Genomic DNA, 56600 nt, shown 5'->3' with positions numbered 1-56600 from the left:
CAGCCGCGCCTGGCGCACACGCTCACCCAGCACGAAGGCCGGCTGTGGAGCCTGGCCTTCGACGCCACGGGCCGCCACCTGGCGACCGGCGGCGACGACATGACCGTGCGGGTGTGGGAGACCGCGACCGGGCAGCTGCTGCACACCCTCACCGGGCACGCGCGCCGGGTGTGGTCGGTGGCCTACAGCCCCACGTCCGACCTGCTGGCCAGCGCAGGCGACGACGGCGTGGTGATCCTCTGGGAGGGCGGCGAGCGGCGGGCGACGCTGCTGGGGCTACCCGAGGGCTGGGCCGCCCTGGCGCCGGACGGACGGTACAAGGTGCACGGTGAGCCGGGCGGGCAGTTCTGGCACGTCATCGGGATGTCACGGTTCGAGCTGGGGGAGCTGGATCCGTACCTGCCGGAGGTGAGTCAGGTGCCGCTCGACTCGCCCTTCTGACCGCAGGCGGGTGACTAGCCGCGGGCGGCGCGGCGTACGAGCTCGTGCCAGACCTCGTCGACCCGGGCCTCCAGGTCGTCGAGGGAGCCCTCGTTGGGGATCACCAGGTCGGCGGCGGCCAGGCGGTCCTCCCGGCTCGCCTGGGCGGCGATGCGGGCCTTGGCGTCGGCCTCCGGCATGCCGCGGTGGTCGGCGAGGCGCCGGATCCGCACCTCGTCGGCCGCGTCGACCACGATCACCAGGTCGTACATGGGGGCCAGCTTGTTCTCCACGAGCAGCGGCACGTCGTAGACCACGATCGCGTCGTCGGCCGCCTGGCCCTGCAGATCGGCCACCCGCTCCCCCACCAGCGGATGCACGATCGCGTTGAGCGCGGCCAGCCGGTCGGGGTCGGCGAAGACCACCGCGCCCAGCCGCTCCCGGTTCAGCGAGCCGTCGGGGCGCAGCACCCCTTCGCCGAACGCGGCCACCACCCGGGACAGCCCCGCCGTGCCGGGCTCGACCACCTCTCGCGCGATCTTGTCGGCGTCGATGACGACGGCGCCCCTGGCCGACAGCCGCTTGGACACCTCGCTCTTGCCGGAGCCGATGCCGCCGGTGAGCCCAATCTTCAGCACCGGAAAAGACTACCCATCCCGGCGTACCCGGTCATCCCGTCGGCTCGCTCAGTACCCGCCGCGGCGCGGGGCGGCGGTCGGACGGCGGGACGGGTTGGCCCGGCCCGTGGGCTTGAGGTCGCGCGCCGGCTGGTCGTGCCGGTGCGGAGAGCGGGCCTGCTGGTCGGACTTGGCCTGGGTGATCGTGGCGGGAAGTTTGATCTGCATACTTGTTCCTCCTTGGGGGTGGGGGTCAGGCGCGGGTGAGCCAGGTGACCTGGGCGCCGTTGTCGAAGGACTCGCGCCTGGTCGGGGTGAACAGGGTCGGGCTGAACCGGCCGGCGAACATGGAGATGCCCGCCCCGGCCACCACGGGGTAGCGCTTGAGGATGATCTCGTCGATCTCCGGGAGCAGGGAGCCGGCGAGCTTGCCGCCGCCGCAGAGGTAGATGTCCATGCCGGTGTCCTCGGCCTTCAGCCGCCGGACGAGCTCGATCGGGTCGCCCTTCTCCACGTGCACCGTGGGGTCGTCGATCGTCAGCGTGCTGGAGACGACGTACTGGCGCAAGTGGGAGTACGGGCTGGTGGTGGGCACCTCCAGGGCCGGCTCGAAGGTGCCGCGGCCCATCACCAGGGTGTCGAACACCTTGTTGGGCACGCCCTCAAGGCCCACGAGCCTGCGGACGTGGGTGGGCAGCGTCTCGGGATAGCGGGTGTTGATCCAGTCGGCCATCTCGGCGGACACGGGGTAGAAGTCGAACTCGGCGCCGGGCCCGGCGATGTAGCCGTCGAGGGAGACGCCGATGTAGTAGACAAGCTTTCGCATTCGGAGCAACTCCTGCTGTAGTACTATGACTGAAGTGGTTTGAACATAGTACTACGTCTGGAGTGGTGTCAAGTGCGGAAGAACCCCGAGCGGAGGCAGGCGCTGATCGACGCGGCCATCGAGGTGCTGGCCAGGGAAGGAGCGCGCGGGCTGACGTTCCGGGCCGTCGACGCCGAGGCGGCCGTGCCCCCCGGCACGGCCTCCAACTACTTCGCCAACCGCGACGACCTGTTCACCCAGGTCGGCGGACGCATCTACGAACGTTTGCTGCCCGACGAGGCCACGCTCGCCCGCGGCCAGGAGGGCGTGCGGGACGAGACCCGCTACGCCGAGCTCATGCACGAGCTGGTGGACCGGGTCACCGCCTTCAACTCCGGCTACCTGGCCCTGCTCGAACTGCGGCTGGAGTCCACCCGGCGTCCTGAGCTGCGCGCCGTGCTCACCAAGCGCATCCGCGAGGACATCGACGCCAACATCGGCTACCACGCGACGTCGGGCCTGCCCGGCGACTCGACCTCGGTGGTCCTGCTCTACCTCGCCCTGAACTGGCTCATCGTCGAACGGCTGACGTTGCCGGACATCTTCAGCGAGCAGGAGGTCCGCCAGCTCGTGGACGCCGCCGTGCGGAGATCACTGAACGGCTGACGCCGCCGGACGAGCCGCGGTGGCGTCGGGCACCGGACAGGTCCCCAAGGAAACGATCAGTCTGCGCTGCGGCGCAGGTGGATCAGGGTGAGATGGTCGTCCATCCGCTCCCGGCGGGTCTCGCGGTAGCCGAGCCGCCGGTACAGCCGCAGGTTCCCCTCCGACAGATGCCCCGTGAACAGGTCGAACGCCCCCGCCTCCGGCACCTGCTCGTGCAGCGCCGCGAGCAGGGCCGTGCCGAGCCCCTGCCCCTGCCGGTCGGGCGCGACCACGAGCCGTCCGACCAGGCAGGTGGTGCCGGCCACCTGCCCGCGCACTGCGCCGACGATCCGGCCGGCGTCCACGGCCTTGAGCACGACGCCCGTCTCGACGGCCTTGCGCACCTGCTCCAGCGACTCCACGAGCGGCGGGATGTAGGGGTCGCCGTAGAGCTGGGCCTCGCTCACGTACGCCGCCCGCTGCAGGGTGAGGATCTCGCCCGCGTCCGCCGCCACCGCCCGTTCGATCTTCACGCCAGCACCCTATCTGCTGCCTTCCCACCGCCACCGCCGACTTCCCGCCCTCCAGACCGCCCGCCGCCCGGCCTTGGACGGTCCTCCCGCGCTGCCGGCTAGGGAGCGTTGCCCGCCGTGAGCTCACCCGGGCAGAACGTGCCCTGCTTCGGCAGGACGCCGTTGACCAGGTAGTCGTGCACCTTCGTACGCAGACAGGCCGCGCGCAGCCTGCTCACGCCCTGCGCCAGGTACGCGCCCTGCCCGTCCCCGTGCCACAGGACCCTCGCCCCGGGGATCTGCCCGGCCGCCCTTGCCGCCCCGGAGGACGGCGTCTCGTTGTCCAGCCGTCCCACGCCGACCAGCACCGGGGGCACCTTGAGCCCGGCTGGCAACGGGTGCGGCGCCCAGCCCGGCGAGCGCGCCGCCCCCAGGCACCTGGCGACCTCCGCCCGCCCGCTCAGCCACCCCACCCGTGGGGCCGCCTTCCGCAGCCGCGCCTCCACCTGGAGAAAAAGGCGATGACCGGGCACTGCCAACCCGAAGTCATGACACCACCTGACCCCCTCCGCACTTGCCGGCCCCACCTCCCCCACCTCCCCGGACGCCACTCCCCCCACCACACCGGGAACCGTCTCCCCAGGCTGCGACACCGCCCCCGCCGTCCTCGAAGCCGCCCGCGCATCGGACAGGACGCCTCCCCCCGCCACTCCAGAGCCCACCGCCCCAGAGGCCGCAGTACCAGAGGCCGCAGTACCAGGGGCCGCAGTACCAGGGGCCGCGGCACCAGGGGCCGCAGTACCAGGAACTGCCGCTCCGCCCCGAGACGTCGCCCCAGCCGGTCCCTGAGGCGTCGCCCCCGACCTCCCCGGCAGCGCCTCAGAGGGCCGGGTGCCGGCCGGTGCAGGAGGCGTCTGCCCTGCGCCGAGGGGTGTTCCCGCCGTACCTGCGGAGGCCGCCTGGCCCGGGACGGGGGCGGCTGCCGTCGGGGCGGGAGGGGTGGGCTGTGGGGGCTCGGCGGGGAGCAGGGCGGCCAGGCCCGTGGCGTCGCCCGTCCGGGCTCTGGAGAGGGCCTGCGCGAGCGCCGGCCACCGTGCGGGCGTGAGGCCCGCCCATACGGCGGCGGCGATCTCGTGCCCGCTCACCGTACGCTCGCCGCCACCGAGCCGCAGAGGCGCGCGCCTGACCAGCCCGTCGAACACCCGGACGGCGTCCGCGCGGCCGAGCGGGCAGCCGGGACGGTTCCGGCACCAGTCGCGGAAGTACCCGAGCTGCCGCTCCTGGGCGCGGGCGTGGGCCAGCAGCCGCCGTTCGAGCCCGGTCTCGGTGTGGTCGGGCAGCCCCTCCAGGTACATCCGCCCGGCCCGGCCGGGGAACAACTCCAGGTACGCCTGCCCGTACACGCTCCCATAGCCGTTGCCGAGGTAGCGCAGCCGCGACTCCCCCAGCGCGGCACGTACGGCATCGAGGTCGTGGGCGACCTGCCAGGACGTCAGCCCGGCGTAGGCGGCCCCGAGCGCGGCGCGGCAGGCCCGGTCGTAGACGGCGTTGTCCCGGGCGAACGCGCGCCAGGCCGTCCGTCCCTCGGCCACCTGCAGCCGGGCCGGGTCCGGCCGGGGTCGGGGGCACGCCCCCGCATGCCCCCCATCCCCGGCCCCGCGCGCCTCGACCAGCACGACGTCGAACCACCTGGCCAGTTCGCCCACGGCGTCCGGCCGCGCCACGACCTCTCGTACGACCGACGCGGCCCCCGTGTTGACCACCAGCGCGCCGAGCCGCCGCAGCGGGTCCTGGGCGGGCATCATGGCGAGCCGGACGGCCACGCGGGCCTCGCGCGGCCTGGCCCAGTCGGCGGGGACGGGCAACGTGGCGCACCGCATACCGCCGCCGCACTCGGACCAGACGAGCCTCTCCCGCCCAGGCGCCGGCCGCACCGCCCCGGCAACGCCCCGCTCCTGCGGCCCCGCCGCCCCGAGCTCCGACGCCGCCGATCCGGCCGTGTCCTGCCTGGGCTTCTCAGGCCAGGCCGCCTCGGGTCGCGGCTCCGCGAGCTCGGTCACGTCGCGTTCCGGCCATGGGGTCGGCGAGGCGACCAGGCGCATCGCCTGCCCGACTCCCCCGCCTGCCGCCGGAACCAGGACGGTGACCGCCGCCACCACCGGGATCACGCGCCGAACCATACGCACCGCATCGCCCCCGAACGCTCGTACCTCCAGCCGCATGTCAGTTTCCCAGCGGCCGTCTTCGCAGGTAGAGAAGTCGTAAAAGGTCGATGGGTAAAATCTCGCGCCCGCTCGGCGATTCTCCGTGCCACCGACCCCCGCCCCCTCACAGAACCCCGCTCGGGTCAGAGGAGGGAAGAGACAGATCGGCTGTAATCAGACCCTCACGGGCCGCCCAGCCCTGCCCTGCGACTCAGCCTCCGCGCCACAGGCCACTCTTGAGGGACGCGACGCGCCACATGCCAGGGTGGCACCAGCGCCTCCGCGTCGGTGCCGGCCGTACCTGGCCGGGAAACGGCGAGAAGGCGACCCCGGGCAGCGAGACGCTACGCCGCGAAAGCCGGCGACCGAGCGGGCAGCGTGTTCTTGAGCGTGGCCGTCATCCTCGGACGGGTTGCGTGATGCGCTCAAGCCATCGCCGCAGAAGGGCGGTCTCGGCCGGTTCCAGGGCCTCGGTCCCGGTGAGATCGAGTTGTGCGTGCAGGCGCAGCGCGGCGGCGTACAGCGGGTCGGCGTCGTTCTGAGCGGCCGGCCCGGCCAGGACGTGCGAGAACACGGCGTCTCGCATGCGGTGGGACAGAGCGGGGTCGTCGAACAGAGCCGGTCTGGCGATGTGGTCGAGGGCGGTGCCGACGTTCGCCGACAGGATCAGCTGAGCGGCGGTCTGCGGCTCGGCCTTCAACGCCCCCGCCGCCGCGCACCGCGTGAGCGCCGCCACCAGCAGGTCCATCACGCGATCTCGCGCCGTCGAGTGTGACCACGGCCGCGGAGTGAACATCAACTGGTAGAGGGCCGGCTTCGCCCGGGCGAAGGCCATGTGGCCGTCCCAGCCGGCGCGCAGGTCGGCGACCGGGTCGCCGGTCTGCTCCTGGGCGGCCTTGAGCGCGGCATATTGCTCGTAGCCGTGGTCGGCGACGGCGTCCAGCAACCCGCGCTTGTCACCGAACAACCGGTAAAGCACGGGCTGGCTCACGCCGACGGCGTCGCAGACCGCGCGCGTGGCCACCTCATGGTCCGAGGACGACGCCAGCTGCCGCTCCGCGGCCTCGATCATCGCCGCCCGAAGCGCGTCCGTCTCTGCCATGCGATCAATGATAGCGCCAATCGATAGCGGCGATACGAAGTGTGCTACCGTCGATTGACGTAACGCCGATACGGAGAATCCGTATCACCGCTAGAGACCAGGGAGTTTTCCATGAGTGACCAGCGTGTGGCCGTCGTCAGCGGCGGCTCCCGGGGCATCGGCAAGGCGATCGCGGTGGCGCTGGCGGCACGGGGCTGTGCGGTCGCAGTGGGGTTCCAAGGGTCGGCCTCCGCCGCGGCGCAGGCGGTCGAGGAGATCTCGGCATCCGGCGGCCGGGCGATCCCGGTCCAGGCCGACGTGGCCGACGAGGACGCCGTCGCGGAGATGTTCGAGGCGACGGAGAAGTCCTTCGGCGGGGTCGATGTGGTCGTCAACTCGGCGGGGCGGCTGTCGTTGTCCCCGATCGCCGACCTCGACCTCCACGAGCTGGACGCTCTGCACCGCACCAACATCCGCGGCGCGTTCGTGATGGCCCGGGAGGCCGCACGCCGCATGCGCGACGGTGGCGCGATCGTCAACCTGTCCACCTCCGTGGTCGGCCTGCAGTTCCCGGGTTACGGGGCGTACGCCGCCAGCAAGGGAGCCGTCGAGGCGATGACACTGGTGCTCGCCCGGGAACTGCGCGGGCGGAACATCACGGTCAACGCGGTCGCGCCAGGCCCGACCGCCACCGAACTGTTCCTCGACGGCAAGACCGAGGCGACGATCCAGCAGCTCGCCAAGCAGCCTCCACTGGAACGGCTCGGCACCCCCGAGGACATCGCCGAGGTCGTCGCCTTCCTGGCGAGCCCGGCCGGGCACTGGATCAACGGCCAGGTCGTGCGCGCCAACGGCGGGATCATCTGATGGCCGCCGCGCGACAGGCCATCGTCGCCACCGGGGCCTCCAGCGGGTTCGGCCGGCGAGCCGTTCCAGGGCGGCGGGCGCGTTGCGGTCCGCGATTCGCCTCATGCCGACGCCGACGGTGTGCCCGGCTCGCGCCGGGGCCGTAGCCGTCAGGACGGTAGCGAGGTCGTCCCGATCGTCGCCGACCGTATCCGCGCCGGGTTCTACCGCCGCGCCGGCGGCGCCGACCTCCGGCCATCCGCGGCCCCACTCTGAATCCCCACACGAAAGACATCCCAGGAGCTTAGATGTCAAGCTGCAACCGATTCTGCGTGATGCAACCAGGCGGTCGTCTCGTCGTAGAGGGTGCCAGTTTTGAGGCACCCATGCAGGATGCCGACCAGCCGGTTCGCGAGCTGGCGCAGTGCGGCGTTGTGGCCGGAGCCGCGAGCTCTTTGCCGGTCGTAGTAGGCGCGTGCACCGGGCGAGAGTCTCAGGGCGCTGAAGGCTTGGGTGAGCAGGGCGTCGATGAGCCGGTCGTTGTGGATGAACCGGGCCAGGGCGACCTTCTTCTTGCCGGACGCGCGGGTGATCGGGGAGGTGCCGGCGTAGTTCTTGCGGGCTTTGGCGCTGGCGTATCGCGTGGGGTCGTCGCCGAATTCTGCGAGCACCCGGGCGCCGAGGACCGTTCCCAGCCCGGGCTGGGAACGGATGATCTTAGCGGCCGGGTGCTCGCCAAAATGGGCCTCGACCTGCCCTTGCAACGTCTTGACCTGGGCGTTCAACACGTTCAGGACGGCGATCAGCGCCTGGACGGAGGCGGCGTAGGCGTCGGTCACCACCTCCGGCTGACCGAGGTGCTCAGCGCGCAATGCGGCCTGGATCGCCACGGCCTTGTCGGCCACGTTCTTGCGGCGGGCGTGCTGCAAAGCGGTACTGATCTGCCCGATCGTCAGCCTGGCGGCCTGCGCTGGGGTAGGGGCCTTGGCCAGCAGCTCCAGGCTGTCGGTGGCGTCCAGGTCCTCGAACGCGACCAGCGCAGCCGGGAAGTAGTCGCGCAGCGCGTGCCGCAGCCGCTGGGTGTGCCGGGTCCGTTCCCAGATCAGGGTCTTGTGCGTGCGGGCCACGACCTTGACCGCCTCGGCCTCGGCGGAGTCCCCGGCCACGGCGCGCAGTTCGTGGGCGTGGGTGCGGACCATGTCGGCCAGCACGTGCGCGTCACCGGCATCGCTCTTGGCTCCCGAGACCCCGAGCCGGTCCCGGAACCGGGAGGCCTGCAACGGGTTGACCGCCAGCACCGTGTATCCGGCAGCGACCAGCGCGGCTACCCACGGTCCCCGGTCGGTCTCGATCCCCACCAGCACTTCGGCCTCGTCGGCCTCGTCCCCAGCCAGCTCGCCGACGATGGCGTGCAGCCGGGACATCCCGGCCACGCCTTCGGGCAGCCGGGCCTTGGCCAGCCGTCGGCCGGAGCCGTCCATCACCTCTACATCGTGATGATCCTCGGCCCAGTCATCCCCCACGAACAGTCGCAACGATCCTCCCGATCTCAATGCCGATCACCCTGAGCAGCCGGCGGGAGAACCTCAGCGACCTAATCAAGCAGTGCTCACGCCCATGTGGGCGGGCACGACATCCCATCAGCGATCAACTCTCCCGGCCAACGGCAGAGGCACGGTCTTTCGTCAGGACTCAACGTCCAGGAACCCGGAGTGCTCACCTGCCCGCGGCTACCACCAAGGAGTCTGCCGGATGGCTTACTCCCAGAACTGATTAGGAAACCGACATGCCGTTCGCCAACCTCAAGGTTCCCGCCGACACCCTGACCCCCGAGTCCAAGAAGAAGCTCATCGACGCAGTCACCGACGCCTATGCCGCCGTCTACGGAGAACGAGCTCGGGCCACCACCCTGGTCCTCCTGGAGGAGGTTCCGGACGGCGGCTGGGGTCTGGGTGGCAACATCCTCACCGCGGACATGCTCGGCCGCAGCTGACCCGTCCGGGACACCGGGCCGCCCCCGGCCCGGTCCCACCTCCGAACCTCACCCCGGCCCCCAGCACAGAGACCGTTTGACCTGTCCCGAATCGCCCAACCAAGTCACGGATGTGCCCGCGCCATCCCGGACAGCAGGGCGAACCGCGGTGAGTGACCACACCTGGGGCCGGGTGAGCCGGACGCCGCAGATCAAGCGCGGAGGCCGCAGATCAAGCGCGGAGGGCGTCGATCAGGGCGTCCACGGCGGCGAGCGCGACGGAGGTGTCGAGTCCTGCGCGGGAGACCAGGGACAGGCCCTGGACGGTGAACAGCAGGAGCTGCGCCTGGGCCTCGGGGGTGGCGGCCCGGGCGACCTCGCCGTCGGCCTGCGCGCGGCGCAGGGCGTCGGCGACGATCCGGGTGAAGCGGTCGTGCGAGCGGGCGACGATCTCGCGGGCCTCGGCATCCTGCGGAACCAGTTCGGCGGTGGTGTTGCCGATCATGCACCCTTGCGGAACGCCGGCCTCGGAGGCGTACTCCGGTGTCCGGGCCGGGTTGGCGAGCACCTCGCGCAGCGCCGGCAGCACCGGCCCGGACGCCAGTGCCGCGATCAGCTCGCGCTCGTAGGTGTCCCAGTACAGCTGGACCGCCGCCAGGTAGAACTGCCGCTTGTCGCCGAAGGCGCCGTACAGGCTGCCCCGCTCCAGATCCAGCGCTTCGACGAGGTCCTGGATGGAGGTCTCTCCGTAGCCCCGCGACCAGAACAGCAGCAGCGCGCGCTGCAGCGCCTGGTCCTTGTCGAATGCGCGAGGGCGTCCTGTCCGTGCCATGTGCCCAGGTTACGACTTTTTGACCGCTTGCACAAAAGTCTGTACGTTGAAGGCCGAGCGACTTATTGAACGGTCGCATAAAAGTCGCCGGCGCTCGCACCGGCGGAGAGGCAGAACCCCATGGACTTTCACGGCAAGACGGCGCTGATCACCGGATCGGGCGCCATCGGCGGGCTCGGGCACGCCACGGCGAAGGTGCTCGCCGCCGGCGGGGCGAACCTGATCATCACCGGCACCGACCCGGGCCGCGGCGCCCAGGTCGTGGACGACGTGCGGACCGGCGCGACCGGCTCCGTACGCTTCATCGGCGCCGACCTGGCCGACCCGCAGGCCGTACGGCGGCTGGCCGAGGAGGCCGGGGCGGTGGACATCCTCGTCAACAACGCCGGTGTCGTCCCGTTCAGCGCGACCGCCGACCAGGACCTCGCCGCCTACGACGCGGCCTTCGCGGTCAACGTGCGCGCGCCGTTCATCCTGGTCGCCCAGCTCGCACCGAAGATGGCCGCCGGCGGGGGCGGCAGCATCGTCAACGTCACCTCCACCGCCGCCGGCCTGGGCATGCCGCCGATGGCGGTCTACGGCGCCACCAAGGCAGCGCTGGAGTCCCTGACCCGCACCTGGGCCGCCGAGTTCGCCGCCTCCGGCGTACGCGTCAACGCCGTGGCGCCCGGCCCGATGACCACCTCCAAGGTGGTGGCGGTCATGGGACCGGACGTCGGCGGCATGGGCCTGACGACCGCGCTCAAGCGCGCCGCCGCCCCGGCCGAGGTCGCTCGCGTCATCGCCTTCATCGCCGGCGACCAGGCCAGTTATGTGACCGGCGCCGTCGTGGCCGCCGACGGCGGACGCACCGCCATCTGACCCCGAACGCACCGGCCAGAGCCACGTCCGCAGTACGGGGCCGGCCTCTGGCGGGTGCCTCACGATGGCGGGACGGCCCGTCATCATCACCACAACCGTGCGCCTTGCGCCAGTCAGGAGGATGACTTCCATGAGTCGTCTCGCAGGAAAGCATGCACTGATCACCGGCGGGACGAGCGGCATCGGGCTGGAGACAGCCCGTCAGTTCCTCGCCGAGGGAGCGATTGTCGCGATCACCGGCCGCTCACGGGAACGGCTGGCCGAGACCGCCCGGCAGCTGGACGGCCCGCTGCTGCCCATCGTCAGCGACGCCGGCGACGTCCCCGGCCAGGCGGCGCTCGCCGCGCGGTTGCAGCAGGAATGGCCGAAGCTCGACATCGTGATGAGCAACGCCGCCGACGTCACCCATCTCCCGATCGAGCAATGGAGCGAGGAGGCGTTCGACACGCTCGTCGCCACCAATCTCAAGGGGCCGTTCTTCCTGGTCAGAGCTTTGCTTCCGCTCTTGTCACAGCGGGCCTCGGTCATTCTCGTCGGCTCGGTCTCCGCTTACGTCGGGCACGAGAACGCGGCGGTCTACGGTGCCGCCAAGGCGGGCCTGCTGTCCCTTTCCCGCGGGCTGACCTATGAGCTGAAGGACCGGGGCATCCGGGTCAACGGGCTGAGCCCGGGGCCGACCCTCACGGACGCGTTCAAGTCGCTCGGCCCCGAGCGACAGGCCGCCGTCTACGACGAACTCCGGCGGACCGTGCCCCTGCATCGCATCGGCACCACCACCGAGGTGGCGAAGGCGGCCGTCTACCTGGCCTCCGACGAGTCCGCCTACACCGCCGGCACCGTCCTGCGCGTCGATGGCGGCATCGGGGAACTCGCCTACTGACCTCCGTCCGTCAGCGGCCTGCCGGCAGTCTTGGACGCGCGGATCAGCGAGGTGTTTCATGAGCGTGCCGCCGTATCGCTGATCTTGCCTGAGGCGGCCACGACCACCTGCTCAAGGAGATGGCTCCGGCACGGCACGGTGTGTCGATGTCGGAGCCGCGCCGGCGGCGGCACGAGCACCACCAGGCCGTCGCCGTCACAGCGGCCCAGCTCATGACCACCCGGCGATCCCCCTACGGCAAGCCCCCCGCGAGGCCCGTCCCGGAGAAGGGCATGAAAAAGCCCCGCACGGAAACCCGTGCGGGGCTTTTCAAGGCTGAGCCTTAGCTCTGGCCGCCCGCGAGCTTCTCGCGGAGGGCTGCGAGCGCCTCGTCAGAGGCGAGCGCGCCGCTGGCCGGAGCCGACGACGAGCTGCCCGACGGAGGAGCGGTCTCGCCGCTGTAGGACGAGGGAGCGGCCTCGCCGGCCTCCGCCTCGGCCTTGCGGGCCTCCTCGATCTGCTTGCGGTGAGCCTCGAAGCGAGTCTGGGCCTCGGCGTACTGCCGCTCCCACTCCTCACGCTGCTTGTCGAAGCCCTCGAGCCACTCCCCGGTCTCCGGGTCGAAGCCCTCGGGGTAGATGTAGTTGCCCTGGTCGTCGTACGTGGCCGCCATGCCGTAGAGGGTCGGGTCGAACTCGACCTCGGTGCCGACACCCTCGTTGGCCTGCTTCAGCGAGAGGCTGATGCGACGACGGTCGAGGTCGATGTCGATGATCTTCACGAAGATCTCGTCGCCGACCTGGACGACCTGCTCCGGGATCTCCACGTGGCGCTCGGCCAGCTCGGAGATGTGGACCAGGCCCTCGATGCCCTCCTCGACCCGGACGAACGCGCCGAACGGCACCAGCTTGGTGACGCGGCCCGGCACGACCTGGCCGATCTGGTGGGTACGGGCGAACTGCTGCCACGGGTCTTCCTGCGTGGCCTTGAGCGACAGGGAGACGCGCTCGCGCTCCATGTCGACGTCGAGGACCTCGACCGTGACCTCCTGGCCGACCTCGACGACCTCGGACGGGTGGTCGATGTGCTTCCAGGACAGCTCGGACACGTGGACCAGACCGTCGACCCCGCCGAGATCGACGAAGGCGCCGAAGTTGACGATCGAAGAGACGACGCCCTTGCGGACCTGGCCCTTCTGCAGGGTGTTGAGGAACGTCTGGCGAACCTCCGACTGCGTCTGCTCCAGCCAGGCGCGGCGGGAGAGAACCACGTTGTTGCGGTTCTTGTCGAGTTCGATGATCTTCGCCTCGAGCTCGCGGCCGACGTACGGCTGCAGGTCGCGGACCCGTCGCATCTCGACCAGGGAGGCGGGGAGGAAGCCGCGCAGGCCGATGTCGAGGATGAGACCACCCTTGACGACCTCGATGACGGTACCGGTGACGATGCCGTCCTCGTCCTTGATCTTCTCGATCGTGCCCCAGGCGCGCTCGTACTGCGCGCGCTTCTTGGACAGGATCAGGCGGCCCTCTTTGTCCTCCTTCTGGAGAACAAGGGCCTCGACGTGCTCCCCGACCTCCACGACGTCAGCAGGGTCGACATCGTGCTTGATCGAAAGCTCGCGCGAGGGGATGACACCCTCGGTCTTGTAGCCGATGTCGAGAAGGACCTCGTCTCGATCGACCTTGACGACGGTGCCCTCGACGATGTCGCCGTCGTTGAAGTATTTGATGGTCTCGTCGATCGCGGCGAGGAAGGCTTCCTCGGACCCGATGTCGTTGACCGCTACCTGCGGGGTGCTCGAGGTGGCCTCAGTGCTGGACGTCATGTGTGGAATTGCTCCGAACGCGGACAGATGTCGATGTGGCGTGCGCGGCAGGCCCTCTTCCGCATCAAGCCGAGGAATTACGACATCGACGTGACCGAGCGCGAGCCCGCTCCGTCTGAGGCGCGCGCGAGCCCACAGCGCAGCGATCAGCATATGAGACCTTGGCCGCGGGGTCAATCCGGAGGCACATCAGTACCCGATGATCTGGGACTCCCGCTTGGGGTTGATATTACCCCGTAGTCTGCGCGGGACGGAGATCCGCGCAGGATCGCCGTCCGAGACGTAGCGCTCGCCAGGGTGCTTGTTCAGCCACTCCAGCCAGTACTGCGAGCACCACTTGCGGCACTCTCCCCGCTTGCCGTTGCTCTGGATCCGCTGGATCGCCCCACGGTCGAAGTCTTTCGCGAAGGGCGAAAGCGACGGCTGGGCCCCGGCGAGGAACACGCCCGCGAAATCATAGCGGGTCCCGTCCCAGGAGCCGGTACGGGCGAGCTTCTTGGGCCGCGGCAGCGACCCGTACGGCAGGGCCAGGGTCTTGTCCGGCGGCGCCCCCAGCTTCTTCAGCAGGCGCTCCAGCCGGACGATCTGCTCGCGCACCTTCTTCTTGCCCAGCCGCCGCAGGTCCGGATGGGACCAGGTGTGGTTGGCGACCTCGAAGCCGTGATCGACCAGCCACCGCACCGCGGCCGCCTGCCGCTCCTGGTCGCGCAGCCCGAACGGCTCACGGGTGATCCAGAACGTCGCGGCCGGCCGGAACGAGGGGTAACGGGCGGCCACGTCGAGGATCACGCCGACGGCGGTGTCGGGCTCGGGGTTGCCCGCGTCGTCGAGCGCGAAGTGGCTCGGGTGACCGTCGTCGAACGTCAGCACGACCGGGAACCGCCCGGCCGGCACCCGGATGTCGCCGGTGGCGAACTCTCTGGCCGTGATGGGCACGTAGCCCTGCTTGGCCAGTTTCTCCAGCTCCTGCCTGAGCTGGGCGGGGGTGCGGTCGATGGAGGCCACGCGCTTGCGCAGGATCCGGTGGTACATGATGACCGGCACCAGGCCCGCCTCGTTGGCGCGCACCTGCCGGGCGAACTCGGGGGTGGCGACCACGCCGGGCGGCTGGGAGGTGTCCTGCGGCTGCCCCTGCGGGGGTGAGACGGGGGCGATCACGCCGACCCGGGCCGACGCCTGGGTAGTAGGAGTCTCACCGTCAGGTAAGAGGCTCAGCCCGACGACGGCCACGGTCACCACGGCCACGTTCGCGATTGCGATGATCCGCGTGAAGGACGCTGGTACCCGCACAAATCTCCCGACATCTCGGCCAAACTGTCATCAGCGTAGACGAGAAGCCCCGGAGACGGCGGGGCCACGCCGTTCGCGATATGTCGGACTGCCCCGCCGTGTCGGGATAAACATCGTCAGTGGCCGGCGTCCTGCCACGTACGCCCGACGCCCACCGAGACCTCCAGCGGAACGCGCAGGTGGTAGGCGGCGTTCATCTGGTCGCACACGAGCTGCCGCAGCGTCTCCAGCTCGCCCGGCGCGACCTCGAACACCAGCTCGTCGTGGACCTGCAGCAACATCCGCGAGGCCAGCCCCTCCTCGGCGATGGCCTGGTGGACGTGGAGCATGGCGACCTTGATGATGTCGGCCGCCGAGCCCTGGATGGGGGCGTTGAGCGCCATGCGCTCGGCCATCTCCCTGCGCTGGCGGTTGTCGCTGGTCAGGTCGGGCAGGTAGCGGCGGCGGCCCATGATCGTCTCGGTGTAGCCGTCGGTGCGCGCCTGGGCCACGATGGCCTGCAGGAAGTCGCGCACGCCGCCGAACTCGGTGAAGTACTCCTCCTTCAGCGCCCGCGCCTCCGAGACCGGGATGTTGAGCTGCCCGGACAGGCCGAAGTCGGACAGGCCGTAGGCCAGGCCGTAGTTCATCGCCTTGATGCGCGCCCGCAGCTCGCTGTCGATCTGCTCGGGCGGCAGGTCGAACACCCGGGCCGCGGTGGCCTGGTGGAAGTCGTGGCCGGACTCGAAGGCCTCGATCAGCGACTCGTCGCCGGACAGGTGGGCCATGATGCGCAGCTCGATCTGGCTGTAGTCGGCCGTCAGCAGCCGCTCGTAGCCCTCGCCGACCACGAAGCCCTGCCGGATGCGGCGGCCCTCGGCGGTGCGGATCGGGATGTTCTGCAGGTTGGGCTTCTCCGACGACAGGCGGCCGGTGGCGGCGATGATCTGGTTGAACGTGGTGTGGATGCGACCGTCGTCGCCGACCTCCTTGATCAGGCCCTCGACCGTGGTGCGCAGCTTCTGCTGGTCGCGGTGGCGCAGCATGATCGTCGGCAGCTCGTGCTCGGTCTGGGTGGCGAGCCAGGCGAGCTGGTCGGCGTCGGTGCTGTAGCCGGTCTTGATCTTCTTGGTCTTCGGCAGGTTGAGCCGGGTGAACAGGATCTCCTGGAGCTGCTTGGGCGAGCCCAGGTTGAACTGCTCGCCGACGGAGCGATGGGCCTCCTCCACGGCGTGCTTGACCGCGGCGCCGAACTCGGCCTCCAGGCCCGCGAAGTACTGGCTGTCGACGGCGATGCCGGCCCGCTCCATCTCGGCCAGCACCGACAGCAGCGGCAGCTCGACGTCGGCCAGGAGCTGGGTGCCGCCGCGGCCGGCCAGGAAGCCCTCAAGGGAGTCGGCCAGCTCGCGCACGGCGTGGGCGCGCAGCGCGAGGTCTTTGGCCGGCGCGTCCTCGTCGTCGCCGAACAGGGCGGCCTGGCCGCCGGACTCCTCCTCGGCCCGCAGGTCGCGGTGGAGGTAGCGCCTGGCCAGGTCCTCCAGCGCGAACGTGCGCTGGCCCGGCATGGCGAGGTAGGCGGCCAGCGCGGTGTCGCAGCTCAGGCCGCGCAGCTCCATGCCCTGGGCCCACAGGGCCAGGATCGGCCCCTTGGCGTCGTGGACGGCCTTGGGCCTGCTGGCGTCGCCCAGCCAGGCCCGCAGCGCCGCCTCGTCGGCCTCGGTGAGCTTGACGGGGTCGATGTGGGCGGCGGTGCCGTCGGGCGAGGCGACGGCGATGCCGTCGATGCGGCCAGAGCCGCTGCCGTAGGAGCCCTTGAAGGCCAGCCCGGCGCGGCCCTGCGGGAGCGCCGCCAGCCAGCCGGCCACCCGGTCGGGGCCCAGGATGACGGTCTCGACCTCGAAGCCCTGCTCGGGCTCCGCCTCGCCGGTGCCGAGCACCTTGAAGACGCGCTCGCGCAGCTCGCCGCGGATCTGCAAGGTGTCGAACAGCTTGTTGATCTCCTCGCGCTCCCACGCGCCCTGGGTGAGGTCGCCGAGCTCGACGTCGAGCGGCACGTCGCGCAGCAGCTCGGTCAGGCGGCGGTTCATCAGCACCTGGGCGACGTGCTCGCGCAGCTTGTCGCCGACCTTGCCCTTGACCTCGTCGACGCGGTCGACCAGCGCGGTGAGGGAGCCGAACTCGCGCACCCACTTGGCCGCGGTCTTCTCGCCGACGCTGGGGATGGACAGCAGGTTGTCGCTGGGGTCGCCGCGCAGGGCGGCGAAGTCGGGGTACTGGGCCGGGGTCAGGCCGTACTTCTCCTCGACCGCCTCGGGGGTGAACCGGGTCATGTCGCTGATGCCGCGGCGCGTCATCAGCACGGTGACGTGCTCGTCGACGAGTTGCAGGGCGTCGCGGTCGCCGGTGACGATCAGGACGTTCATCCCGTCGCCGGCCGCGCGGGTGGCCAGGGTGGCGATGAGGTCGTCGGCCTCGAAGCCCGCCTTGGACAGATGCGGGATGCGCAGCGTGTCGAGCAGCTCGTAGATGAGCTGCATCTGGCCGCGGAAGTCTTCGGGCGTCTCGCTCCGGTTGGCCTTGTAGTCGGAGTACTCCTCGTGGCGGAACGTCGGCTCCGACCGGTCGAAGGCCACCGCCACGTGGGTCGGCTGCTCATCGCGCAGGATGTTCGTCAGCATCGAGGTGAACCCGTAGACCGCCTCGGTGTGCTGACCGTCGGTGGTCATGAGGTTGGCGTCTTTGAGCGCGTAGAAGGCGCGGTAGGCCAGGGAATGCCCGTCAAGCAGCAACAGGCACGGGCGGCTGGGGGTCACTTCACTCTTCGGCACGTACGCAGCCTAGTCTGCGTCAACGACAGAAAACCCGAGCTCGGAAGAGTGGAGACATCCCCTTGACGCAGACCGATCCGCTGGACTTCTCCGCGTACGGCGCGGTGCACGAGGGCACGCTGGCCCACCGCATGGGCATCGAGTTCGTCGAGGCCGGGCCCGAGCGCGTCGTCGGCAGGATGCCGGTCGAGGGCAACACCCAGCCCTACGGCCTGCTGCACGGCGGCGCGTCGGCGGTGCTGGCCGAGACGCTGGGCTCGGTGGCCGCGGCGATCCACGCCGGCCCCGGCCGCATCGCCGTCGGCATCGAGATCAACGCCACCCACCACCGCTCGGCGACCTCCGGATACGTGACCGGGGTCGCGACGCGGTTGCACGGCGGACGCACTTTGGCGACGTACGACATCGAGATCACCGATGAGGAGGGACGGCGGGTGTGCACCTCCAGACTGACGTGCATGCTGCGCGACCAGCGCCCCTGACGTCACTTTGACCGAACCTTTGCGCAGCGGCCCCATCGATCGCTACGGTTGTCCGAACAGAGCCCGCGGGGAGGCCCGGTAGATAACGTGTGCGGCCGGGGAAGCCCTACATGGCCCCAAAGGCCGCTCCGCGGGCTCGTCCACGTTTTCTCCCCATCGTTACCGTTTCGTTTTCGGCGCGGGCCAGGCGTCTTCCCTCATTTAGCCCCTGACCTGCCGCGTTGTTTGCTCACATGTGTGGCACACGCATGTCACTAATTGGTGACGAACCATACTGAAACGGGCGTCTGCGGAATAAGCTCCCGCCATTGCATCCCAGTTGTGCCTGCGATGCGCGCGTGTCGAGATGGAGGGGTACAACCCCGCCTTGACCTATTTGAGGGAGCACCATTGCGCAGAGCCGTGATCGCGTTCACGGCCTTCCTGGGTGGACTCATCTTCCTGCTGGCCAGTCCCGCGCAGGCGGGGCCGGCCGGATGCCAGGGTTTGAAGGGGACGCTCAAACTCCAAGGCCAGCCAGTGAACGGCGTCAAAATCGCCGTGACCACCGAGGGCGGACAACCCGTCAAGGAGGTCACAACCAACGCACAGGGCACGTGGGAAGTTCCAACCGACAAGGGCAAGTTCAAGGTCACCCTTGACCCGAACTCCCTGCCGAAGAACGCCGAGGTGCGCGGCGGCAGCAACGTGCGCACGCCGACCGTCTTCGAGGGCAACTGCTCGACCGTGCTGTTCGCGTTGCAGGCCAAGGGTGTCGCCGGGCAGCCTCAGGGAGACGAGAGCGGGGAGAGCAGCGTCTGGGACACCGCGGCGCAGCTCGCCTTCGAGGGGCTCAACCTCGGGCTGATCATCGCCCTGGCCGCGCTCGGCCTGTCGCTGATCTACGGCACGACCGGCCTGACCAACTTCGCCCACGGCGAGCTGGTCACGCTCGGCGCGGTGCTGGCCTACATGTTCAACGTGGGCTTCGGCCTCCATCTCATACCCGCCGCGGTGCTCGCCGTGGCGCTGGGCGGCGCGTTCGGCTACGCCCAGGACCGGCTCTTCTGGGGCCAGCTGCGCAGGCGCGGCACCGGCATCGTCGCCATGATGATCGTCTCCATCGGCGTCGCGCTGGTCATGCGCTACGTCATGCTGATCTTCTTCGGCGGCCAGAACGAGGCCTACGCCCAGTACACGGCCCAGCCGGGCGTCCAGTTCGGGCCGATCTCGGCGGCGCCCAAGAACTTCGTGGCGATGGGCATCGAGCTGGCCGTGCTACTCCTGGTCGGCTTCGCGCTGCTGCGCACCCGTACCGGCAAGGCGGCCAGGGCCGTGTCGGACAACCCCGCGCTCGCGGCCTCGTCCGGCATCAACGTCGACCGGGTCATCCGGATCATCTGGACCCTGGGCGGCGCCATCGCGGCGCTGGCCGGCATCATGCTCGGGCTCTCGCAGAACCTGAAGTACACGATGGGCCAGGACATCCTGCTGCTCATCTTCGCCGGCGTCACGCTCGGCGGGCTCGGCACCGCCTTCGGCGCGCTGGTCGGCTCGCTGGTGGTCGGCCTGTTCATCCAGGTCTCCACCCTGTGGGTGCCGCCGGAGCTCAAGAGCGTCGGCGCGCTGGTCGTGCTCATCATCGTGCTCCTCGTCCGGCCCCAGGGCATCCTGGGCCGCCGCGAGCGAATCGGCTGATCGGGGGAGGATCAGAATGGACTGGATCACGATCATCAGCACGACGCTGAAGTCCGCGGTCGGCGTCGAGACCGTGCTGTACGCGCTCGCCGCGATCGGCATCAACATCCAATTCGGCTACACCGGCCTGCTCAACTTCGGCCAGGCGGCGTTCATGGGCGTGGCGGGCTACGGCCTGGCCGTCACCGTCACCGTCATGGGCCTGCCGTTCTGGGTCGGCATCATCGTCGGCCTGCTCGCCGCGGTGCTCCTGGCGATCCTGCTCGGCATCCCGACCCTCCAGCTGCGCGCCGACTACCTGGCCATCGTGACCATCGCGGCGGCCGAGATCGTCCGGCTGGTGTTCCGCTCGGTGGCCTTCAAGAGCGTCTTCGGCGGCTCGGACGGCCAGCGCGGCTTCTCCGACGGCTTCTACGCGCTCAACCCCTACCCCGAGGGCCAGTACGGCTTCAACCTCGGCTCCGTCCCGCTGTTCTTCAACCACCGGGTGCTGTGGGTGCTGACCGTCGGCTGGGTGCTCATCGCCCTGTGCTGCGGGCTGGTCTACCTGCTGATGAAGAGCCCCTGGGGCCGCGTGCTCAAGGCCATCCGCGAGGACGAGGACGCCGTGCGCAGCCTCGGCAAGAACGTCTTCTCCTACAAGATGCAGTCGCTCATCCTGGGCGGCGTCGTGGGCTGCCTGGGCGGCTTCATCTACGGCCTGGCCTACGCCTCCGTCCAGCCCGACATCTTCGGCACCGAGACGACGTTCTACGCGTACACGATGGTCATCCTGGGCGGCGCCGCCCGCGTGCTCGGCCCCGTCGTGGGCGCGTCGATCTTCTGGGTGCTGCTCGTCCTGATCTACGGCGTGCTGTCCGAGGCCGTCGGCGCCGGGATCATCACCTTCATGGACACGAACCAGGTGGGCGCCGTCCGCTGGATCCTGGTCGGCCTGGGTCTCGTCCTGTTGCTCATCTTCCGGCCACAGGGCATCTTCGGCGACAAGAGGGAGATAGCAATCAATGCACGCTGAAACCACGGCCACCGAGCGCAAGGCCGCGGCGCTGGCCGCCTTCAAGGACCTGGCCCGCGACCCGGGCGTGCCGAAGCCGGACCCGATCCTCACCGTCGACAACGTCGTGCGCCGCTTCGGCGGCCTGACCGCGGTCGAGGTCGCCCACGTCGAGATCCAGCGGGGTTCCATCACCGCGCTGATCGGCCCCAACGGCGCCGGCAAGACGACCTTCTTCAACCAGCTCACCGGCTTCGACACCGCCGACTCCGGCTCGTGGACGTTCAACGGGCGCAGCATGAGCGGGGTGCCGGCCCACAAGGTCGCCCGCGCCGGCATGGTGCGCACCTTCCAGCTCACCAAGGCGCTGTCCCGCCTGACCGTCATGGAGAACATGCGCCTGGGCGCCCAGCGGCAGAAGGGCGAGACGTTCTGGCGGGCGCTCATCCCGTCGATGTGGCGCGGCCAGGAGGACGAGATCACCGTCCGCGCCGAGGAGCTCCTCGAACGCTTCAAGCTGGGCGCCAAGCGGGACGACTTCGCCGGCTCGTTGTCCGGCGGCCAGCGCAAGCTGCTGGAGATGGCCCGCGCCCTCATGGTCCAGCCGGAGCTGGTCATGCTGGACGAGCCCATGGCGGGCGTGAACCCGGCCCTGACCCAGTCGCTGCTCGGCCACGTCAAGGACCTGCGCGAGCAGGGCATGACGGTGCTGTTCGTCGAGCACGACATGGACATGGTCCGCGACATCAGCGACTGGGTGATCGTCATGGCGCAGGGCGCCGTGATCGCCGAGGGCCCGCCCGACACGATCATGTCGGACGAGCGCGTGATCGACGCCTACCTCGGCGCCCACCACGACGCCCCGCTCTCGGACACCGAGCTGGAGTCGCAGCTCCACGAGGCCGAGGCGGCCCTGGAGGCCGAGATCGAAGAGGAGACGCAGAAGTGAGCGACGCCCCCGAGGCCGCCCCCGAGTCGCAGGCGGCCGTCACCGACCGCGCCGCGCACCTGGAAGGCGCCGAAGACGCCGTGCTGCGGTGCGACGAGCTGATCGCCGGCTACCTGCCGGGCGTCAACATCCTCAACGGCTCCGACCTCTACGTCAAAGAGGGCGAGCTGATCGGCATCATCGGCCCCAACGGCGCCGGCAAGTCGACGCTGCTGAAGGCCATGTTCGGGCTGGTCAACATCCGCAGCGGCACGGTGCTGCTCAAGGGTGAGAACATCACGAACATGAAGGCGCACTCGCTGGTCTCCCGCGGCGTCGGCTACGTGCCGCAGACCAACAACGTCTTCCCCAGCCTCACCATCGAGGAGAACCTGGAGATGGGCGCCTTCCAGGTGCCCGGCAAGTTCAAGGAGCGCTTCGAGTTCGTCGCCGAGCTCTTCCCGGCGCTCAAGGAGCGCCGCAAGCAGCGCGCGGGCTCCCTGTCCGGCGGTGAGCGGCAGATGGTGGCCATGGCCAGGGCGCTCATGACCGAGCCGTCGGTGCTGCTGCTGGACGAGCCGTCGGCGGGCCTGTCGCCCAAGCTCCAGGACCTGGTCTTCATCCAGGCCCAGCAGATCAACAAGGCGGGCGTGACGGTGATCATGGTGGAGCAGAACGCCCGCCGCTGCCTGCAGATCTGCCACCGCGGCTACGTGCTCGACCAGGGCCGCAACGCCTACACCGGCACCGGCAGGCAGCTCGCCAACGACCCCAAGGTCATCGAGCTGTACCTGGGCACGCTGGCCAAGGCGTAACCGGATCGAACGGAGAAGGGGCTCCCCCGGGGCCCCTTCTCCGTTTTTTAATGAACGCTGTGAAACGAATGCTGACAGTGGCGCTCGTCCTGCCCGTCCTGCTCGTCGGCTGCCAGGAGGACGCCTCCTCGGCGCAGCGGTACAGCACCGGCGGCGACCCGACCGACAGCCCGTGCGCGCGCGTGGTCTCGGCCATCGGCTACGCCGACCTGATGCTGAGGCCGAAGGGCCAGGAGGAGCAGCAGTACTTCGAGGACGCCGTCATCGGCCGGCTGGCCGAGCTGCGCGGCATCACGCTCCAGTTCGGCGACCGGCTGCCGGCCTCGCTGCACGCCGCCGTCCAGAGCGTCGAGACGGCCACCGCGGGCCTGTCCAGGAACGACGTGCCGCACGCGCGGCAGGTCGCGCTGCTGCGGCAGTACCGGGCCGCCGCCGAGCAGATCGTGGCCGGCTGCGCATGACGGAAGGGCCCGGTCCGCGCGGACCGGGCCCTTCTCGGGGCGCTGCGGGAGGCTGATCAGCCGGCGATGTTGCCGGTGCGGTACTCCAGCGCCTTGGTGGCGTACTTGTTGTCCTTGCCGTACTGGTAGATGCCGATGGTGGCCACGGCGGGGTCACCGGCGTCGTTGAACTCGACCGGGCCGCTCACGCCGTCGTAGTCGATGTCCTTGCCGGCCTTGAGCAGGTCGATGCAGCTCTTGAAGTCCTTGCACTTCTCGCCGCCCTTGCTGACCTCGGCCAGCTTGGCGGCGATGTCGGTGCCCGCGTCGCTCTTGGCGGCCTCGGCGGCCAGGGCGAGCAGGTTCATCGCGTCGTAGGACTCGGGGGCGTAGCTGTAGTCCTCCAGCTTGGGGTTGATGCCGAGGAGCTTCTTCTGGAACTCCTCCGGAGCGGCCGCGCCCGGGATGGTGCCCTTGACGCCCTCAAGCGTGCCCTTGGGCATCTTGACGTAGTTGGTGTTGGAGGTGTTGCCGTCGACCATGTACCACTTGTGCTTGTCGGCCGGCAGGCCCTGCTTGACCAGCTCCTGGATGACCTTGGCGGTCTCCTCGAACCCGATCAGGACGATGCCCTTGGGGTTCTTGGCCTTGATCTTCGCCACGTCGGCGGAGAAGTCGGCGGCCTTGGGGTCGTAGTCGACCCGCTCGACGACCTCGCCACCGCCGTCGGTGACCGTCTTCTGCACCTGGTCGGCCAGGCCGGTGCCGTAGGAGTCCTGCATCGCCAGGATGCCGACGGTGTCGTTGCCGTCGGACACCACCAGGTCGCCGAGCACGCGGCCCTGCAGCTTGTCGGGCGGCGAGGTGCGGAAGTACAGGCCCTTGTCCTCGATCGTGGTGAACTTGTCGGAGGTGTTGGCGGGCGAGAAGTGGATGACGCCCGCGCCCGTGATCTTGTCGATCACCGACTCCGACACCGAGGAGGACGCCGCGCCGATGATGGCGTCGGCCTTCTGGGCCAGCAGCTTGTCCACCGACTGCGAGGCGATGTTCGTGGTGGTGTCGCCCGAGTCTGTGTCGTACTTGGTGACGGGCTTGCCCAGCACGCCCCCGGCCTCGTTGATCTCCTTGATGGCCAGGTCGACGCCGGCGAACTCGGGCGGGCCGAGGAAGGCGAGCGAACCGGTCTGGGGCAGCAGCGTACCGATCGTGAGGGTGCCGTCGCCCTTCGCCGCGGGAGCCGACGAGGATGGCGCGGCCGGCTGCGAGGACTGCGTGGCGGTGTTGCTGCCGCCACCGCCGCAGGCCGTCAGGGCCAAGCTGGTGGCGGCCGCGACGGCCAGCGCCCGTCCCACGGGAGCAATGCGGATCATGAAGTGTCTCCTTCATTTCCAGGCCGGGATCGTCAGCACCGCCGAGCGCTCCCGATCGAATGACGGAAACGTACAAAATCGCCGTGTACTCGAACCAGATGGCGGGGTGAACTGTCGGCACTTGGATGCGGAGTCGTAATCAGTCCTCAACTTACGGACCTGCGCTAGCAGGCTTAATGTGCGACGGGTGAAGCGTTTTACGCCTGTCCTAGTCACGGCGGTCCTTCTAGCCGGGTGCGCCTCGTCGCCGCCGCCCCCGCCGCCTTCCTCGGATCCTCCCGCCGGCGTATCGGTCACGCTGGAGCAATGGCGTTCCGACGAGCCCGTGCACGCGCTGGAGGTGGCGGTCCGTAATACCAGCGGCATACCCGTGTATTTCGCCGACGTCCAGCTCGTGACGCCGTCGTTCAAAACACTGCCGCCGGAAAAGACGGACGCCACGATCAAGCGGACCGAGCGCACCGACCTGCGCATCACCTACGGCGCGGCCAACTGCCTGCCCGCGGGCCTGCCCCAGCTCCAGCCCGCCACCGTGGTGGCCAACATCCGCGCCGGCGCCGAGCAGCCGCGCCGGGTGGTCTTCAAGGTGCCGCACCCCAGCCCGCTGCTGACCCGCCTGCTTCGGGACGAATGCTCGGAATTCCTCATCAAGGAGGCCGCCGGCATCGAGTTCGGGCCCGACTGGAAGCAGGTGGGCAAGGAGATGCGGGGCAAGCTGGTGGTCACCCGGCGCGGCGCCGGCAAGGTGACGCTGACCGAGCTCGACGGCACCACGCACTACATCATCACGCCGGACGCCGGCGGCCGGCCCGTGGCGGTGCTGGAGGCCGGGCAGCAGCGGACGGAGGTGCCGGTGACGCTCACCCCCGGCCGCTGCGACCCGCACGCCTTCGCCGAGGCCAAGAAGGCGTTCCTGTTCCCGGTGCGGGCCACCGTGGACGGCGGCCCCGAGCGGGTGGTGATCGTGGTGCCGCCCAAGCCGCTGCAGGACCGGTTGATCCAGTACTCGTTGCGCGTGTGCGGCCTGGGCGGCGGGTGAGGGTCAGCCCTCGATGTTGCCCGTGCGGTACTCCAGGGCCTTGGGCGCGTACTTGTTGTCGTCGCCGTACTGGTAGACGCCGATCGTGGCCACGGCGGGGTCACCGGCGTCGTTGAACTCGATCGGGCCGCTGATGCCGTCGTAGTCGATGTCCTTGCCGGCCTTCAGCAGGTCGGCGCACTCCTTGAAGGTCTTGCACTTCTCGCCGCCCTTGCTGACCTCGGGCAGCTTGGCGGCGATGGACTTGCCGCTGTCGTCCTTGGCGGCCTCGGCCGCCAGGGCGATGAGGATCGCGGCGTCGTAGGACTCGGCGGCGTAGGTGTAGTCCTCGAGCTTGGGGTCGATCTCCAGGAGCTTCTTGCGGAAGTCCTCCGGAGCCTCGGCGCCGGGGATCGTGCCCTTGACGCCCTTGAGCGTGCCCTTGGGCATCTTGAGGTAGTTGGTGTTCGACATGTTGCCGTCCACCATGTACCACTTGACCTTGTCGACCGTCAGGCCCTGCTTGACCAGCTCCTGGATGACCTTGGCGCCCTCCTCGAAGCCGATCAGCACGATCGCCTTCGGGTTCTTGGCCTTGATCTTGGCGACGTCCGCGGAGAACTCGGCCGCCTTGGGGTCGTAGTCCACGCGCTCCACGACGCTGGCGCCGGCCGCCTCGGCGGTCTTGGTCACCTGGTCGGCCAGGCCGGAGCCGTAGGAGTCCTGCATGGCCAGGATGCCGATGGTGTCGTTGCCGTCCGCGGCGATCAGGTCGCCGAGCACGCGGCCCTGCAGCTTGTCCGGGGGCGCGGTACGGAAGTACAGGCCCTGGTCACTGATGGTGGTGAACTTGTCAGAGGTGTTGGCGGGCGAGAACTGCACCACGCCGGCACCGGTGACCTTGTCGATGATCGACTCCGACACCGACGAGGAGGCGGCGCCGATGATGGCGTCGGCCTTCTGCGCGATCAGCTTGTCCGCCGACTGCGAGGCCACGTTCGTGGTGGTGTCACCCGAGTCCGTGTGGATCTTGGTGACCGGCTTGCCGAGCACGCCGCCCGCGTCGTTGATCTCCTTGACGGCCTGGTCGACGCCGGCGAACTCGGGCGGGCCGAGGAACGCCAGCGAGCCGGTCTGGGGCAGCACGGTGCCGATCGTGAGCGTGCCGTCGCCCTTGGCCGCCTCCGTCTGGGTGGCCGGGGCCGACGAGGACGGCGCCGCGGACGTGGTCTGCTGCGCGGCCGTGTCGCCACCGCCGCCACAGGCCGTCAGGGCCAGGCTCGCCGCTGCCGCGACGGCCAGGAAGCGCCCTGCTGGAGCAATGCGGATCATAAAAGAGACTCCCCTTATTCCCAGCGGGGGAACGATCTCCCTCGCTGCGTTTTCCGAGCTCAGCATGCCTCTTTGACGGGGAGATGTGGGGATTTCGGGTACTTTTATGCTAATTTGTAATGTCGCAATCACCCTCTGTAATTGCATGTTTCATCAGCGTTACGGCCATGACTCCATATGAACCACCCCAGCCCGAAATTTCGGGACTGGGGTGGTTGTATGGCGGCCTGTCCGGCTTGGGGTGCCGCCAGCGCCTAGCCGGCGATGTTGCCCTTGCGATATTCGAGCGCCTTGGCCGCGTCGTACTTGTTGTCCTTGTCGTACTGGTAGACGCCGATCGTCGCGACCGACGGGTCACCGGCGTCGTTGAAGTCCACCGGGCCGCTCACGCCGTCGTAGTCGATGTCCTTGCCCGCCTTGAGCAGGTCGGCGCACGACTTGAAGTCCTGGCACTTCTCGCCGCCCTTGCTGACCTCGATCAGCTTGGGGGCCAGCGCGGTGCCCGAGTCGTCCTTGGCCGCCTCGGCCGCCAGCGCGATCAGGGTCGTCGCGTCGTACGACTCCGCCGCGTAGGTGTAGTTCGTCAGCTTCGGGTTCACCGTCAGCAGCCGCTTCTGGAACGCCTCCGGGGCCGCGGCGCCCGGGATCGTGCCCTTCACGCCCTTCAGCGTGCCCTTGGGCATCTTGAGGTAGTTGGAGTTCGACATGTTGCCGTCCACCATGTACCACTTGACCTTGTCGGCCGTCAGGCCCTGCTTGACCAGCTCCTGCACGACCTTCGCCGTCTCCTCGAAGCCGATCAGCACGATCGCCTTCGGGTTCTTGGCCTTGACCTTGGCCACGTCCGCGGAGAACTCGGCCGCCTTGGGGTCGTAGTCGACCCGCTCGACCACGCTCGCGCCGGCCTCCTCGGCCGTCTTGGTCACCTGGTCGGCCAGGCCGGAGCCGTAGGAGTCCTGCATCGCCAGGACGGCGACCGTGTCGTTGCCGTCGGCGGCCACCAGGTCGCCCAGCACGCGGCCCTGCAGCTTGTCCGGCGGCGCCGTGCGGAAGTACAGGCCCTGGTCGTTGATCGTGGTGAACTTGTCGGAGGTGTTGGCCGGCGAGAACTGCACCACGCCCGCCCGCGTGATCTTGTCCACGATCGACTCCGACACCGACGAGGACGCCGCGCCGATGATCGCGTCGGCCTTCTGGCCGAGCAGTTTGTCCACCGACTGCGAGGCGATGTTGGTCGTGGTGTCGCCCGAGTCGGTGTCGATCTTCGCCACCGGCTTGCCGAGCACTCCCCCGGCGTCGTTGATCTCCTTGAGCGCCAGGTCGACCCCGGCGAACTCGGGTGGTCCCAGATACGCGAGATTGCCCGTCTGGGGCAGCACGGTGCCGATCGTCAGCGTGCCGTCCCCCTTGACCGCGGCGGCCGAGGAGGGTTTCACGGACGCGGCGCCGGTGGCGCCCGTCCCGGCGGTCGTGCCGCCGGTCGAACACGCCGCCAGTGCCAGGCTCGCCGCTGTGGCGACGGCCAGGGCGCGGGAAATGCGGATCATCGAAAGCGTCTCCGTTCGAGATGAGCGGACCTTCCGTCCGCCCATCAGCATGCGCCGGGACGCCTGCGCAGAAAGAAGCCGAAGCCGGTTGGATGCCCAGTCGTGACCGGGCCACAACCCGCGGGGCTAAATCACCTGATATAGGCGCTTTTCATGCCCGCTCGGCCGCGTCGTCTATAACGATCTGAGCAACCTCCCGCATGCTCAGCCGCCGGTCCATCGACGCCTTCTGGATCCACCGGAACGCCTGCGGCTCGGTCCAGCCGTGCTGGGCCATCAACTGGCCCTTGGCCCGCTCGACCAGCTTGCGGGTCTCCAGCCGCTCGGAAAGGCTGGACACCTCCGCGCTGAGCGCCACCATCTCCTCGTGCCTGCTGACCGCCATCTCGATCGCCGGCACCAGATCGGCCTTGGTGAACGGCTTGACCAGGTAGGCCATCGCCCCCGCGTCGCGGGCCCGCTCCACCAGGTCACGCTGGGAGAAGGCGGTGAGGATGAGGCACGGCGCGATCCGGTCGGCCACGATGCGCTCGGCCGCCGAGATGCCGTCGAGCACGGGCATCTTCACGTCGAGGATGACGAGGTCGGGCCGCAGGTCGGCGGCGAGCTGGATCGCCTGCTCCCCGTCACCGGCCTCGCCCACGACGACGTAACCGTCCTCCTGGAGCATCTCCTTGAGGTCGAGGCGGATCAGGGCCTCGTCTTCCGCGATCACTACTCGCCGCTGCGTACTCACGAGCAGAAGAGTACAGACGTCCGGTAGATTAGATCCACGCCGGTGCGGCCTCGGGCATTACGCTGCGAGATCACAAACCGGACGAGTCGCCCCGGTAGACCAACGGCAGAGTCGATGGCCTCAAAATCCATACAGTGTGGGTTCGAATCCCACCCGGGGCACCGGCCTGACCGCCCGGCTCCCTCATAGGCCGGGCGGTTTTTCGTTCTCCATCCGCTGACTGCCGGATCGACGGGCAGACCCGAAACTGTTGACCGGGTCACGGCGTCCAGGAGGGCGAGCGGCCGAGGAGGGCGACCAGGCGGTCGAGGGCCGTGGCGGCCCCGCCGGGCTCGACGCCGGGCAGGAACGCCTTCCCCGAACCGCGCGACTCCGGCGTGTCGGGCACCTGCGCGGCCAGCGGGAGAGCGGCCGCGGCGAGGTCGTCGTCGATGCCGGGCGGCACGCCGAGCGCCCTGGCGAAGTCCCAGGCGTGCACGACGCAGTCGATGAAGTGGAAGCCGATCGCCATGGCCGCCGGGAACGGGCCGCCGTCGCGGATCTCGGGCAGGAAGAAGGCCCGGTCGAGCACGCCGTCCGCGGCGAAGGCGGCGACGACGGCCTGCGCGGAGGCGGCGTACTCGGCCACGTGGTCCTCGCCCGGGGGGCGCGGCTGCCAGCTCGCCAGGTCCGACCGCGCGCCCGAGGCCGCCAGGGCGAAGCCGTGGTTCTGCACGATCTGGTGTGCCAGCAGGTCGCGGACGGCCCATCCGGCGCAGGGCGTCGGCCGGGCGAGGTCGGCGGGCTTGATCGTGTTCACCAGGTCGACGGTGGCCCGCACCGACCGCCGGTTGAGCTCGATGATGTCTGCCAAGGCGATGTCCCGTCATCGTCGAAGAACCCACCCAGCCCGGCCCGCAGGCCCGCGGGTGGCCAACCTGTCGATGATGGCGGCGTCCGCGGCGGCGGTGCGAGTGGTTTTCACCGGTGAAGGCGCCGGCGTGATCAAGGAGGCGGAGCGCGGGATTTCGCGGGCGGTTCGCCGGGAACAGTCCTCTGTGACGAGTTGCGACGGACGAGACGGGGGTGGCGGGGGATGCCGTTGAGCGTGACCGAGCGGGAGACGTTCCTGGCCGAGCCGCACATCGCGAGCCTTGCGGTGGAGACGGGCGCGGGGCGGTCGCCACTGGCCGTGCCCGTCTGGTACGACTACAGCCCCGGCGGCGAGATCAGGTTCCTGACCGACAGCGAGTCGCGCAAGGCGCGGCTGGTGGCGAAGGCGGGCCGGTTCACGATGCTGGTCCAGCGGGTCAGCCCGACCTACCGGTACGTGTCGGTCGAGGGCCCGGTGGTGCGCTCCGACCCCACGACGATCGAGGAGCTGACCCGCATCGCCGCCCGCTACCTGCCGCAGGAGGCGGTGACGGGGTACGTGCACGGCTCGGACCTGCACGTCCTGGTGACGTTCCGGATGCGGCCCGAGCGGTGGCTGTCGGCGGACCTGGGCTCCTTGGGCTGAGCGGGCGCCCGGTATTTTTGGCTCGTGACTGCAATCGATCCCACCTCGACCGGCGCGTTCGGCGTCGGCCTCGCCACCATCGCCGACGACGGCACCGTTCTCGACACCTGGTTCCCGGCTCCCGAGCTGGGCGAGCCGCCCGCGACGGGCACCGAGCGGATCTCCGCCGAGGAGGCCGGCGAGCTGGCCGCGCTGACCGGCCGCGACGCGGCGCGGGGCGTCGAGGTGGTGGCGGTGCGCACGGGCGTCGCCAAGCTCTCCGAGCCGCCGGTCGACGCGCACGACGTCTACCTGCGCCTCCACCTGCTCTCCCACCGGCTGGTCCGGCCGCACGGCGTGAACCTGGACGGCCAGTTCGGCCTGCTGGCCAACGTGGTGTGGACCAACTTCGGGCCGTGCCCGGTGCCCGGCTTCGAGCGCACCCGGCTGCGCCTGCGGGCCAAGGGCGTGGTGACGGTGTACGGGGTGGACAAGTTCCCGCGGATGGTCGACTACGTCCTGCCGGAGGGCGTGCGGATCGCCGACGCCGACCGGGTGCGGCTGGGCGCCCACCTGGCGTCGGGCACGGTCGTCATGCACGAGGGCTTCGTGAACTTCAACGCCGGCACGGTGGGCACCTCGATGGTCGAGGGGCGCATCTCGGCGGGCGTGGTGGTCGGCGACGGCTCCGACGTCGGCGGCGGCGCCTCGATCATGGGGACGCTGTCGGGCGGCGGCAAGCAGGTCATCTCGATCGGCGAGCGCTGCCTGCTGGGCGCCAACGCGGGCATCGGCATCTCGCTGGGCGACGACTGCGTGGTGGAGGCGGGCCTCTACGTGACCGCGGGCACGCGGGTGACGCTGCCCGACGGCACGGTGGTCAAGGCGGCGGAGCTGTCGGGCTCCAACGGGATCCTGCTGCGCCGCAACTCGCAGTCGGGCGCGGTGGAGGCCCTGCCCCGCACGGGTTCGGGCATCACCCTGAACGCCGCCCTGCACGCCCACTGACCGTCAGGGCCCTCTCCGCCGGCCGTCGCCGCGGAGGGGGCCCACAGGACGTCCCGGCGCAGGCTCACCCGTCCGGGCGAGCCTGCGCGGAGCGTGGGCGGGTCAGTTGGCGTGGGAGACCGCGGAGCCGATGGTGTGCACCCGCAGCGCGTTGGTGCTGCCCGGCGTGCCGGGAGGCGAGCCGGCCACGATGACCACCTTGTCGCCCTTCTCCAGCCGCCCGAGCGACAGCAGCGACGCCTCCACCTGCCGCACCATGTCGTCGGTGTGGTGCACGAACGGCACGTGGAACGTCTCCACGCCCCACGTCAGCGACAGCTGCCCGCGCACGTGCGGGGCCGAGGTGAAGGCCAGCAGCGGGATCGGCGAGCGGTAGCGGGCCAGGCGGCGGGCGGTCTCGCCGGACATGGTGAACGCGATCAGCGCCTTGGCGCCGACGATCGCGCCGACCTCGGCCGCGGCCCTGGCGATGGCCCCGCCGGTGGTCTCCGGCAGGCGCTCCAGGCTGTGGGTGGCGTGCAGGGACGACTTCTCGGCGGCGCAGGCGATGCGGTCCATCGTCGCGACCGACTCGATCGGGTAGCTGCCGACCGACGTCTCGCCCGACAGCATGACGGCGTCGGCGCCGTCCATGACGGCGTAGGCGACGTCGCTGGCCTCGGCGCGGGTGGGGCGCGGGGCGCTCATCATGGAGTCGAGCATCTGCGTGGCGACGATGACCGGGCGGGCCTTCTCGCGGCACAGCCCGATGATGCGCCGCTGCACGATCGGCACCTGCTCCAGCGGCAGCTCCACGCCGAGGTCGCCGCGGGCGACCATGATGCCGTCGAAGGCCTCGACGATCTCCGGCAGGCGGTCGACGGCCTGCGGCTTCTCGATCTTGGCGAGCAGCGGCAGGCGGACGGCCTCCTGCTCCATGATGTTGCGCACGACGTCGGCGTCGGAGGGGCGGCGGACGAAGGACAGCGCGATCATGTCGAAGCCGGTGCGCAGCGCCCAGCGCAGGTCGGCCTCGTCCTTGTCGGTGAGCGCGGGCGCGCTGACGTTGACGCCCGGCAGGTTGAGGCCCTTGTTGTTGGAGATCATGCCGCCGATGACGACGCGGGTGATGACGCGGTCGCCGTCGACGCGGGTGGCCTCCAGGACCAGGCGGCCGTCGTCGACCAGGATCTTGTCACCGGGACGCACGTCGCCGGGCAGGCCCTTGTAGGTGGTCGAGACCTGCTCGCGGTCTCCGGGCACGTCCTCGGTGGTGATGGTGAAGACGTCGCCGAAGCCGAGGCGCACCGGCCCTTCCTCGAAGGTGCCGACGCGGATCTTGGGGCCCTGCAGGTCGGCGAGCACGCCTACGCCGCGGCCGAGGTCGGCCGCCACCTCCCGGACCCGGTCGTAGACCTCTCTGTGCATGTCATGGTTGCCATGGCTGAGGTTGAACCGTGCCACGTCCATGCCCGCGGAGATCAGCTCGTGGAGGCGTTCTTTGGACGAAGTGGCTGGGCCTAGGGTGCAGACGATTTTCGCGCGACGAGTCACGAGTCCTACCTTAATTGGTACAGACCACTTGGCAGTCACTGACGACGGAGAACGTACCCGGCGTAGGAGAACAACACGAGAACGGCGAGTCCGAGCCGTACCAAGTTCGCGTACTGTTCAGGGTAGACGACACCTTCGAGGTAATGGTCGACGAAGCCGCTCGGCGGCAGGCCCGGCAGCCCTCCCCTGCGCCGCGCCCAGTCCTCGGCGACGGTCAGGGGGCAGTCCACGTGAGTGACGAGAGTCACCACGGCCCAGCCGACGGCCGCGAGGTGAAGGTAGATCGTCCGCCGCCACCGCCAGGCCAGGAACCCGCCCACGGCAACGTAGGCGAGGAAGGCGAAGTGCGTCACCATCACCGCGTCCGCGAGCAGGCGGTACATCATGGCTCTATGGTGGCCGCCTTCCAGGCGTTCACCACGCCGTGCCCGTAGAAGCCGTTCTTGGCCTGGTCGCCCTCGCACTGGTGGGTCTCGTTCTCGCCGTACACCTTGTAGACGTAGGCGCGCGGGGTCGGGCAGGCCATTGGCGTCGCGGTCCGGTAGAGCAGGTCCTCGACGGTGGCGGGGTCCATGGACAGGCCGCCGGGGCCGGGCTTGCCGAACCGGCTGATCAGGATGGCCGCGACGCCGGTGGCGTGCGGGGCGGCCATGGAGGTGCCGTCGAGGTACTGGTAGTAGGAGCAGGCGCCCTTGTGGCAGTCGCGCACGACGTCGGCGCCCTTGGGCTTGCCGGAGGCGTCGATCCGGCCGCCGGCCTTGAGCACGTGCTCGGGGGCGGCGGCCAGGATCGACCGGCTGGCCTGCGCGCCCTTGCCGTCCAGCGCGTCGCCGCCGGGGGCGGCCAGGTCGGTCTGCTCCAGGCCGTAGTCGCTGTAGACGGCCTTGCGTCCGGACGGCCCGACGGCGGAGATCGAGATCACGCCCTTGGACTCGGCCGGCACGTTGACGCACGAGTTGTCTATCTTGCGGGTCTTCTCGTCGCCGCGCGGGTAGCCGGGGCTCTGCTTGTCGGCCGTGGGGTGCCCGAGGTCGGTGGAGCCGTTGCCGAGGGCGGAGACGAGCGTGACGCCCCTGCCGCGGGCGTAGTCGAGGGCGCGCTGCATGCCGACGACGACGGCCCGCTGTTCGAGCTGCTCCTTCTTGGTGTCGGCCGGGTTGGCGGCGCAGTTGAACAGCCAGGGGTCGACGTAGTAGCTCATGTTGACGACGTCCACGCCGATGTCGGCGGCGTAGGTGAGGGCGTCGAGGCTGGGCTTGAGGAAGAAGAAGCCGGAGTCCTGGCCGGCCCTGATGCTGACGATCCGCACGTCCGGGGCGACGCCGGCGATGCCGATGCCGTTGACCGGGGAGGCGATGGTGCTGGCGACGTGGGTGCCGTGGCCGTCGTCGTCCTCGTCCACGGGGTCCTTGCAGGAGGGGACCTCGCAGGGGCCGTCCAGGGTCTCGCCGCGCTCGTCCTTGGGCTTGTCGGTGACGAAGTTGCGGCTCAGCTCGCGGTCGAAGTTGGGCGCGATGTCGGGGTGCTTGCCGTCGACGCCGGTGTCGATGACGCCGACCAGCACCTTCTTGTCGCCGGGGGCCTTGGCGTTGGCCCGGTCGGCGCCGATCATCTTCATGTCCCACTGCAGGTGGGCCAAGGGCTCCTGGGCCAGGCCCTTCCCGGCCATGGATCCGGCGTCGGGGAAGCCCCTGCCCGCGGGGCGGGCGGCGCGGGAGGAGGTGGAGCCGATCACGCGGCGGTCGGGCGAGACGCCCACGACGGCCGGATCGGCGCCGACGCTCTCGGCGAAACCGTCGCCGCCGCCCTGGGTGAGCACGTAGCCGAGCTTGCCGTCCTCCTCGACGACCGTGCCACCGGCGCGCTTGACGGCCGCCAGGGCCTGGCCCTGCTTGCCGTCGGCGTAGAAGACCAGGTTCTGGTTCTGGCCGGTGCGGGGCGTCGCGCCGGACTGCGTGGGCTGCGCGGAGCTGGTGGGGCCGTCCTGCGCGGGCTCCTCGGGGGTGGCCCGGTCGCCCGCGGCGGCCGAGCACGCGGTCAGCGCGGCGGCGACGGCCAGCGCCGTCAGGCCAGAGGCGACTCGCCGCATTGCTCCCCCATCCACCGACTGTCGCAGAATCTGCATCTTCCCGACACTCAACGGCTGATGCAACTTAGGTATGAAATTTCGGCAGATGGGGGATGACGCGGGCTCTGGGGTGGTTTCGTGTGGAGCCCGCGTCCTACGGGGTCAGGCGTCGCGGTGCAGGCGCACGTTCGGCAGGCAGGCCAGCAGCACGACGCCGACCAGCATGACCGGCGTGACCCACGCGAAGACCCCGGTGACCGCGTCGGCGAACGCCGGCCGTACGGACTCGGGCACCGCACCCGCGACCCCCGAGGCCAGGGCCGCCTGCCCCAGCCTGCCGCTGAAGACGCCCCCGAGCACGGCCACCCCCACGGCGCCGCCCACGTTCCTGGCGAAGGACACCACCGACGTGGCCGCGCCCCGGTCGGCGGCGGGCGCGCTGACCTGGACGGCCAGCATCAGGTTCTGCAGCACCATGCCGAGCCCCACCCCGAACAGCACCATGTACAGCCCGGACGTGACCGCCCCGGTCCCCAGCCCCATGGTCGAGAACAGGAAGGCGGCCACCGTCGCCAGCGCCGCCCCGGTCACCACGACCCACTTGTACGTCCCCAGCCGGGTCACCAGCCGCCCCGCGACGGCCGAGGCCGCGATCATGCCCGCCATCAGGGGAAGCAGCAGCAGCCCCGAGTTCGACGCGCTGGCCCCGGCGGCCAGTTGCAGGTAGAGCGGGAGGAAGGTGGCCGCCCCCACCATCCCGGTGGCCATCAGCACGATGGTCGCCGTGGCGATCGTGAGCGTGCGGTCGCGGAACAGCCCGAGCGGCAGCACCGGCTCCTTCGCCCGCCGCTCCACCAGCACGAACAGCCCCGCCAGCACGACCGCCCCCACGCCCAGCCCGACGACGACCGGCGAGGTCCACGCGTACGTCGTCCCGCCCCACGAGGCGAACAGCGTCAGGCAGGTCAGCACCCCGGAGATCAGCGCGGCCCCCGGCCAGTCGATCCGGTGCGGCGAGGTGCGCCGCGGCAGCCGGAGCACGGCGAACGCGACCGCCAGCGCGACCGCCCCGAGCGGCAGGTTGATGTAGAAGATCCAGCGCCAGGAGACGTGCTCGGTGAGGTAGCCGCCGATGACCGGCCCGAGGACGGCGGCCACGCCGATCACCGCCCCGAACAGCCCCTGGAACTTGGCGCGCTCGCGCGGGGTGGCGATGTCGGCCGAGATCGCCAGGGTCAGCACCATCAGCCCGCCGGCGCCGATGCCCTGGAAGGCGCGGAAGGCGATGAGCTGGGCCATCGTCTGGGCGAGCCCGCACAGGGCCGAGCCGGCGAGGAACAGGGCGATGGCCGACAGGTACAGGCGGCGGCGGCCGTACATGTCGCTGAGCTTGCCGTAGAGGGGCGCGACGATGCCGGAGGTCAGGGAGAAGGCCGTGACCAGCCACGACACGTTCTCCAGGCCGTTCAGCTCGCCCACGATGGTGGGGGTGGCCGTGGCCACCACCGTCTGGTCGACGGCGGCCAGGAACAGGCACAGCAGGAGCGAGCCCATGCTGAGCAGGAGGCCGCGCCGCGGTGGGGCCTCCTGGGCGATTGTCGATACCATTCAGTTGTCTCCTTGCTTCTTTCGCGAGGGCAGGAGGAATCCGCGGCGGTCGGGGGTGCCACCCCGACCGCCGCTTTCTTTCCGGAGGTGTCAGAGTCCGCGTTCGAGCAGCGCGAACGCCTCGTCGAGCAGTTCTTCGACCGGCTCGTCCGTGGCCGCCGACTCCTGGATGGCCGAGATCATCGCGCCGAACGTCGTGATGAGCAGCATCCGGGCGTGGATGCCGCCGGTCACTCCGGGCCTGGCCCGCACGGCGCCGAGGACCGTCTCCATGATCTGGGTCTGGTCGGCGGCGCGCGCCCTGGCGGCCAGTTCGGGGTAACGGTTGTTGAGCTCCATGAACGGCTGCATGGTGTCCCAGACCGGGCGCACGCGTACGGCGAGCTCCCGGGCCACCGCCTTGAGCGACAGGAAGGCGGGCTCGTCGGCCGGCCGGTCGGCGAGCATGGCGACGATGTCGTCCGGCCGCCAGATCGGCTCCATGACGAGCGCCTCCTCCTTGGAGGCGAAGTAGTTGAAGAACGTGCGGGGCGAGATGTCGGCCGCCGCGCTGACGGCCTCGACGGTCACGGCGTCGAGGCCCTCGTCGAGCGCCAGCCGCACCGCGGCCAGCCGGATGGCCTGCCGCTTCTCGGCCCTGCGGCGCTCACGGCGCTGTTCCGGACTCTCCATGCGTTGCACTCTACGCAGAATTTGCACATCCTGCAAGACTTGCAGAGTGTGCAAATGACGAAGGGCCCCGGAGCCGTCCGGCTCCGGGGCCCTTCACGCAGGTCAGACCAGCGGACGCGCCGTCGGCAGGATCGGGTACGGCAGCGCCGTCTCCCCGCTCAGGTACCGGTCGACGCCCGAGGCGGCCGAACGGCCCTCGGCGATGGCCCACACGATGAGCGACTGCCCGCGGCCCATGTCACCGGCCACGAACACGCCGTCCACCTTGGACATGTACGTCTTGTCCCGGGCGACGTTGCCGCGGGCGTCGTAGAAGCCCTCGCCCGCGACCTCGGCCAGGTCCTCCAGCAGGGCGCCCTTCTCCGGCCCGAGGAAGCCCATGGACAGGGTGATCAGCTCGGCCGGGATCTCCCGCTCGGTGCCGGGGATCGGCTTGAAGCCGTTCTGCGGCCCCTCGACCTCGACCAGGCGCAGCGCCCTGACGTTGCCCTCCTCGTCGCCGACGAACTCGGTGGTGGAGACCGCGTAGACGCGCTCCCCGCCGCCGTCGGCCAGCTCCTCGTGCGCGCTCTCCATCTTGAACAGGATGGGGAACGTCGGCCACGGCTGGCTGCCGGGCCGGGACGCGGGCGGCTGCGGCATGATCTCCAGCTGGGTCACCGACGCGGCGCCCTGCCGGATCGCGGTGCCGATGCAGTCGGCCCCGGTGTCGCCGCCGCCGATCACCACGACGTGCTTGCCCTCGGCCGAGACCGGCGCGACCGCGTAGTCGCCCTCCTGGACCTTGTTGGCCAGGGGCAGGTACTCCATCGCCTGGTAGACGCCCTTGAGCTCGCGCCCGGCGACCGGCAGGTCACGCCACTGGGTGGCGCCGCCCGACAGCACCACCGCGTCGAACTGCTCGCGCAGCTCGGCCGCGGTGACGTCGACGCCGACGTCGACGCCGGTGCGGAACCTGGTGCCCTCGGCCCGCATCTGCTCCAGGCGCCGCTCGATGTGGCGCTTCTCCATCTTGAACTCGGGGATGCCGTACCGCAGCAGGCCGCCGAGGCGGTCGGCGCGTTCGAACACCACCACGTCGTGCCCGGCCCTGGTGAGCTGCTGGGCGGCGGCCAGGCCCGCGGGGCCCGAGCCGACGACGGCCACCTTCTTGCCGGTGCGCACCCGCGGCGGTTGCGGGGTCACCCAGCCCTCGGCGAACGCGCGGTCGATGATCTCGACCTCGACCCGCTTGATCGCCACCGGGTCGGAGTTGATGCCGAGCACGCACGCCGCCTCGCACGGAGCCGGGCAGAGCCTGCCGGTGAACTCCGGGAAGTTGTTCGTGGCGTGCAGCCGCTCGATCGCCTCGCGCCAGTCGGCGCGGTACACGAGGTCGTTCCACTCGGGGATGAGGTTCCCGAGCGGGCAGCCGTTGTGGCAGAACGGGATGCCGCAGTCCATGCAGCGGGCCGCCTGCCTGGTCAGCTTCTCCTGCGGGAAGTCCTGGTAGACCTCCCGCCAGTCGCTGATGCGGACGTCGACCGGGCGGCGCGCCGGCAGCTCCCGCTCGTGCGTGAGAAAACCCTTGGGGTCAGCCATCGAGTACGCCTCCCTAGCCCTGAACCGCAGCCGCCATGACGGCCTCGTCGATGTCCCTGCCTTCGGCGCGGGCGGCCTCGGCGGCCGCCAGCACCCTCTTGTAGTCGGTCGGCATGATCTTGCCGAACCGGGCGAGCGCGGCGTCCCAGTCGGCCAGCAGCTGCTTGGCCACCGGGGACGCGGTCTCGGCGAAGTGCTTCTCGACCGTCTCCTTCAGGAACTCCGCGTCCTGCTCGGTCAGCGTCTCGATGGCGACCATCTCCCGGTTGACCCGCTCGGGCCGCAGGTCGAGCAGGTACGCCACGCCGCCGGACATGCCGGCCGCGAAGTTGCGCCCGGTCGCCCCGAGCACGACCACCCGGCCGCCGGTCATGTACTCGCACCCGTGGTCGCCCACGCCCTCGACGACCGCCGTGGCCCCGGAGTTGCGGACGCAGAACCGCTCGCCGACCACCCCGCGGACGAACACCTCGCCGGACGTGGCGCCGTACAGGGCGACGTTGCCGGCGATGATGTGCCCGTCGAGCGGCGCCTCCTCGTGCGGCCGGACGGTGATCCGCCCGCCCGACAGGCCCTTGCCGAGGTAGTCGTTGGCGTCGCCGGTCAGCCGCAGCGTGATCCCGCGGGGCACGAACGCGCCGAAGGAGTTGCCCGCCGAGCCGGTGAAGCCGATGTCGATGGTGTTCTCGGGCAGGCCCTGGCCGCCGTACCGCTTGGTCACCTGGTAGCCGAGCATCGTGCCGACCGTGCGGTTGACGTTGCGGATGGGCAGCTCCATCGTGACCTGGGTGCCGTCGTTGAGCGCGCCCTCGGCGAGCTGGATCAGGGTGTTGTCGAGGGCGTGCTCCAGGCCGTGGTCCTGCTCGACGGTGCGCCGCTTGGGCGTGCCGGCGGGCAGGTCGGGCTGGTGCAGGATCGGCGACAGGTCGAGCCCGCCGGCCTTCCAGTGGTTCTCGGCGGCCGTGGTGTCGAGCATCTCGACGTGCCCGATCGCCTCGTCGAGCGAGCGGAAGCCCAGCTCGGCCAGGTACTCGCGGATCTCCTCGGCGATGAACTCGAAGAAGTTGACCACGAACTCGGGCTTGCCGCTGAAGCGCTTGCGCAGCTCGGGGTTCTGCGTGGCCACGCCCACCGGGCAGGTGTCGAGGTGGCAGACCCGCATCATCACGCAGCCGGAGACGACCAGCGGGGCGGTGGCGAAGCCGTACTCCTCGGCGCCCAGCAGGGCGGCGATGACGACGTCGCGGCCGGTCTTGAGCTGGCCGTCCACCTGCACGACGATGCGGTCGCGCAGGTCGTTCAGCAGCAGCGTCTGCTGGGTCTCGGCCAGGCCGAGCTCCCAGGGCGCGCCCGCGTGCTTGAGCGAGGTCAGCGGCGAGGCGCCGGTGCCGCCGTCGTGGCCGGAGATGAGCACCACGTCGGCGTGCGCCTTGGACACCCCCGCCGCGACCGTGCCGACGCCGACCTCGGCGACCAGCTTCACGTGGACCCTGGCCTCCGGGTTGGAGTTCTTCAGGTCGTGGATGAGCTGGGCGAGGTCCTCGATCGAGTAGATGTCGTGGTGCGGCGGCGGCGAGATGAGGCCGACGCCGGGCGTGGAGTGGCGGGTCTTGGCGATCCACGGGTAGACCTTGTGGCCGGGCAGCTGGCCGCCCTCGCCGGGCTTGGCCCCCTGGGCCATCTTGATCTGCAGGTCGGCCGCGTTGACCAGGTATTCGCTGGTGACGCCGAACCGGCCGGAGGCGACCTGCTTGATCGCCGACCTGCGGGTGGCGTCGTACAGGCGCTCGGGGTCCTCGCCGCCCTCGCCGGTGTTGGACTTGCCGCCGAGCCGGTTCATCGCGATGGCGAGCGTCTCGTGCGCCTCCATCGAGATCGAGCCGTACGACATCGCGCCCGTGGAGAAGCGCTTGACGATGCTCTCGACCGGCTCGACCTCGTCGATCGGGATCGACTGGCCCTTGCGCAGCTTGAACAGGCCGCGCAGGGTCATCAGCCGCTCGGCCTGGGAGTCCACGAGGCTCGTGTACTCCTTGAAGATCTCGTAGCGGCGGGTGCGGGTGGCGTGCTGCAGCTTGAAGACGGTCTCGGGGTTGAACAGGTGCGGCTCGCCCTCGCGCCGCCACTGGTACTCGCCGCCGACCTGGAGCCTGCGGTGGGCGTTCTCCGCCCGCGGGTAGGCGTGACGGTGGCGCTGGGCGGTCTCCTCGGCCAGCACGTCGAAGCCGACGCCGCCCAGGCGGGACGTCGTGCCGGTGAAGCAGGCGTCGATGACCTCCTGGCTCAGGCCGAGCGCCTCGAAGATCTGCGCGCCGGTGTAGGAGGCCACCGTGGACACGCCCATCTTGGACATGACCTTGATGACGCCCTTGCCGTACGCCTTGATCAGGTTGCGCACGGCCTTGTGCTTGCCGATCTGCAGCACACCGGTGTCGACCAGGTCCTCGACGGTCTCGATCGCCAGGTACGGGTTGACCGCGCCGGCGCCGTAGCCGATGAGCAGCGCCATGTGGTGGCACTCGCGGGCCTCGCCGGTCTCGATGACGAGACCGATCTTGGTCCGGGTCTTCTCCTGGATCAGGTGGTGGTGCACCGCGCCGGTGAGCAGCAGCGACGGGATCGGGGCGAGCGTGTCGGAGGAGCCGCGGTCGGACAGCACGATGATGCGCGCGCCGTTGGCGATGGCCCTGGACGCCTCGGCCCTGATCTCCTCAAGGCGGCCGAGCAGCGCCTGCCCGCCGCCGGCGACCTCGTACAGGCCGCTGATGACGTGCGGGTGGAAGCCCGGCAGGTCGTGCTCGTCGTTGATGTGGATGATCTTGGCGAGCTCGTCGTTGTCGATCACCGGGTACGGCAGCACGAGCTGGCGGCAGGAGGTCGGGCCCGGGTCGAGCAGGTTGCCCTCGGGGCCGAGCACGCTGGCCAGCGAGGTGACCAGCTCCTCCCGGATGGCGTCCAGCGGCGGGTTGGTGACCTGGGCGAACAGCTGCGTGAAGTAGTCGAACAGCAGCCGCGGCTTCTCGCTCAGCACCGCGACCGGCGTGTCGGTGCCCATCGAGCCGATCGGCTCGGCACCGGACCTGGCCATCGGCGACAGGATGATCCGCAGCTCTTCCTCGGTGTAGCCGAAGGTCTGCTGCCGCTTGACCAGCGCCTCGTGCGTGGGGATCTCCCGCTGCCGCGCGGGCAGCTCCTCGAACCTGACCAGCCCGGCGTGCAGCCATTCCTCGTACGGGTGCGCGGCGGCCAGCTCGGCCTTGATCTCGTCGTCCTCGATGATCTTGCCGCGGGCGGTGTCGATGAGGAACATGCGGCCCGGCTGCAGGCGGCCCTTGCGGACGACGTCCTCGGGCTTGAAGTCCAGCACGCCGGCCTCCGAGGCCAGCACGACCAGCCCGTCGGCGGTCACCCAGAACCGCCCGGGACGCAGCCCGTTGCGGTCCAGCACGGCTCCGGCCAGGGTGCCGTCGGTGAACGTGATCGAGGCCGGGCCGTCCCACGCCTCCATCAGGGAGGAGTGGAACTCGTAGAAGGCGCGGCGCGCCGGATCCATCTCGGTGTGGTTCTCCCACGCCTCGGGGATCATCATCAGCACCGCGTGCGGCAGGCTCCGGCCGCCGATGTGCAGCAGCTCCAGGGCCTCGTCGAAGCTGGCGGTGTCGCTGCCGTCGGGGTCGCAGATCGGGAAGAGCCGCGAGATGTCGCCCGGGATGTGGGCCGATGCCAGCATCGCCTCGCGGGCCCGCATCCAGTTGCGGTTGCCCTTGACCGTGTTGATCTCGCCGTTGTGCGCCACGTACCGGTAGGGGTGGGCCAGCGGCCAGCTCGGGAAGGTGTTGGTGGAGAAGCGCGAGTGCACCAGCGCGATCGCGCTCTCGTAACGCTCGTCGCTCAGGTCGGGGAAGAACGGCTCCACCTGGTCGGGCGTGAGCATCCCCTTGTAGACCACCGTGCGGGCCGACAACGAGGGGAAGTAGACGTCCGCCTCGTGCTCGGACCGCTTGCGCAGGCAGAAGGCCAGCCGGTCGAGGTCGAGGCCCTGCTCGCCGCCGGGGCTCGACACGAAGAGCTGGGCGAAGTGCGGCATGACGGCGCGGGCGCTCGGGCCCGGCAGGGCGCGGTCGACGGGGACGTCCCGCCAGCCCAGCACCGTGAGGCCCTCCTCGGCCGCGATCTCCTCGATCAGGCCGACGGCGACGGCCCTGGCCTGCTCGTCGGCCGGCAGGAAGGCGATGCCGGTCGCGTACGCGCCGGCCTCGGGCAGCGCGAACGGCACGCTCGCGCGGTAGAACCCATCGGGGATCTGCGTCAGGATCCCGGCTCCGTCGCCGGTGTCCGGCTCGCTACCCTTGGCTCCCCGGTGATCGAGATTGCACAACGCCGTCAGCGCCTTGACCACGATCGTGTGCCCACGGCGTCCGGCGACGTCGGCGACCATGGCGACACCGCAGGCATCATGCTCGTTGGCGGGGTGGTAGAGGCCCTGAGGCTCGGGGAATCCGAGGTGGGCAGCAGGCATTGAATCCCTCCCGTCGTCTTCGTCTGTCAAGAACTGCTCTACAGGCGGGGACGACGTTGGCCCTGCTGCATATCGTGGGTAGAGATTACCGCACGATGCCGGAATGGTGCCCGCCACGTCCGCATTGCGAACATTGCGCACGGTTCCAGCATCCGAACTCCCCATCCCAAACCCCGGACCCGGCCATCGGAATTCCCAGGTCACGCCCCTGTTGTCCCATGGCTCTCACGAGCCCCGGGAAGCTCCTTGCGGACGAGCCCGGCCCTCCCCGGCGGGCGGCCGGAGCCGGGCCCGCCCCTCGATAGGGTTGGCGCATGGATCGTGACGGCGTGGAGCGCCTGCTCGCCGAGGCGGGCGTCGACGGCAGGCGGCTGCGGCACGCCCTCACCCTCCTGTGCGACGGCCAGTGGTGGTCCCTGGCCGGCCTGGTCAGGGAGACCGCCACCTCCAGGCGGACCGTCGAGGCCCTGCTGCGCGAGGTGCGCCTGGAGCGCTCGGGCGAGACGTTCCGGGTGCCGCCCGGCGACACGCCCGCCTACCAGGACCTGCTGGCCATGGCGCCGCCGCCCGAAGACCCGGTGGCCCACCTGCTCCCCCACTACCCCGGCGTGCTCGAACACCTGACCGCGCTGGTCGCGGGCGCGCCGCGGGCCCGTCACGTGCTCGACCACGTCTCGGCCACCCCCGAGACGGCCCTGCGGCGCGCGCTGCTGCTCGGGGCGCGGTTCTGGCTGCCCGGGGCGCGGCTGCTGTGCGTCGGCGACCACGACCTGACCTCGCTGGCCGTCAAGCTGGTCCATCCCGAGACCGACGTCACGGTGGTCGACGTCGACGAGCGCATCCTGGCCTACATCGACGAGCAGGGGCTCGGGGTCCGCACGCGCTGGGCCGACCTGCGGCTCGGGCTGCCGGCCTCGGCGCGGGAGCACGACCTGGCGTTCACCGACCCGCCGTACACGCCGGAGGGGATCGGGCTGTTCGCGGCGCGCGCCGTGGAGGGGCTGAAGGACGACGGGCGGGTGCTGGTGGCGTACGGGGCCAGCGAGCGTACGCCGATGCTGGCCTTCAAGGTCCAGCAGGCGTTGTCGGAGCTCAACCTCGCCTACGAAGCGATCTATCCGGATTTCAATCGCTATTTCGGGGCGGAGGCGATCGGCTCGGCCGCCGACCTCTACCTGCTGCGTCCCACGACCAAGACCCGCCCGGCGGTCAACGCCCGGCTGGGCCGTCAGGCCACGGCCATCTACACCCAGGGCCCCCAGTCGGTCGAGTCGGCCCCGGCGGCGGCCCCGGCGTCCGATCTGGCCGGGTTCGAGGCTGACCTGCTGGTGGGCGAGTGGCCCAAGGAGCTGCCCCAGCCCCGGGTGCGGCTGGCGACCTGGCTGGCCAAGCCGTACGCGGCGGCCGTCGAGCGGGTGGCCGTCGCGCTGCCGCCGGGGCTGGAGGCGGCGCTCCCCCGCGTGCTGCTCGCCACCCGCGCCGCGCACGTGCGCGTGTGGGGGGCCGACCTGCCGCCGCTGCCCGAGGCGCTGTCCGGCGTCTACGAGTTCCGCCGGACGGGCGGGGCGCTCGACGCCGTACGCCGCCCGCAACCCGCCGGGGCGGGCGACGCGGTGCTGCGCAGGATCCTCGACAACGGCCACGCCAAGCTCGCCAACACCTGGCGGGAGGCGCTCATCGCGGTGGCCCGCGACCAGGGCACGGCGCTCACCAAGAACGAGGCCCGCACCCTCATCCGCCAGGCCGCGCCCTGGTCCGACGACCTGACCCCGTTGGAAGCCCCCCTCCACCGCCTGGCCGATCTCCCCGCCGCCGTCTCCACCACCGTCACCGCCCTCACCACCACAACCCCCTGACTCCGCGCAAGGCGTCTGACGGGAGCGGCGTTGTGGGTGGGCGGCGGCAGGACGGCCGAACCGCCGGACGACCGCCACCCTCCGAGCAGCAGGCCACCCGCGGCGCCCCTTCGAGCGGGCAGGTGGACGGATGGGGGTGGGTGGTCAGGTGGGGGTGGGTGGTCAGATGGCGGCGAGGATGCGGTTCTGGACCACGCGGCCGAGACCGTCGAGGGCGACCAGGGCCGTGACCAGGCCGTCGGCGGAGACCGTGCCGCCCGCCCAGCTGACCGTCACGTAGTGGCCCATGGCCCGCGCCTGGGCACGGCTGCGGGCGGCGTCGAACGCGGCGTCCTGCCGGACGAAGCCGTCCTTGCCCAGGGCCGCCACCAGGGCGTCGGCCGCGCGCCCGTCGGGCAGGTTGAAGATGGCGAACTGCCCGGCCAGCCCGTCGCCCTCGTACGCCGCCGCCAGCACCTGCGTGCACCCGGACGCCGACGCTCCCCACAACACCTCGTCGCAGTCGTCGTGCTCCTGCGTGGAGACCCGCCGCAGCGCGCCGAGCGTCTGCGTCTCGGCGGTGAAGACCTCCTGCGCGGTCAGCGGCGCGGCGTCGGCCTGACGGGAGTCGACGGCCGCGTAGAAGGCCGAGGTGGGCTCGCCCCGGAAGGCGGCCGGCCGCGGCTCCCCCGGACGCAGCCACAACCACCCGGCCACGGCGACCGCCAGCACCCCCACGGCCACCCCCGCCACCACGACCACCCGACGGGACATCACGCGACCGCCTCCGCGAACCCCACCCCGACGCGGGACAGCACGACCGCACCCCCGACGCGGGACATCAGAGCCGCGCCTCCGACGTGGGACATCAGGGCCGCTCCCTTGATCGCGGCCGCCCGAGGCGACGTCACGAGGCCGGGCCTGTGATCGCGACGACGCGGCGGTAGACGGACTTCTCGGCGCCGCGCAGGGCCAGGGTGACGGAGACGAAGTCGTCCCGGGCGGTCGGGTCGAGGCCGTCGGTCTTGCCGAGCCAGACGAGGCCGACGTAGTGGCCGAGCGCGTAGCCGCCGCCCTCGGAGTAACCGCCCGCCGGGAAGGCCGCCTTCGACGAGGTCAACGGCCGTGCCCAGCCGCCCCGGTAGAGCGTCTTGAGGGATTCGACCAGGTCGCCGGCCGACTGGCCGTCCTTGAGGTTGAGCAACGTGTACTGGCCGACATAGCGGCCGTCGGAGCTGACGTACAGGCCGCGGGCCGCCTGGAGGCAGTCGGCGTCGGCCACCTTCTCCAGCAGGGCCGTGCCCCACAGGGCGGCCGAGCAGTCGGCGTCGATGCGCTTGGCGGCGAGCTTGAGCGTGAGCTTCTTGGAGACCGCGAGCTCGCTCTGCCCGAACACCTCCTTGTCGGTGAGCTCCCGGCTGTCCTTGGCCCGGTCGGCCAGGGCCGCGAACAGCTTGGGCGAGCTCCAGCCCTGGTAGGACATGGGCATGGCGGCGTCCGGGCCGAGGACGGCGGCGTTGGCCTCCCGCTCGGGGGCGTAGTCGCCGAGCGAGCCGACGACCGCCACCAGCCCCGTCGCGCCCGCGACGACGCCGATGACCGTGGCGATGATGACGATCAGCCGCTGCTGCTCCGGACGCAGGCCCCACTCGGTGAGCACCGGGAACTGCCAGTCGGAGCGCGGTGTGCGGCGCCGTTTGCGTGACCCGGAGCCGGTCGGGAACTCGGCGGACCCCCCGGTCCTTCCGGACTCCGCGGACGATCCCGACGCCCCGAACGCGGCGAAACCCTCGGCTGCGTCGTCGGGCCCGCCACCGTCCGCGGGGGCGCTCCGGCGTCCCGGACGCGACTGCTCGCCGCCGTCGGTGGCCGTGCTGCGACGGCCCGTACGGGCGGCCTCCGCCAGGTCGTCCATGCTCGCGGCCCAGACGGAGTCGTCGTTGTCCGGCGCCCGCCTCCTCCCGCGAGCCGTCTCCCCACCGTCGTGGGCGCGTCTCCCCCGGGACGCCTCTCCGCCCTCCTGGGCACGCCTGCCCCGGCCGGACTCCACGGCTGCCTGGGAACGTCTGCCCCGCTGGGAACGTCTGCCGCGCGGTGCGTCGGCGTCGTCGGCGGGCGTGGACGCCTCCGGCGCGGCGGGCTGCGCGGCCCATCCGGCATCGGAAGCCGGGGACGCGGGCCGCTGACCGTCACTCCGCTCACCACGAGCCGCCCACTGAGCGTCGGATCCCTGCACATCACCACGAGCCGCCCACTGCGTGTCCGACCCCTGCGAGCCGGAGCCGGCGGGCCACTGCGCGTCCGTGCCCTGCGAGCCAGAACCAGCAGGCCACTGGGCGTTCGACCCCTGAGAGGCGGCGGAACCAGCAGGCCACTGCGTGTCAGACCCCTGGGAGCCGGGACCAGCAGGCCACTGCGCGTTCGAGCCCTGTGACCCGGAACGAGCCGCCCACTGTGCGTCGGAGCCCTGAGGGGCAGGTTGAGAGGGCCAGGAAGCGTCGGGCCCCTGGGGGGCGGGTGGGCGGGCGGCCCAGCCCGCGTCGGCGGGCTGTTGGGGGCGGGCGGCGCGGCGGGCCGCCCAGAGGTCCTGGCCGCCGTCGCCACCGGTCGCCGGCTGCTCGGGGGCCGCGGCCTCAGCGGCGCGAGCAGCGGAACGGCGACGAGCCCTCCCGGACCCCGCGCCACGCCCGCCACGCGAACCACCGGCTCGCCCGCCGCCCCCGACCTCACCGGTCCCGCCAGCAGCACCGGAAGCACCACCGGAACGACCGGAACCGTCATAAGCCCCAGGACCACCACCGGAACGGCCGGAACCGTCATAAGCCCCAGGACCACCACCGGAACGGCCGGAAGTGTCATAGGTGCCAGGAGCACCGCCATACCCGCCGGAAGCGCCGCCGGTGCCCGGGGTGTTGGGGCCGGTGCCGGAGGAGTCGGCGGAGTCGCCGGAGCGTCGTCCCGATCTCACAGTCCTGACGCCCCGATCAGGTTGCCCAGCCCGTACGTGATGCCCGCGGCCACCGCGCCCACCACGAGCTGACGCAACCCCGAGTACCACCAGCTGCGCGCCGTCACGGCGGACACCAGCGCGCCCGCCCCGAACAACGCCGCGCACGACACCACGGCCGACAAGGTAAGCCCCTCGACTCCGAACAGGTACGGCAGGAGCGGCAGCACCGCCCCCACACTGAACGACAGGAACGACGACACCGCCGCCACCTTCGGCGAGGGCAGCGCGCCGGGAACGACACCCAGCTCGTTCTGGGCGTGGACCTCAAGGGCCCGCTCGGGATTGCGGGAGATCTGCCCGGCCACCGCCGCGGCCAGGTCGGGCTCCACCCCCTTGTCCACGAACGACTGAGCCAGCTCGGCCAGCTCGGCCTCCGGGTTGCCGGCCAGCTCCCGCTGCTCGACGGCGATCTCGGCCTGGGCCAGTTCGCGCTGGCTGGCCACGGAGACGTACTCGCCGCCCGCCATGGACAGGGCCCCGGCGGCCAGCCCGGCCACGCCGCTGAGGGCGACGACCTTGGTGGTGGCGGTGCCGCCCGCGACGCCGGCGATGAGCGCGAAGTTCGACACCAGGCCGTCCATCGCGCCGAACACCGAGGGCCGCAACCAGCCCCCGCTGACGTCGCGATGGCGGTGGTGGATCTCCGCGCCGCCGGTCATCGCGGGTTCTTCTCCTTCGTCGCGGCATCGTCGTCCGCGTCGGTGTCGGAGGGTTCGGCGGGCTCAGCGGGCTCGACGGGCTCGACGGGCTCGGCCGCCACGGCGGCCGGCGCGTCGGACGAGCCGGGATCGGCCTGGCCGCTCTCGTGCGCCGGATCGACCGCCGGGTCGAGCGGCACGACCCGCTCCTCGGTGTCCTTGTTCCTGGTCAGCCAGAGGTAGACCAGCGCGCCGACGAACAGCACGATGGACGTCCACTGGTTGAGCCGCAGGCTGAGGAAGGTCACCGCGTGGTCGACCCCGCCGACCGGGTCGATGCGCAGGCCCTCGATCCAGAAGCGGCCCAGCGTGTACCCGGCGACGTAGAGGGCGAACAGCCGCCCGTGCCGCAGCGCGAACCGCTTGCCCGCCAGGATGAGCAGGAAGCCGAGCGCGACGTCCCACAGCGACTCGTACAGGAAGGTCGGGTGGTACAGCACGCCCGGCTCGCCGCCGTGGTCGACGTCGATCTCCAGGCCCCACGGCAGCGTGGTCGGACCGCCGTAGAGCTCCTGGTTGAACCAGTTGCCCCAGCGGCCGATGGCCTGCGCGAAGGCGATGCCCGGCGCGACCGTGTCGGCGACGGCGCTCATGGAGATGCCGCGCTTGCGCACGGCCCACCACACGCCGACGCCGCCGAGCGCGATCGCGCCCCAGATGCCGAGCCCGCCCTCCCAGATGAACAGGGCCTGGTACGGCTCCTTGATCGCACGGCTGCCGAAGTAGGTCTGCCAGTCGGTGATGACGTGGTAGAGCCGGCCGCCGATCAGACCGAAGATCACCGCGGGGACGGCGATGTCGATGATCGTCCCCTTCTGGCCGCCGCGGGCGACCCAGCGCCGCTCGCTCAGCCAGACGGCGACGACGACGCCGAGCACGATGCACAGGGCATAGGCCCGGATCGGGATGATTCCGAGATACCAGACCCCCTGGGAAGGGCTGGGAATCGAGGCTAGGGGCATGTCAGGTGAGGGTAGCGCAGCCTGCGGCTACTTGGCGGCCTTCGTGACCGCATCGCGAAGTTGCTGCGGCGAGAACGCCGCCTCGCCGATGCTGGTGCCGTTGAGCTTCACGGTGGGCGTGCCCTCGATCGACTGCGCCGACATGATCTTCGAACTGTCGGTCAGCACGGCGGGAGCGTGCTTCTGGGACGTGACGCAACTCTCGAAATCGGGCGAGGTGACCCCGGCCTCCTTGCCCCACTCGACGAGCTGGTCGGTCTTGAACCCCTCGACGGTCTCGGCCGGCTGGTTCTTGTAGATCAGGTCGTGGAAGGCCATCCACTGCTTGCCGTCGGCGACGCAGCGGGCGGCCGCCGCCGCGCGTACGGAGTTGCCCTTCGTCGGCTCCCTGGAGAAGATCGTGATCGGGTGGAAGACGACCTTGGCCTTGCCCTCGGCGGCCAGGTTCTTGAAGGTCGATCCGCTGACCCGCTCCAGCTCCTTGCAGACCGGGCACTGGAAGTCCTCGTAGATGTCGACCACCGGCTGCGTCACGCCCGCCTTGGCCATCACGGCGCTGCCGTCGGGCTGCAGGGTGATCGGCGCGAGGTCGGCCCCGGCCTGCTCCGACTTGGAGGAGCTGATCGACCACCACGCGCCGAGGCCGACCGCGGCCACCGCGACCACGGCCGCCGTGGTGTAGGTCACCAGCTTCTTGCGCTTCTCCTGGGCGCGGGCCGCCGCCTGCTGCTCTCTGATCTTCTCGCGCGCCGACATGTTCCCGTCAGACTTGGTGCGCTGCGCTTTGCTCATCCTCGATCTCCTCTTCGTCACCTGTGTCCTCCACGGCACCCGCCAGTCCGAGCGCCCCGTCGAGGGCGAACCGTCCCGGCGGGAAGCGGGCCGTCCATGCGCCGAGCAGCACCAGGCCGAAGTCGCGCAGGATGTCGAGCAGGTAGGCCGGCTCTTGTCCTGTCTCCAGCTGGCCGCCGCCGCCGAAGCAGCCGCAGTCGATCCGCAGGCCGTGCGCCCAGGCCCAGGCGATGCCGAACACGAAGGCGAACATGAGCAGCGCGGCGATCACCGCTGCCACCCTGGTCAGCAGACCGACGACCAGCAGCACGCCGACGACGATCTCCAGGATCGGCAGGACATAGCCCACCATCTCGGCGATCGACTCGGGCAGCAGCTGGTACGCCTTGACCGCGACCACGGAGTCGGACGGATTGCCGATCTTCAGCGCCCCCGCCGCGATCAGCACGCCCCCCAGGATCAGCCGGGCGACGGTCGTCACCCAGGGTATCGCCGATCTGCCGTTGTGTGACGGTTGTGACGCGGCCACGGGTGATCTCCTCTTTCTCTGCGCCGGGAATGCGCACAGTACCGGGACATCATCCGATCACGCTCGGGATAAGCGTCGGCTAAGGCAGAGTCCCGTTCATGAAATGGTAGGAAGTCCACGATACTGCTGCGTCCGGAATTCGCTCGGCGGCAGACCGGCGCGGCGGGTGAACAACCTGGTGAAATAGGCCGGGTCGTCGTAGCCGACGCGCCGGGCCACGGCGGCGACCGGCAGGTCGGTGGTGGCCAGCAGGTCCTTGGCCCGGTTGAGCCTGATGGACAGCACGTAGTCCTTGGGGCTGCACCCGGCCAGCCGGCGCACGGCGCGGCGCAGCTCGGTCAGCGGCATGCCGAGGCGCCTGGCGTGCTCGGCGACCGGCACCGGCAGGCACGCGTCCCTGGCCAGCCCGGCCAGCACCGGGTCGCCGTAGGGGTCCTCGTCGGCGCGGCTGCGCCTGAGGGCGACCAGGACCTCGTGCACGATGGCCGAGGTCTCCACCTCCAGGTACGGGCCGCCCCTGCGGCACGCCTGGGCGATGCGGCCGATGGCGTGGGCGGCCGGGTCCGCCGTGGTGAGCGGGGTGACCGGGTTGCCGGCGTCCACGAAGCCGAGGTCCTGGTAGGCGGTGGCGGCGGGGCCGGTGAAGTCGACGAACCACTCGTCCCAGCCGGCCTCGTCGGGCGCGTAGTGGTGGCGTACGCCGGGCAGGAGCCAGAGGACGGCGGGCGCGACGACGTCGACGACGGGCCCCTCCCCCTGGGAGAACCAGCCGCGGCCCGCGGTCACCAGGACGGCCACGTGGTGCTGCAGGGTGCGCGGCCCGACCGTGGGCAGCCGCCCCTCCTGCCGTCCGACGCCGAGGCACACCAGGCCGAGCCCGCGATGGGCGGGCCCCGGGGTCAGGTACTGCATCCACTTGTCGTAGGGCGGGGTCATCCGGTCTCCGCGGGTGAGTCCAACAGGTTGTCTGGGTTTGTCCATGGCCGTTGACCTGCGGTCTTGGAAGGGTTGCGGGGCGCGAAATCCTATCGGAGGAACGGTTATGGGTGTTTTCTCGGTCGAGAACGGAGTGTTCCGGCTCGACGGCACGGAGTTCAGGGTGTTGTCGGGCGCCATGCACTACTTCCGGGTGCATCCCGGGCAGTGGCGGCACCGGCTGGCGATGCTGCGGGCGATGGGGCTGAACACCGTCGAGACGTACGTGCCGTGGAACCTGCACGAACCGCGCAGGGGCGAGTTCCGCCGGACGGAGGAGCTGGGCGCGTTCCTGGACGCGGCGGCCGAGGAGGGGCTGCTGGCGATCGTCCGGCCGGGCCCCTACATCTGCGCCGAATGGGACAACGGCGGCCTGCCCGCCTGGCTCACCGGCCGGATCAGGACCTGCGACCCCGAGTACCTGGGCCACGTGGACCGCTACTTCGACCGGCTGCTCCCGCAGGTCGTCGAGCGGCAGGTGACCCGCGGCGGCAATGTGATCATGGTCCAGGTGGAGAACGAGTACGGCTCCTACGGCAGTGACCTGGCCTACCTGCGCCACCTGGCCGACGGCCTGACGGCCAGGGGCGTCGAGGTGCCCCTGTTCACCTCCGACGGCCCGGCCGACTGGTACCTGACCGGCGGCACCCTGCCGGGCGTGCTGGCCACGGTGAACTTCGGCTCCGACCCCGACCGGGCGTTCGCCGCGCTGCGCGAGCACCGGCCGGACGATCCGCCGTTCTGCATGGAGTTCTGGTGCGGCTGGTTCGACCACTGGGGCCACAAGCACATGACCAGGGACGCCGGTGACGCGGCCGCCGTCCTGGAGCGCATCCTTGAGCTCGGCGCGTCGGTGAACCTGTACATGGCCCACGGCGGCACCAACTTCGGCACCTGGGCGGGCGCCAACCAGGCCGGCGAGCGGGCGATGGGCGACTGGCGGCCGACCGTCACCTCCTACGACTACGACGCGCCGATCGACGAGCGCGGGGCGCCCACCGAGAAGTTCTGGCGTTTCCGCGAGGTGTTGTCGCGGTACGCGGGCGAGCCGCCCGCGGTGCCGCCGGTCCCGGCCGTGCTGCCGCCGGCGACGCTGCGGCCGGTCCAGTCGGTGTCGCTGGGCGACGCGCTGGAGGCGGTGGCGGGGCCGGGGACGAGCGCGCCGGTGCCGCCGTCGTTCGAGGAGCTGGGGCTGGAGCACGGGCTGGTGCTGTACCGGGCGGAGGTGCCGGGGCCGCGCGGCGCGTACCGGCTGCGGCTGCCCGGGCTGCGCGACCGGGCGCACGTGTTCGTGGACGGCCGGCTCGCCGGGGTGTTCGAGCGCGACGCCGAGGAGCCGGAGGTGACGGTGTCCGGCCCCGCCACGGTGGAGCTGCTGGTGGAGTCGATGGGACGGACGAACTACGGGCCGCTGACCGGCGAGAGCAAGGGCCTGACCGGCGGCGTCCTGCACCACCAGCAGTACCTGAACGGGTGGAGCGCGCGGCCGATCCCGCTGCGGGACGTCTCCGCGGTGCCGTTCGCCGACGGCTCGCAGGCCGGGCCCAGGTCGTTCTTCCGGTTCGTCCTGGAGGTGGACGAGCCCGCCGACACGTTCCTCGCGCTGCCCGGCTGGGGCAAGGGGTACGTCTGGGTGAACGGCTTCTGCCTGGGCCGCTACTGGGACCGCGGCCCGCAGCGCACCCTCTACGTCCCGGCCCCGCTGCTGCGCGCCGGGACGAACGAGATCGTCGTCCTGGAGCTGGACCAGGTGGGGCCGGCCCTGGAACTGCGCGCGGAACCCGACCTGGGCTGACCCCCGCGGCACGACATGACGGAAGGCGCGCCCCCGCTCAGGGGACGCGCCTTCGTGATGATCGGGACAGCCCGCAGAGGGCTCAGCGGCGCACGCCGCGGGCCATGTCACCGGCCAGCGCCATGATCGACTCGCGCCCCGCGGCCTCGTCGGGCGCGTCGAGGATGCGGCGGATGAACGCCGACCCCACGATCACGCCGTCGGCGTAGCGGGCCACCTCGGCCGCCTGCGCGCCCGTGCCGACGCCCAGGCCCACGCAGACGGGCAGGTCGGTGTGCGCGCGGGTGCGCTTGACCAGGCCCTCGGCCGCCGAGTTCACGCTCTCCCTGGCGCCTGTGACGCCCATCAGCGAGGCGGCGTAGACGAAGCCGGTGCAGCAGTCGACCACGGCCTTGATGCGCTCCTCCGTGGAGCTGGGCGCCACCAGGAACACCGTGTCGATGCCCGCCTCGGCCGAGGCGGTGCGCCACGGCTCGGACTCCTCCGGCGTCAGGTCGGGCGTGATCGTGCCCACGCCGCCCGCGTTGGCCAGGTCACGGGCGAACCGGTCGGCGCCGTAGCGGTCGATCGGGTTCCAGTACGTCATGACGAGCGTGGCGGCCCCCGTGGCGGCGACCCCCTCGACGGTGCGCATCACGTCGGCGATGCGGGTGCCGTTGAGCAGCGAGCGGTGCACCGCGTCCTGGATCGTCGGCCCGTCCATGAGCGGGTCGGAGTAGGGCAGGCCGATCTCGATGACGTCGCAGCCCGCCTCGACCAGGGCCGCGGCGGCGGCGATCGCGCCGTCCTTGGACGGGAAGCCGGCAGGCAGGTAGCCGACGAGCGCGGCCCGGTTGTCCGCCTTCGCCTTGGCGAAAACCGTCTGAAGAGTCGTCATGTCTGTCCGTTTCGAAGGTCGAGTCCCACCATGATGCCCTGCCGCAGGCCGTCGTCCGGTCACCCGCGCCGCGCTGCCGGGGGCGTCAGAGGTTGAAGTACTTCATGGCGGTGCCCATGTCCTTGTCGCCGCGCCCGGACAGGTTGACCAGGATCGTCGAGTCGGGGCCGAGCTCGCGGCCCAGCTTCAGCGCGCCCGCCAGCGCGTGGGAGGACTCGATGGCCGGGATGATGCCCTCGGTCCTGGCCAGCAGCGAGAACGCCGCCATGGCCTCGTCGTCGGTGACGCCGTGGTAGGTGGCGCGGCCGGAGTCCTTCAGCCAGGCGTGCTCGGGGCCGACGCCCGGGTAGTCGAGGCCGGCCGAGATCGAGTGGGACTCGATCGTCTGGCCCTCGTCGTCCTGGAGCACGTACGTGCGCGAGCCGTGGAGCACGCCCACCGAGCCGGCGGTGAGGGTGAGCGCGTGCTCGCCGCTCTCCAGGCCGTGGCCGGCCGCCTCGTAGCCGTGCAGGGCCACGCCCTCGTCGCCGATGAAGGCGTGGAAGATGCCGATGGCGTTGCTGCCGCCGCCGACCGCCGCGCACACCGCGTCGGGCAGCCCGCCGGTCAGCTCCAGCATCTGGCGACGGGCCTCGACGCCGATGATGCGGGCGAAGTCGCGCACGATCTCGGGGAACGGGTGGGGCCCGGCGACGGTGCCGAACAGGTAGTGGGTGGTGTCGACGTTGGTCACCCAGTCGCGGAACGCCTCGTTGATGGCGTCCTTCAGCGTCTTGGAGCCGTTGTGGACGGGCACCACGGTGGCGCCGAGCAGCTTCATCCGGGCCACGTTGAGCGCCTGGCGCTCGCAGTCGACCGCGCCCATGTAGATGACGCACTCCAGGCCGAGCAGGGCGGCCGCGGTGGCCGTGGCCACGCCGTGCTGGCCGGCGCCGGTCTCGGCGATCACCCGCTTCTTGCCCAGGCGCCTGGTCAGCAGCGCCTGGCCGAGCACGTTGTTGATCTTGTGGGCGCCGGTGTGGGTGAGGTCTTCCCGCTTGAGCACGATACGCGCGCCGCCGGCCTCCTGGCTGAAGCGCGCGACGTCGGTCAGCGTGGTCGGCCGGCCGGCGTAGGTGCGCAGCAGGTGATCGAACTCGCGCAGGAACTCGGGGTCGGTCTTGGCCTTGTCGTAGACGGCGGCCACCTCGTCGAGCGCGGGGATCAGCGCCTCGGGCACGTAGCGGCCGCCGAAGATGCCGAACTTGCCGTGCAGGTCGGGGTCGTTGCCGTACGCCGCGCCACCGGCCAGGTCGGCGGCGCTGAGGATGGAGCCTTCGTTAGCCACTGCTATCCCTCTGCTGAGTGGTCGGGGCGCGTCGACGGGTGAGCGCCGGCGGTCACCAGCGCCTCCACGGCCTTGCGCGGATCCTTGCCGGTGACCAGGCTCTCCCCCACCAGGACGGCGTCGGCGCCACCCCTGGCGTAGGCGAGCAGGTCGTGCGGGCCGCGCACGCCCGACTCGGCGATCTTGATCACATTATCCGGGATCTTCGGCGCCAGCTTCGCGAAGACGTCGCGGTCGACCTCAAGAGTCTTCAAATTACGCGCGTTGACCCCGATGACCCGCGCCCCGGCGGCGACCGCCCGCTCCAGCTCCTCCTCGGTGTGCACCTCGACCAGCGGGGTGAGCCCGATGGACTCGGCCCGCTCGATCAGCGACACCAGCGCCTCCTGCTCCAGGCAGACGACCATCAGCAGCGC

At 70.7% G+C, this 56600-nt stretch carries 50 protein-coding genes and 1 tRNA gene (2 of these 51 only partly in view); 18 read left to right on the top strand and 33 right to left on the bottom strand.

Annotated features, from left to right (window positions below; genetic code table 11):
• On the top strand, nt 1-441 hold the final stretch of the coding sequence (locus ACIBQ6_RS18835) for a TIR domain-containing protein (RefSeq protein WP_397213203.1). The gene continues 5154 nt to the left of window position 1, outside the view; 441 of the gene's 5595 nt are visible here — the last part of the coding sequence; the start codon falls outside the window, past its left edge; its stop codon occupies nt 439-441.
• A gap of 14 nt (nt 442-455) precedes the next feature.
• Here the strand turns inward: ACIBQ6_RS18835 and coaE are convergent, their stop codons facing one another.
• From coaE to ACIBQ6_RS18820, 3 genes are read right to left on the bottom strand one after another with little or no spacing between them, the layout of a single operon-like run.
• Nucleotides 456-1058 (bottom strand): dephospho-CoA kinase, encoded by a 603-nt coding sequence (gene coaE / locus ACIBQ6_RS18830; RefSeq protein WP_397213201.1) that lies wholly within the window; start codon nt 1056-1058, stop codon nt 456-458.
• A gap of 48 nt (nt 1059-1106) precedes the next feature.
• Nucleotides 1107-1265: a hypothetical protein gene (locus tag ACIBQ6_RS18825; RefSeq protein WP_358293803.1), complete on the bottom strand. Its 159-nt coding sequence runs from the start codon at nt 1263-1265 to the stop codon at nt 1107-1109.
• 25 nt (nt 1266-1290) lie between these two features.
• Nucleotides 1291-1863, bottom strand: coding sequence for a dihydrofolate reductase family protein (locus ACIBQ6_RS18820; RefSeq protein WP_397213199.1), 573 nt, complete (start codon nt 1861-1863; stop codon nt 1291-1293).
• A gap of 72 nt (nt 1864-1935) precedes the next feature.
• On the opposite strand from ACIBQ6_RS18820, the gene ACIBQ6_RS18815 reads away from it, so the two are divergent.
• Nucleotides 1936-2508 (top strand): TetR family transcriptional regulator, encoded by a 573-nt coding sequence (locus tag ACIBQ6_RS18815; protein ID WP_358293807.1) that lies wholly within the window; start codon nt 1936-1938, stop codon nt 2506-2508.
• A gap of 56 nt (nt 2509-2564) precedes the next feature.
• On the opposite strand, the gene ACIBQ6_RS18810 is transcribed toward ACIBQ6_RS18815, so the two are convergent.
• The 3 genes from ACIBQ6_RS18810 to ACIBQ6_RS18800 form a co-directional block, all read right to left on the bottom strand.
• A complete protein-coding gene (locus tag ACIBQ6_RS18810; RefSeq protein ID WP_397213197.1) occupies nt 2565-3020 on the bottom strand; it encodes a GNAT family N-acetyltransferase in 456 nt (151 codons plus the stop codon).
• A 98-nt stretch (nt 3021-3118) separates the two neighbouring features.
• Nucleotides 3119-5167, bottom strand: a complete 2049-nt coding sequence (locus ACIBQ6_RS18805; protein WP_397213195.1) for an alpha/beta hydrolase — start codon at nt 5165-5167, stop codon at nt 3119-3121.
• Between the two features lie 433 nt (nt 5168-5600).
• Complete coding sequence (locus ACIBQ6_RS18800) at nt 5601-6305, bottom strand: TetR/AcrR family transcriptional regulator (protein ID WP_397213193.1); 705 nt, start codon at nt 6303-6305, stop codon at nt 5601-5603.
• 111 nt (nt 6306-6416) lie between these two features.
• On the opposite strand from ACIBQ6_RS18800, the gene ACIBQ6_RS18795 reads away from it, so the two are divergent.
• Entirely contained in the window at nt 6417-7151 is a 735-nt protein-coding gene (locus tag ACIBQ6_RS18795) for an SDR family oxidoreductase (RefSeq protein WP_397213191.1), read from the top strand.
• A 290-nt stretch (nt 7152-7441) separates the two neighbouring features.
• On the opposite strand, the gene ACIBQ6_RS18790 is transcribed toward ACIBQ6_RS18795, so the two are convergent.
• On the bottom strand, nt 7442-8659 hold the full coding sequence (locus ACIBQ6_RS18790; protein ID WP_397213457.1) for an IS110 family transposase: 1218 nt from the start codon (nt 8657-8659) through the stop codon (nt 7442-7444).
• 257 nt (nt 8660-8916) lie between these two features.
• Here ACIBQ6_RS18790 and ACIBQ6_RS18785 point away from each other — a divergent pair, with 257 nt between their 5' ends.
• Nucleotides 8917-9123: a 4-oxalocrotonate tautomerase family protein gene (locus ACIBQ6_RS18785; protein ID WP_352328851.1), complete on the top strand. Its 207-nt coding sequence runs from the start codon at nt 8917-8919 to the stop codon at nt 9121-9123.
• Between the two features lie 211 nt (nt 9124-9334).
• Here the strand turns inward: ACIBQ6_RS18785 and ACIBQ6_RS18780 are convergent, their stop codons facing one another.
• Entirely contained in the window at nt 9335-9934 is a 600-nt protein-coding gene (locus tag ACIBQ6_RS18780) for a TetR/AcrR family transcriptional regulator (protein ID WP_397213188.1), read from the bottom strand.
• Nucleotides 9935-10054: 120 nt separating this feature from the next.
• Between ACIBQ6_RS18780 and ACIBQ6_RS18775 the strand changes: the two genes are divergently transcribed.
• Both ACIBQ6_RS18775 and ACIBQ6_RS18770 read left to right on the top strand, forming a co-directional pair.
• On the top strand, nt 10055-10795 hold the full coding sequence (locus tag ACIBQ6_RS18775; RefSeq protein ID WP_397213186.1) for an SDR family NAD(P)-dependent oxidoreductase: 741 nt from the start codon (nt 10055-10057) through the stop codon (nt 10793-10795).
• A gap of 64 nt (nt 10796-10859) precedes the next feature.
• The gene (locus tag ACIBQ6_RS18770; RefSeq protein WP_397213184.1) at nt 10860-11675 is read left to right on the top strand and encodes an SDR family oxidoreductase; all 816 of its coding nucleotides are present in this window, start codon (nt 10860-10862) and stop codon (nt 11673-11675) included.
• Between the two features lie 322 nt (nt 11676-11997).
• Here ACIBQ6_RS18770 and rpsA read toward each other — a convergent pair whose 3' ends face one another.
• The 3 genes from rpsA to polA form a co-directional block, all read right to left on the bottom strand.
• On the bottom strand, nt 11998-13479 hold the full coding sequence (gene rpsA, locus ACIBQ6_RS18765) for a 30S ribosomal protein S1 (RefSeq protein WP_352358288.1): 1482 nt from the start codon (nt 13477-13479) through the stop codon (nt 11998-12000).
• A 189-nt stretch (nt 13480-13668) separates the two neighbouring features.
• On the bottom strand, nt 13669-14724 hold the full coding sequence (locus tag ACIBQ6_RS18760) for a polysaccharide deacetylase family protein (protein WP_397213182.1): 1056 nt from the start codon (nt 14722-14724) through the stop codon (nt 13669-13671).
• A gap of 161 nt (nt 14725-14885) precedes the next feature.
• The gene (gene polA, locus ACIBQ6_RS18755; protein WP_358293823.1) at nt 14886-17576 is read right to left on the bottom strand and encodes a DNA polymerase I; all 2691 of its coding nucleotides are present in this window, start codon (nt 17574-17576) and stop codon (nt 14886-14888) included.
• A 131-nt stretch (nt 17577-17707) separates the two neighbouring features.
• Here polA and ACIBQ6_RS18750 point away from each other — a divergent pair, with 131 nt between their 5' ends.
• The 6 genes from ACIBQ6_RS18750 to ACIBQ6_RS18725 all read left to right on the top strand — a co-directional run bounded on the left by ACIBQ6_RS18750 (nt 17708) and on the right by ACIBQ6_RS18725 (nt 22933).
• Nucleotides 17708-18058, top strand: a complete 351-nt coding sequence (locus tag ACIBQ6_RS18750) for a PaaI family thioesterase (RefSeq protein WP_387645449.1) — start codon at nt 17708-17710, stop codon at nt 18056-18058.
• Nucleotides 18059-18577: 519 nt separating this feature from the next.
• Complete coding sequence (locus ACIBQ6_RS18745; protein ID WP_358293825.1) at nt 18578-19735, top strand: branched-chain amino acid ABC transporter permease; 1158 nt, start codon at nt 18578-18580, stop codon at nt 19733-19735.
• A 16-nt stretch (nt 19736-19751) separates the two neighbouring features.
• Nucleotides 19752-20750: a branched-chain amino acid ABC transporter permease gene (locus tag ACIBQ6_RS18740; RefSeq protein ID WP_352358296.1), complete on the top strand. Its 999-nt coding sequence runs from the start codon at nt 19752-19754 to the stop codon at nt 20748-20750.
• Entirely contained in the window at nt 20740-21678 is a 939-nt protein-coding gene (locus ACIBQ6_RS18735) for an ABC transporter ATP-binding protein (RefSeq protein WP_358293827.1), read from the top strand. The genes ACIBQ6_RS18740 and ACIBQ6_RS18735 overlap by 11 nt, the downstream gene beginning before the upstream one ends.
• Nucleotides 21675-22472, top strand: coding sequence for an ABC transporter ATP-binding protein (locus ACIBQ6_RS18730; protein ID WP_358293829.1), 798 nt, complete (start codon nt 21675-21677; stop codon nt 22470-22472). The genes ACIBQ6_RS18735 and ACIBQ6_RS18730 overlap by 4 nt, the downstream gene beginning before the upstream one ends.
• 59 nt (nt 22473-22531) lie before the next feature.
• The gene (locus ACIBQ6_RS18725; RefSeq protein WP_352358300.1) at nt 22532-22933 is read left to right on the top strand and encodes a hypothetical protein; all 402 of its coding nucleotides are present in this window, start codon (nt 22532-22534) and stop codon (nt 22931-22933) included.
• 56 nt (nt 22934-22989) lie between these two features.
• Here the strand turns inward: ACIBQ6_RS18725 and ACIBQ6_RS18720 are convergent, their stop codons facing one another.
• Nucleotides 22990-24285 (bottom strand): ABC transporter substrate-binding protein, encoded by a 1296-nt coding sequence (locus ACIBQ6_RS18720; RefSeq protein WP_358293831.1) that lies wholly within the window; start codon nt 24283-24285, stop codon nt 22990-22992.
• 370 nt (nt 24286-24655) lie between these two features.
• Here ACIBQ6_RS18720 and ACIBQ6_RS18715 point away from each other — a divergent pair, with 370 nt between their 5' ends.
• Nucleotides 24656-25324 (top strand): hypothetical protein, encoded by a 669-nt coding sequence (locus tag ACIBQ6_RS18715; RefSeq protein ID WP_358293833.1) that lies wholly within the window; start codon nt 24656-24658, stop codon nt 25322-25324.
• A 3-nt stretch (nt 25325-25327) separates the two neighbouring features.
• Here the strand turns inward: ACIBQ6_RS18715 and ACIBQ6_RS18710 are convergent, their stop codons facing one another.
• From ACIBQ6_RS18710 to ACIBQ6_RS18700, 3 genes are all read right to left on the bottom strand, one after another.
• Nucleotides 25328-26635 carry an ABC transporter substrate-binding protein gene (locus ACIBQ6_RS18710; protein WP_358293835.1) on the bottom strand — a complete coding sequence of 436 codons (1308 nt, stop codon included), beginning with the start codon at nt 26633-26635 and terminating at the stop codon, nt 25328-25330.
• Nucleotides 26636-26889: 254 nt separating this feature from the next.
• Nucleotides 26890-28182: an ABC transporter substrate-binding protein gene (locus ACIBQ6_RS18705; RefSeq protein WP_358293837.1), complete on the bottom strand. Its 1293-nt coding sequence runs from the start codon at nt 28180-28182 to the stop codon at nt 26890-26892.
• Between the two features lie 151 nt (nt 28183-28333).
• Entirely contained in the window at nt 28334-28918 is a 585-nt protein-coding gene (locus tag ACIBQ6_RS18700) for a response regulator (protein WP_352327599.1), read from the bottom strand.
• An 88-nt stretch (nt 28919-29006) separates the two neighbouring features.
• On the opposite strand from ACIBQ6_RS18700, the gene ACIBQ6_RS18695 reads away from it, so the two are divergent.
• Nucleotides 29007-29079, top strand: a tRNA-Leu gene (locus tag ACIBQ6_RS18695).
• 98 nt (nt 29080-29177) lie between these two features.
• On the opposite strand, the gene ACIBQ6_RS18690 is transcribed toward ACIBQ6_RS18695, so the two are convergent.
• Complete coding sequence (locus ACIBQ6_RS18690; protein WP_397213179.1) at nt 29178-29771, bottom strand: TIGR03086 family metal-binding protein; 594 nt, start codon at nt 29769-29771, stop codon at nt 29178-29180.
• A gap of 222 nt (nt 29772-29993) precedes the next feature.
• Here ACIBQ6_RS18690 and ACIBQ6_RS18685 point away from each other — a divergent pair, with 222 nt between their 5' ends.
• Both ACIBQ6_RS18685 and dapD read left to right on the top strand, forming a co-directional pair.
• A complete protein-coding gene (locus ACIBQ6_RS18685; protein ID WP_358293840.1) occupies nt 29994-30416 on the top strand; it encodes a pyridoxamine 5'-phosphate oxidase family protein in 423 nt (140 codons plus the stop codon).
• Between the two features lie 24 nt (nt 30417-30440).
• Nucleotides 30441-31403: a 2,3,4,5-tetrahydropyridine-2,6-dicarboxylate N-succinyltransferase gene (gene dapD, locus ACIBQ6_RS18680; protein ID WP_358293842.1), complete on the top strand. Its 963-nt coding sequence runs from the start codon at nt 30441-30443 to the stop codon at nt 31401-31403.
• A 102-nt stretch (nt 31404-31505) separates the two neighbouring features.
• Here dapD and pyk read toward each other — a convergent pair whose 3' ends face one another.
• From pyk to gltB, 7 genes are all read right to left on the bottom strand, one after another.
• Nucleotides 31506-32936 carry a pyruvate kinase gene (gene pyk / locus ACIBQ6_RS18675; protein WP_352327603.1) on the bottom strand — a complete coding sequence of 477 codons (1431 nt, stop codon included), beginning with the start codon at nt 32934-32936 and terminating at the stop codon, nt 31506-31508.
• Between the two features lie 35 nt (nt 32937-32971).
• Complete coding sequence (locus ACIBQ6_RS18670) at nt 32972-33322, bottom strand: DUF2784 domain-containing protein (RefSeq protein ID WP_358293844.1); 351 nt, start codon at nt 33320-33322, stop codon at nt 32972-32974.
• Entirely contained in the window at nt 33319-35025 is a 1707-nt protein-coding gene (locus ACIBQ6_RS18665) for a S8 family peptidase (protein WP_397213177.1), read from the bottom strand. Before ACIBQ6_RS18665 ends, ACIBQ6_RS18670 begins: the two co-directional genes overlap by 4 nt.
• A 141-nt stretch (nt 35026-35166) precedes the next feature.
• Complete coding sequence (locus ACIBQ6_RS18660) at nt 35167-36612, bottom strand: MDR family MFS transporter (protein WP_397213175.1); 1446 nt, start codon at nt 36610-36612, stop codon at nt 35167-35169.
• 90 nt (nt 36613-36702) lie between these two features.
• The gene (locus ACIBQ6_RS18655; RefSeq protein ID WP_397213173.1) at nt 36703-37284 is read right to left on the bottom strand and encodes a TetR/AcrR family transcriptional regulator; all 582 of its coding nucleotides are present in this window, start codon (nt 37282-37284) and stop codon (nt 36703-36705) included.
• A gap of 102 nt (nt 37285-37386) precedes the next feature.
• Nucleotides 37387-38865, bottom strand: a complete 1479-nt coding sequence (locus tag ACIBQ6_RS18650) for a glutamate synthase subunit beta (RefSeq protein ID WP_358293852.1) — start codon at nt 38863-38865, stop codon at nt 37387-37389.
• A gap of 13 nt (nt 38866-38878) precedes the next feature.
• The gene (gltB, locus tag ACIBQ6_RS18645) at nt 38879-43384 is read right to left on the bottom strand and encodes a glutamate synthase large subunit (RefSeq protein WP_397213171.1); all 4506 of its coding nucleotides are present in this window, start codon (nt 43382-43384) and stop codon (nt 38879-38881) included.
• Nucleotides 43385-43698: 314 nt separating this feature from the next.
• Between gltB and ACIBQ6_RS18640 the strand changes: the two genes are divergently transcribed.
• Nucleotides 43699-45240 (top strand): bis-aminopropyl spermidine synthase family protein, encoded by a 1542-nt coding sequence (locus ACIBQ6_RS18640; protein WP_397213169.1) that lies wholly within the window; start codon nt 43699-43701, stop codon nt 45238-45240.
• Between the two features lie 162 nt (nt 45241-45402).
• Here ACIBQ6_RS18640 and ACIBQ6_RS18635 read toward each other — a convergent pair whose 3' ends face one another.
• The 7 genes from ACIBQ6_RS18635 to ACIBQ6_RS18605 form a co-directional block, all read right to left on the bottom strand.
• Nucleotides 45403-45993 (bottom strand): hypothetical protein, encoded by a 591-nt coding sequence (locus ACIBQ6_RS18635; protein ID WP_358293856.1) that lies wholly within the window; start codon nt 45991-45993, stop codon nt 45403-45405.
• A 133-nt stretch (nt 45994-46126) separates the two neighbouring features.
• Nucleotides 46127-47134, bottom strand: coding sequence for a hypothetical protein (locus ACIBQ6_RS18630; RefSeq protein WP_397213167.1), 1008 nt, complete (start codon nt 47132-47134; stop codon nt 46127-46129).
• Between the two features lie 1049 nt (nt 47135-48183).
• Nucleotides 48184-48888, bottom strand: coding sequence for a VIT1/CCC1 transporter family protein (locus ACIBQ6_RS18625; RefSeq protein ID WP_397213165.1), 705 nt, complete (start codon nt 48886-48888; stop codon nt 48184-48186).
• On the bottom strand, nt 48885-49805 hold the full coding sequence (gene lgt, locus ACIBQ6_RS18620; protein WP_397213163.1) for a prolipoprotein diacylglyceryl transferase: 921 nt from the start codon (nt 49803-49805) through the stop codon (nt 48885-48887). Before lgt ends, ACIBQ6_RS18625 begins: the two co-directional genes overlap by 4 nt.
• Nucleotides 49806-49916: 111 nt before the next feature.
• Entirely contained in the window at nt 49917-50681 is a 765-nt protein-coding gene (locus ACIBQ6_RS18615; RefSeq protein ID WP_387666545.1) for a DsbA family protein, read from the bottom strand.
• Nucleotides 50653-51162, bottom strand: coding sequence for a MauE/DoxX family redox-associated membrane protein (locus ACIBQ6_RS18610; RefSeq protein ID WP_358293865.1), 510 nt, complete (start codon nt 51160-51162; stop codon nt 50653-50655). Before ACIBQ6_RS18610 ends, ACIBQ6_RS18615 begins: the two co-directional genes overlap by 29 nt.
• A 144-nt stretch (nt 51163-51306) precedes the next feature.
• Nucleotides 51307-52146 carry a helix-turn-helix transcriptional regulator gene (locus tag ACIBQ6_RS18605; protein ID WP_397213161.1) on the bottom strand — a complete coding sequence of 280 codons (840 nt, stop codon included), beginning with the start codon at nt 52144-52146 and terminating at the stop codon, nt 51307-51309.
• Nucleotides 52147-52252: 106 nt separating this feature from the next.
• On the opposite strand from ACIBQ6_RS18605, the gene ACIBQ6_RS18600 reads away from it, so the two are divergent.
• Entirely contained in the window at nt 52253-53980 is a 1728-nt protein-coding gene (locus ACIBQ6_RS18600; protein WP_358293868.1) for a beta-galactosidase family protein, read from the top strand.
• Nucleotides 53981-54062: 82 nt separating this feature from the next.
• On the opposite strand, the gene trpA is transcribed toward ACIBQ6_RS18600, so the two are convergent.
• From trpA to trpC, 3 genes are all read right to left on the bottom strand, one after another.
• The gene (gene trpA / locus ACIBQ6_RS18595) at nt 54063-54857 is read right to left on the bottom strand and encodes a tryptophan synthase subunit alpha (protein WP_358293870.1); all 795 of its coding nucleotides are present in this window, start codon (nt 54855-54857) and stop codon (nt 54063-54065) included.
• Between the two features lie 85 nt (nt 54858-54942).
• Nucleotides 54943-56166: a tryptophan synthase subunit beta gene (trpB, locus tag ACIBQ6_RS18590; protein WP_387667473.1), complete on the bottom strand. Its 1224-nt coding sequence runs from the start codon at nt 56164-56166 to the stop codon at nt 54943-54945.
• Between the two features lie 20 nt (nt 56167-56186).
• Nucleotides 56187-56600, bottom strand: partial view of an indole-3-glycerol phosphate synthase TrpC gene (gene trpC / locus ACIBQ6_RS18585; RefSeq protein ID WP_125630391.1) — the end only. 426 nt of this gene lie beyond the right edge of the window; the window shows 414 of its 840 coding nt (coding positions 427-840); its start codon lies beyond the right edge, outside the window; the stop codon is at nt 56187-56189.

This window comes from Nonomuraea sp. NPDC049655, assembly GCF_044465465.1.
Lineage (GTDB): Bacteria > Actinomycetota > Actinomycetes > Streptosporangiales > Streptosporangiaceae > Nonomuraea.
Note: the sequence above shows the minus strand (reverse complement) of the source record. Positions and strands in the feature narration are given on the sequence as shown.

Excerpts from the sequence above, each read along its gene's own strand:
- ACIBQ6_RS18825 (WP_358293803.1), bottom strand. The coding sequence starts at position 1,265 with ATGCAGATCAAACTTCCCGCCACGATCACCCAGGCCAAGTCCGACCAG.
- ACIBQ6_RS18820 (WP_397213199.1), bottom strand. The coding sequence starts at position 1,863 with ATGCGAAAGCTTGTCTACTACATCGGCGTCTCCCTCGACGGCTACATC.
- ACIBQ6_RS18800 (WP_397213193.1), bottom strand. The coding sequence starts at position 6,305 with ATGGCAGAGACGGACGCGCTTCGGGCGGCGATGATCGAGGCCGCGGAG.
- ACIBQ6_RS18795 (WP_397213191.1), top strand. The coding sequence starts at position 6,417 with ATGAGTGACCAGCGTGTGGCCGTCGTCAGCGGCGGCTCCCGGGGCATC.
- ACIBQ6_RS18785 (WP_352328851.1), top strand. The coding sequence starts at position 8,917 with ATGCCGTTCGCCAACCTCAAGGTTCCCGCCGACACCCTGACCCCCGAG.
- ACIBQ6_RS18780 (WP_397213188.1), bottom strand. The coding sequence starts at position 9,934 with ATGGCACGGACAGGACGCCCTCGCGCATTCGACAAGGACCAGGCGCTG.
- ACIBQ6_RS18775 (WP_397213186.1), top strand. The coding sequence starts at position 10,055 with ATGGACTTTCACGGCAAGACGGCGCTGATCACCGGATCGGGCGCCATC.
- ACIBQ6_RS18770 (WP_397213184.1), top strand. The coding sequence starts at position 10,860 with ATGGCGGGACGGCCCGTCATCATCACCACAACCGTGCGCCTTGCGCCA.
- rpsA (WP_352358288.1), bottom strand. The coding sequence starts at position 13,479 with ATGACGTCCAGCACTGAGGCCACCTCGAGCACCCCGCAGGTAGCGGTC.
- ACIBQ6_RS18750 (WP_387645449.1), top strand. The coding sequence starts at position 17,708 with ATGGGCATCGAGTTCGTCGAGGCCGGGCCCGAGCGCGTCGTCGGCAGG.
- ACIBQ6_RS18740 (WP_352358296.1), top strand. The coding sequence starts at position 19,752 with ATGGACTGGATCACGATCATCAGCACGACGCTGAAGTCCGCGGTCGGC.
- ACIBQ6_RS18735 (WP_358293827.1), top strand. The coding sequence starts at position 20,740 with ATGCACGCTGAAACCACGGCCACCGAGCGCAAGGCCGCGGCGCTGGCC.
- ACIBQ6_RS18720 (WP_358293831.1), bottom strand. The coding sequence starts at position 24,285 with ATGATCCGCATTGCTCCCGTGGGACGGGCGCTGGCCGTCGCGGCCGCC.
- ACIBQ6_RS18710 (WP_358293835.1), bottom strand. The coding sequence starts at position 26,635 with ATGATCCGCATTGCTCCAGCAGGGCGCTTCCTGGCCGTCGCGGCAGCG.
- ACIBQ6_RS18705 (WP_358293837.1), bottom strand. The coding sequence starts at position 28,182 with ATGATCCGCATTTCCCGCGCCCTGGCCGTCGCCACAGCGGCGAGCCTG.
- ACIBQ6_RS18685 (WP_358293840.1), top strand. The coding sequence starts at position 29,994 with ATGCCGTTGAGCGTGACCGAGCGGGAGACGTTCCTGGCCGAGCCGCAC.
- ACIBQ6_RS18670 (WP_358293844.1), bottom strand. The coding sequence starts at position 33,322 with ATGATGTACCGCCTGCTCGCGGACGCGGTGATGGTGACGCACTTCGCC.
- ACIBQ6_RS18665 (WP_397213177.1), bottom strand. The coding sequence starts at position 35,025 with ATGCGGCGAGTCGCCTCTGGCCTGACGGCGCTGGCCGTCGCCGCCGCG.
- ACIBQ6_RS18660 (WP_397213175.1), bottom strand. The coding sequence starts at position 36,612 with ATGGTATCGACAATCGCCCAGGAGGCCCCACCGCGGCGCGGCCTCCTG.
- ACIBQ6_RS18655 (WP_397213173.1), bottom strand. The coding sequence starts at position 37,284 with ATGGAGAGTCCGGAACAGCGCCGTGAGCGCCGCAGGGCCGAGAAGCGG.
- ACIBQ6_RS18650 (WP_358293852.1), bottom strand. The coding sequence starts at position 38,865 with ATGGCTGACCCCAAGGGTTTTCTCACGCACGAGCGGGAGCTGCCGGCG.
- gltB (WP_397213171.1), bottom strand. The coding sequence starts at position 43,384 with ATGCCTGCTGCCCACCTCGGATTCCCCGAGCCTCAGGGCCTCTACCAC.
- ACIBQ6_RS18640 (WP_397213169.1), top strand. The coding sequence starts at position 43,699 with ATGGATCGTGACGGCGTGGAGCGCCTGCTCGCCGAGGCGGGCGTCGAC.
- ACIBQ6_RS18635 (WP_358293856.1), bottom strand. The coding sequence starts at position 45,993 with ATGTCCCGTCGGGTGGTCGTGGTGGCGGGGGTGGCCGTGGGGGTGCTG.
- ACIBQ6_RS18630 (WP_397213167.1), bottom strand. The coding sequence starts at position 47,134 with ATGGACGACCTGGCGGAGGCCGCCCGTACGGGCCGTCGCAGCACGGCC.
- ACIBQ6_RS18625 (WP_397213165.1), bottom strand. The coding sequence starts at position 48,888 with ATGACCGGCGGCGCGGAGATCCACCACCGCCATCGCGACGTCAGCGGG.
- ACIBQ6_RS18615 (WP_387666545.1), bottom strand. The coding sequence starts at position 50,681 with ATGAGCAAAGCGCAGCGCACCAAGTCTGACGGGAACATGTCGGCGCGC.
- ACIBQ6_RS18605 (WP_397213161.1), bottom strand. The coding sequence starts at position 52,146 with ATGACCCCGCCCTACGACAAGTGGATGCAGTACCTGACCCCGGGGCCC.
- ACIBQ6_RS18600 (WP_358293868.1), top strand. The coding sequence starts at position 52,253 with ATGGGTGTTTTCTCGGTCGAGAACGGAGTGTTCCGGCTCGACGGCACG.
- trpA (WP_358293870.1), bottom strand. The coding sequence starts at position 54,857 with ATGACGACTCTTCAGACGGTTTTCGCCAAGGCGAAGGCGGACAACCGG.